34 protein-coding genes (2 of these 34 running past the window's edge) are annotated in these 57,671 nt (G+C 33.6%); 25 read left to right on the forward strand and 9 right to left on the reverse strand.

The window, feature by feature from the left end; all coding sequences use genetic code 11:
- From L1276_RS12850 to L1276_RS12970, 25 genes are all read left to right on the forward strand, one after another.
- Positions 1-323, forward strand: partial view of a DUF3164 family protein gene (locus tag L1276_RS12850; protein WP_253788375.1) — the 3' portion only. The gene continues 394 nt to the left of window position 1, outside the view; the window shows 323 of its 717 coding nt (coding positions 395-717); the start codon falls outside the window, past its left edge; the stop codon is at positions 321-323.
- A gap of 122 nt (positions 324-445) precedes the next feature.
- Positions 446-646 carry a hypothetical protein gene (locus tag L1276_RS12855; protein ID WP_053471136.1) on the forward strand — a complete coding sequence of 67 codons (201 nt, stop codon included), beginning with the start codon at positions 446-448 and terminating at the stop codon, positions 644-646.
- Positions 647-1,076: 430 nt separating this feature from the next.
- The gene (locus L1276_RS12860) at positions 1,077-1,322 is read left to right on the forward strand and encodes a hypothetical protein (RefSeq protein ID WP_253788377.1); all 246 of its coding nucleotides are present in this window, start codon (positions 1,077-1,079) and stop codon (positions 1,320-1,322) included.
- A 319-nt stretch (positions 1,323-1,641) separates the two neighbouring features.
- Positions 1,642-1,929, forward strand: a complete 288-nt coding sequence (locus L1276_RS12865) for a methyl-accepting chemotaxis protein (protein ID WP_012024141.1) — start codon at positions 1,642-1,644, stop codon at positions 1,927-1,929.
- The gene (locus L1276_RS12870; RefSeq protein ID WP_253788379.1) at positions 1,926-2,378 is read left to right on the forward strand and encodes a CHAP domain-containing protein; all 453 of its coding nucleotides are present in this window, start codon (positions 1,926-1,928) and stop codon (positions 2,376-2,378) included. The genes L1276_RS12865 and L1276_RS12870 overlap by 4 nt, the downstream gene beginning before the upstream one ends.
- 28 nt (positions 2,379-2,406) lie before the next feature.
- Positions 2,407-2,625, forward strand: a complete 219-nt coding sequence (locus L1276_RS12875) for a hypothetical protein (protein ID WP_253788381.1) — start codon at positions 2,407-2,409, stop codon at positions 2,623-2,625.
- Positions 2,626-2,872: 247 nt separating this feature from the next.
- A complete protein-coding gene (locus L1276_RS12880) occupies positions 2,873-4,777 on the forward strand; it encodes a hypothetical protein (RefSeq protein WP_253788383.1) in 1,905 nt (634 codons plus the stop codon).
- 292 nt (positions 4,778-5,069) lie between these two features.
- On the forward strand, positions 5,070-5,552 hold the full coding sequence (locus L1276_RS12885) for a hypothetical protein (protein ID WP_253788385.1): 483 nt from the start codon (positions 5,070-5,072) through the stop codon (positions 5,550-5,552).
- A gap of 125 nt (positions 5,553-5,677) precedes the next feature.
- Positions 5,678-6,970, forward strand: coding sequence for a hypothetical protein (locus tag L1276_RS12890; protein ID WP_253788386.1), 1,293 nt, complete (start codon positions 5,678-5,680; stop codon positions 6,968-6,970).
- Positions 6,971-6,981: 11 nt separating this feature from the next.
- Entirely contained in the window at positions 6,982-9,879 is a 2,898-nt protein-coding gene (locus L1276_RS12895; protein WP_253788388.1) for a S8 family serine peptidase, read from the forward strand.
- Between the two features lie 2 nt (positions 9,880-9,881).
- Positions 9,882-13,421 carry a hypothetical protein gene (locus L1276_RS12900; RefSeq protein ID WP_253788390.1) on the forward strand — a complete coding sequence of 1,180 codons (3,540 nt, stop codon included), beginning with the start codon at positions 9,882-9,884 and terminating at the stop codon, positions 13,419-13,421.
- 10 nt (positions 13,422-13,431) lie between these two features.
- Entirely contained in the window at positions 13,432-14,109 is a 678-nt protein-coding gene (locus tag L1276_RS12905) for a hypothetical protein (protein ID WP_253788392.1), read from the forward strand.
- A gap of 693 nt (positions 14,110-14,802) precedes the next feature.
- Positions 14,803-22,098 (forward strand): hypothetical protein, encoded by a 7,296-nt coding sequence (locus tag L1276_RS12910; RefSeq protein WP_253788394.1) that lies wholly within the window; start codon positions 14,803-14,805, stop codon positions 22,096-22,098.
- Between the two features lie 12 nt (positions 22,099-22,110).
- A complete protein-coding gene (locus L1276_RS12915) occupies positions 22,111-27,873 on the forward strand; it encodes a VWA domain-containing protein (RefSeq protein WP_253788395.1) in 5,763 nt (1,920 codons plus the stop codon).
- A 96-nt stretch (positions 27,874-27,969) separates the two neighbouring features.
- The gene (locus L1276_RS12920) at positions 27,970-31,023 is read left to right on the forward strand and encodes a hypothetical protein (RefSeq protein ID WP_253788397.1); all 3,054 of its coding nucleotides are present in this window, start codon (positions 27,970-27,972) and stop codon (positions 31,021-31,023) included.
- A gap of 12 nt (positions 31,024-31,035) precedes the next feature.
- On the forward strand, positions 31,036-31,308 hold the full coding sequence (locus L1276_RS12925) for a hypothetical protein (protein WP_253788399.1): 273 nt from the start codon (positions 31,036-31,038) through the stop codon (positions 31,306-31,308).
- A gap of 347 nt (positions 31,309-31,655) precedes the next feature.
- The gene (locus L1276_RS12930; protein WP_253788402.1) at positions 31,656-32,453 is read left to right on the forward strand and encodes a DUF5977 domain-containing protein; all 798 of its coding nucleotides are present in this window, start codon (positions 31,656-31,658) and stop codon (positions 32,451-32,453) included.
- 11 nt (positions 32,454-32,464) lie between these two features.
- Positions 32,465-33,340 carry a DUF5977 domain-containing protein gene (locus tag L1276_RS12935; protein ID WP_253788404.1) on the forward strand — a complete coding sequence of 292 codons (876 nt, stop codon included), beginning with the start codon at positions 32,465-32,467 and terminating at the stop codon, positions 33,338-33,340.
- A gap of 205 nt (positions 33,341-33,545) precedes the next feature.
- A complete protein-coding gene (locus L1276_RS12940) occupies positions 33,546-34,010 on the forward strand; it encodes a hypothetical protein (protein ID WP_253788406.1) in 465 nt (154 codons plus the stop codon).
- Between the two features lie 89 nt (positions 34,011-34,099).
- A complete protein-coding gene (locus tag L1276_RS12945; RefSeq protein ID WP_253788409.1) occupies positions 34,100-34,819 on the forward strand; it encodes a YncE family protein in 720 nt (239 codons plus the stop codon).
- A 236-nt stretch (positions 34,820-35,055) separates the two neighbouring features.
- Entirely contained in the window at positions 35,056-35,928 is an 873-nt protein-coding gene (locus tag L1276_RS12950; protein ID WP_253788411.1) for a hypothetical protein, read from the forward strand.
- Positions 35,929-35,930: 2 nt separating this feature from the next.
- Complete coding sequence (locus tag L1276_RS12955) at positions 35,931-37,829, forward strand: leucine-rich repeat protein (protein ID WP_253788413.1); 1,899 nt, start codon at positions 35,931-35,933, stop codon at positions 37,827-37,829.
- A 264-nt stretch (positions 37,830-38,093) separates the two neighbouring features.
- The gene (locus L1276_RS25360) at positions 38,094-38,981 is read left to right on the forward strand and encodes a leucine-rich repeat protein (RefSeq protein ID WP_371924191.1); all 888 of its coding nucleotides are present in this window, start codon (positions 38,094-38,096) and stop codon (positions 38,979-38,981) included.
- 63 nt (positions 38,982-39,044) lie between these two features.
- Positions 39,045-41,396, forward strand: coding sequence for a mechanosensitive ion channel family protein (locus L1276_RS12965; protein WP_253788417.1), 2,352 nt, complete (start codon positions 39,045-39,047; stop codon positions 41,394-41,396).
- 76 nt (positions 41,397-41,472) lie between these two features.
- Positions 41,473-41,712 (forward strand): hypothetical protein, encoded by a 240-nt coding sequence (locus L1276_RS12970; RefSeq protein ID WP_253788419.1) that lies wholly within the window; start codon positions 41,473-41,475, stop codon positions 41,710-41,712.
- A gap of 138 nt (positions 41,713-41,850) precedes the next feature.
- Here L1276_RS12970 and L1276_RS12975 read toward each other — a convergent pair whose 3' ends face one another.
- From L1276_RS12975 to L1276_RS13015, 9 genes are all read right to left on the reverse strand, one after another.
- Positions 41,851-42,828 (reverse strand): M20/M25/M40 family metallo-hydrolase, encoded by a 978-nt coding sequence (locus tag L1276_RS12975; protein ID WP_253788421.1) that lies wholly within the window; start codon positions 42,826-42,828, stop codon positions 41,851-41,853.
- Between the two features lie 96 nt (positions 42,829-42,924).
- Positions 42,925-43,257 (reverse strand): L-rhamnose mutarotase, encoded by a 333-nt coding sequence (locus L1276_RS12980; RefSeq protein WP_253788423.1) that lies wholly within the window; start codon positions 43,255-43,257, stop codon positions 42,925-42,927.
- 10 nt (positions 43,258-43,267) lie between these two features.
- Positions 43,268-44,317: an exo-alpha-sialidase gene (locus tag L1276_RS12985; RefSeq protein ID WP_253788425.1), complete on the reverse strand. Its 1,050-nt coding sequence runs from the start codon at positions 44,315-44,317 to the stop codon at positions 43,268-43,270.
- A 91-nt stretch (positions 44,318-44,408) separates the two neighbouring features.
- Positions 44,409-46,016 carry a SusD/RagB family nutrient-binding outer membrane lipoprotein gene (locus L1276_RS12990; RefSeq protein WP_253788428.1) on the reverse strand — a complete coding sequence of 536 codons (1,608 nt, stop codon included), beginning with the start codon at positions 46,014-46,016 and terminating at the stop codon, positions 44,409-44,411.
- Between the two features lie 17 nt (positions 46,017-46,033).
- Entirely contained in the window at positions 46,034-49,129 is a 3,096-nt protein-coding gene (locus tag L1276_RS12995; RefSeq protein WP_253788430.1) for a SusC/RagA family TonB-linked outer membrane protein, read from the reverse strand.
- Positions 49,130-49,392: 263 nt separating this feature from the next.
- A complete protein-coding gene (locus L1276_RS13000; protein WP_253788432.1) occupies positions 49,393-52,053 on the reverse strand; it encodes a glycoside hydrolase family 3 protein in 2,661 nt (886 codons plus the stop codon).
- A gap of 13 nt (positions 52,054-52,066) precedes the next feature.
- Entirely contained in the window at positions 52,067-54,313 is a 2,247-nt protein-coding gene (locus L1276_RS13005) for a GH92 family glycosyl hydrolase (protein ID WP_253788434.1), read from the reverse strand.
- Between the two features lie 4 nt (positions 54,314-54,317).
- Positions 54,318-55,802 (reverse strand): alpha-L-fucosidase, encoded by a 1,485-nt coding sequence (locus L1276_RS13010; RefSeq protein WP_253788436.1) that lies wholly within the window; start codon positions 55,800-55,802, stop codon positions 54,318-54,320.
- A 123-nt stretch (positions 55,803-55,925) separates the two neighbouring features.
- Positions 55,926-57,671, reverse strand: partial view of a family 20 glycosylhydrolase gene (locus L1276_RS13015; protein WP_253788438.1) — the 3' portion only. It continues 573 nt past the right edge of the window; the window shows 1,746 of its 2,319 coding nt (coding positions 574-2,319); its start codon lies off the right edge, out of view; its stop codon occupies positions 55,926-55,928.

Below are 57,671 nucleotides of genomic sequence, written 5' to 3' on the forward strand. Positions count from 1 at the left end.
CTACCAGTAAAGAAACGGCATCATTGGTGAAAATTGTTTTTAATTTATTAAAAAAGGATGCTAAAGGAAATTTAAAAGGTTCACGCGTTTTAGAACTTCAAAAATTAACCAAAGAATTTAATAATGAAGAATTTACCGATGGGGTTGAAATTATTGCTTCTTCTTTTAAACCAATCCGCTCAAGCTGGTTTATTGAGGCAAGCCGAATTGATGAAAATGGAGTGAGAACCAATATTCCGTTGTCTATGTCGTCTGTAGATTTTTTACAGGGATATGCGTTTAATTTCTTTAACCAGCAAAATGAACAAAGTCATGCAGCCTAATAATGATATTTACGCATCGGCTATTTTAGCCCTTCTGCTTATTGCAACCAACTTAAAACCTATTCTCTTATTCCGTGAATGGTTTTATTTCAGAATCAAAATAATTTTTAAACAATACCTAAATGAGCGTAAAAATAAAGCCAATTACTGATCACGAAAGTTACAAAGTTAATGAACATACCATTTTTAAAGACGGACTCGGAAACTGGAACTGTAAAAATGATTTATCCAATAAAGAACGGCAGGCTTTTAACCAATATGAAAGCATCGTAATCAAAAATCCGAGATTTAAAAAACATACAACAGCCACTTACAAAGGCTGAAAAGACCCCTTACTACCTGTATTCTAATCAACTTTAGCAGGCATAAAAAATGGTTCCTGTTATCACTCCTTTTGAAGGAAAACAGGAACCGAAGATGGGCGGTTTTTACCCAAAAAAGCAGCCAAAAACCATTCTTTCTATAAAGTTCCCAGTCTTAGAGCTGCGGAACGAGATCATGATAGGAAGAGTACTGACCTCAATTGTTAAAAATAATCTTTAACAAATAGCACCTCAGAACGAGGTTCAAAAAAATGGCATTTGAAGTAGAAAAACCATTACTTAAAAAGATTAAATGGTTTGGCTGCTGTAAATCTTTATGTCATCATTTAGTATTCACATAATTGTAATCATGATTAAATCTTCATTTTAACAACTCTTCTCTTTTCAAAAATCTTTCTTCATTTTCTATCACTCATAAATACCACATCTCATGGCTATATCTTCAAACAGAAGTCTCGGAATTCAAAAAAATAAATTATTGCGCTACAAACTCGTTAAAGAATTGTATCAGAAACACAAAACGGAAGATATTCCTACTACGGTAGTATGGCGTAAATACGTGTATCCGGTTTACCCAATTTCAAGAACTACTTTATATGAAATTCTTTGTACGCCTATTACTTCAGAATTAAAAAAAATTGAAGAACTTATAAGTAATCAGCAAAAGTCTTCTTAATCATTATAAAAAAAAGAAAAGCGAATCTTTAAGCTGTAAAAAACATTGTTTTTATGGTGCAAAGATGAGTCATTTACCTCTGTAAAAATGAGCTTTGTTCGCTTTCTGTACAACTTTGTAAAGCCCTAGAATACAAATGTTAATGCACCTTGCATTCGTTTTTTTTAGGGCTTTTTTTACCCAATCTTTGCAATCTCAAAAGGAAAGAACCACTGCAATCTAACTGCCGTTTTGAGGATTGCACTTTCTTTTAAAAAACAACTTCCTACTGTTGTTTTCCAAAACATTTTTAACCTAACATTCAACATTAATACATTCAATGGAGCAATTTCTATACCCCACTCTAACCGCATTTTTTGCTGCTTTTATTACCTGGTTTTTCTCAATGCGAAAATCACTCGCTGAAGACAGAGCAGCTGAACTGGACAACGCTGTAAGTGCCGTAAAATATTACCGTGATCTTTTAGACGATCTCACTGCCCGACTTACGGCCGCCACAGATACCATCAAAAAAATGGAAATACAGCACAAAGAACTCATGTTCATCAATCAGCAATTGGTTGATGAATTACAAAAATTTAAACAGTTAAACGGAAAACAATCATGACACTAGCCCAAAAAACTATCGAAATCGCCACGGCACAAATTGGTGTCGAAGAAATTCCCAGAAACAGCAACTCCGGCCCTGAAGTTGAAATTTATTTAAGAAGTGTAGGACTTTCAAAAGGATATGCCTGGTGCATGGCTTTTGTTTACTGGTGTACTCAAAAGGCTTCGTTGCAGATTAATACTAAAAATCCTTTAAAGAAAACTGCTGGTGTTCTGGATCAATACAACTCCAGACCACTTTTGGCAGAGAAAACTCCAAAACCGGGAGATGTCTTTATTATGGATTTAAAAAATGGTTTAGGCCATGCCGGATTTGTAGAAAAAATAGTTGGAAGCACAATTTACACTATCGAAGGAAATACCAATGATACCGGAAGCCGTGAAGGCTACAAAGTAGCCAGAAGAAAACGAGATATAAAAAACGTAAAAGGATTTTTGCGTCTGTAAAACTAAATCTTATAAACCAATTTTAATTATGACTAAAAAACTAAAATGCTTTGTTTTTTCAATCCTCATTATCCTGATCGTGATTTCATGCCGGAGTCCGAAACCGATACAAAACGAAAATAAAATTCAAACCATCACAATTACCGAAACTGTACATGATACTGTTTTTAAAATTGCAAAAGACAGCAGTTCTTATAATGCATTATTAGACTGGTTCGACTTGTCCTATCCTAAAATAGATTTATAAATAACAGAAATCAGCTCAAAACTAAAATTCCTTAAGTCGTTTAAAATCTAAAATTTCATGGAATAGAAAACTAATTAATAAAATCCTATTGTTAAGCCGCCAGCACAATTTTAAACAATATTTTTTTTCAGAAGTTTATTTAGCCCCCATTTTAGATGATTTAATCAGATGGAAGTGATTGCAGCTGACTATTAATATTACGGAATACAATCTCTATTTTTTACAAACTTGTAATAATAAATTAAAAATGAGTACAAATCATAACAGAATCAAAGTTGCGGATTTAGAAACAGATCAGCCTAATAAAATTTTAATAACTAATCAAAATGGTGAATTAGAGTTCAACGATATCAAAAATATCCAAATAAACAACTACAATGCTCTTGATTATACTGCCGAAGGAAAAGCATTAGATGCCAGACAGGGAAAAGTTTTAAAAGATTCAATAGATGCTTTGAATAGCACAAAACAAAACAATTTTACCGAGGCAAATGTTGGAGCCTTCGAAAACACAGTTCCAACTTTAACCATAATTGCTGATACTGATAAAATGCCATTGCTTGTTGGGTCGCTTCGCCGAATGATCAGTTGGGCAAATTTTAAAGCACTCTTTAAAACAGTAAATGGGAATTCATTATTTGGTAATGGCAATATTGTCACTCCAAATATGGACACAACAACAGCTCAGCCGGTTTCTGGCGTGAAAACTTTCTTGAACTTAATGCTAGGTTTACGAAATGTGTCAAACACATTTACATCATTTGTCACAAATTCGGCAACTGCATCAAGAACTTGGGCTTTTCCGGATAAAAACGGAACCGTTGCAATGACTTCTGATTTACCAACAAATATTTTAAATACAGGAACCCAGCATAAACTGGTTAAATATCTAAATACCGCAGGTACACAGGGAGGGGAATCACGATTAAAAGATGATGGTACTTATTTAGGTATTGGTTCTGTCTCTCCTATTGCTTTGGTAAAAGATATTCAACTAGGAAGAGATGGAAATAAAGAAATAGGTATAGAACAAAGCGATTCTATTACTAATGGAAAAAGTTTAATAATTTCAGCAGGAAGGACAATTAATTTTCAGGAAACCACTGCTTTTTTACTCTCTCAAAATATTGATACTATCTGTTTTGGTTCAACTCATGCTGATAATGGGGATCTCTATATCGGATCTCAATCCGGAAACATCTATGTAAAACCTAAAGGAAATGATTTTTTTACATTATCTACATCAATACCTGTGCAGGTGAGAGGTATGGGTCGAGATTATAGTAATAATATTTATGCTTGTAGTTCAGCTATTTATAAAAGAACTAATGCTGCCGGTGTATGGACTGCTGTAGATTCTAACAATAGATCTTGGAGACAAGTTAATGGTCATCCAAATGGTAATATATATGCCACATGTGGTGGAGAAATTACTTTAGGAGATATTTATATGCAAACAGGAGGATCAGGTCCATTTGTCACTTTAGGACAAGGAGATAGAAATTGGGCAGGAATAGCCTGCCATCCGAATGGAAATGTTTATGCGGCAGTTTACAATGGAGATATTTATATGCAAACTGGAGGAACCGGCGACTTTGCAGGGCTTGGCCAAACAATAAGATCATATTACCAAATGGCTGTAATAGGCACAGATATATATGCGACCTGTTATAGCGGGGCTATTGTTAAACAGACAAATGGAACAGGTAATTTTATTGATATAGGAATAGGCAGCCCTGATGCAAGAGGGGGTATCACTTCTTCTTCAGAAGGTGTTATTTTCTACACTCTTACTAATGGCATGGTTTATAAAAACCAATCAGCAATTGGCACACCCAATCTAAATGGAGGAACTTTAAGATTAAATGCGGGCACGGGAAAAGGAACAGGACAATCAAGAGTGCAAATTACAACAGGAGCGAAAATAACTTCTGGTACAAATATGCAAACAGAAATTATTAGAACTCAATGGGATGAAACTGGATTAATGAAACAGTATGGAAATGTTGAAATTACAGGACTTACCAAATTGGGACAATATACTACTGCTGCCAGACCTGAATGGCAATTAGGCTTTGAATTTTTCGACACAACTATAAATAAAAAAGTGATTGGCGGTGCCTCAGGATGGGAGGTAGTAACGAGTTCATAATTAAAATACTCTAATTCATTAAAAAAAGAACCCTTTATGAATTTTAGTTCGCTGGGATAAAAACGTAACTATTAAAGGCTCGCATATTGGCCGGCTTGACATTGTTAAAAAGAAGGGGGAAATTTTTACTCAAAACCTTCTAATGCTGAAAGTATATCCATTGGTATAGAGAATGGTTTCCCTTTGAATGAATTATTAAATAGTTCACAACTTCACAAAGCTGCAAAACACCTTTACCAAAGCATTACGCCATTTAAATCTTTATAAATCAGTAAAAATCAAATTACAACTCATGATAAACAATTTAAAATACATTGTTTTTTTATTCTTAGTTCTGGTTTCATGCCGAAGTCCGAAACCGATACAAAACGAAAATAAAATTCAAACGATCACAATTACCGAAACTGTACATGATACTGTTTTTAAAATTGCAAAAGACAGCAGTTCTTATAACGCATTATTAGACTGTGTTAACGGAAAAGTAGTTGTTAAGAATGTTACTCAAGCCGAACCAGGGCGTACATTAAAAAGCCCAAAGGTTCGCCTTGAGAACAACAAACTCAACGTAAATTGCGAACTCAAAGAACAGGAACTCTACGCACGATGGAAGTCTCAACAAATAAAAGAAACCGAAGTAAAAACCATCAATACCACAAAATTTGAAAACTATTTGACTTTTTGGCAAAAGGTACAGATTTGGCTGGGAAGAATTTTTCTATTGGTGCTGATTTATTACTTTGTAAGATTCATTAGGAGATTTTATCACTTATTTTAACAAGTGTATAATGATATAGTTGATCAGACTTATGATTATTGTTTTTAAATTAGCTTCGATACTAAATTAGAACGCTTTTTTAAAACAGAATTCGCCTCAAATCAATTTAACAATATCACACTACTATGAAACAGCTCTTTACACTCGTTTTCTCTTTCTTATCATTGTTTATCTGTGCCCAGCAAAAACAGACGCACCAAATAAAAATCTATCTTGAAGATGCTGAAACAGGAAAGAACATTGATGATGCAAAAGTAACTCTTGAAGGTTTTGAAATTCCTCCGATCATTGGTCTGTATGACAAAAAAGGCAAGTATTATTATTTTAGAAAAAAAAACAATCAAGATTATACACTTATCTACATCGAGCACAAAGATAAAGAACCACAAACCTTTAAAACTAAATCTTTTCCACAACAGTTAAGTTTAAAATTGTACAAAAAAGGAACAACTATTGAGACGAAAACTGAATATATAAAAAAGTGGAACGACGATAATACAAATAAAACAAAAGAGGATTCAATAATCAATAGAATACATACTGTTGTATCTACATTAGACCACTATAAAACACTTATATTATTAAAAAACTCATCCAATTTAACCTATTCTAAAATTAGATCAAAAATAGATTCGATAGTTGTTCCGTTGGGTTTAGAGTATATTGATGATCTTGTTCCAAAAATGTATTTTATAAAGTTTTACGGCTCAGAAAACTGCTCATCTCTAATTGGCGAAAACTCAATAATTTGCAACATCGATGAAAATAAATCTTTAAAAAAATTCTTTAAAGAAAACCCTTCACGTGTACGTTTTGCAGGCACCACAATTTGTGGTAGCGAAGAAACAATTACTGATTTTTTAAGCGAGAACAAAGATCCTTACAATAATCAATATGATTGGGAAAAGAATTGCTACATCTTACCGTACAGAAAAAAAAATAAAAAAGCTTTTAGGGTAGAAAATGATAGTGTATTAAACAAAATTAAAAAAAATACATCTGAACTTGAATTTGGTAAAATTATATACAACAAGTTTAATATTTATGAAGACGTTTTAAGTAACAAATCGGTTCCTAAAAAACAAATTACCGATTTTACAGAAAGACTATCTTCAAAAATTATCGATGAGTTAGATGTTGCAATAATGAATTATGCTTTTTTAAACAATTATAATTACGATTACTCTCGAATTTTATTAATGGATTACAACATACAATCCTTACATCTAAACAAATATGGTCTATCTGAATCTAAGGACCTAAACAATCCACCCCCCCTTACATTTAAATCCAAGTGGAGACATTCTTTCCTACTTGATGAATTTTCTTTGTACCCTGAAAAACAAACAACAGATTTTTACAACAAAACATCTTGTAACCTCCAAAGATTTATAGGTTACAGTTTTTTATTCGATTAAACTAAAAAAAAATGAGAAATTGGCATCATAATATAATTAGATTACCACAAGCAATTGCTAAAATATCAAATCGTTCTCCTCTAAATATTGGAGTAATGGAAGGAGATATTGAATATGAAATGTTAAATAACCCCGACAGTTTTGGCTTTAATTATCAAGCTGTTAACGAAGGACTACAAGATTCTATCTCTAAAAAAGTCATTCATTTTATCCCTTCAAGTCCTGTACGAGCTGAACTAACTGCAATAAGACCAAGTTCACATGCAACATCCGTCGCTGGTGTAATCGGAGCAAATGATACTCCAACTTTACCTATTAAAGGAGTTTTACCTGAAAGCTCTATTTTTAATTTTAAAAATTCGGTAATGAATTTTTTAGTTAATTCTGGCATCAAATGGGATATTTATCAAAATAATCTCACAGCATCCAATATCTTAGATCCAGATTTAAAATTAGACAACTCCAAATTAGGAGTACTTAAATATGAATTTGACTCAAATTTCACATCTGAACAAGCTAGTGTTCCTATTATAAATTCAAGTATTGCTTATAAAAATTTATGGGATTTGCCTCGGAGAAAGGATGAGATAAGTATGCAAAATTCTGTAATGCATATGTTTAATACAATCAAGGCTTACAGTAATAAAGGAAGAGGAACATTAATTTGTCTTGCTGCGGGAAATGACGATAAAAATACTAAATCAATCCAATCTTTATCTAATTATAATTATCCTTTTATTGTTGCCGCTTCTTGTTTAACAAATGGAACTACAATTGGAAATTCTACTGAAATTCGTTCGGGTTACAGCTCGTACGGAGATCAAATCGATTTATGCGCTCCTTCTAGCGGAAGATTTGATTTACAAAAACCTCCTCAATTAATTAAACGACAAATATTCACTACAACAAATAAATTTTGTGGCGATATAGGAACCAATAGTGAGGTTTATAAATTTAATATCAAAACGGTTATAGGCAATAATCAAATCACATTAGATAAAATTAACGGATTATATCCTGGAAATTGTATAGAAATAGGAGATCCTTTGAAAGATCAACATGAGGTTATGATTATTAAAAGTATTGATCCTGTAAACAATTTAATAACATTTACAAAAGACAGATTTTTTACCATAGGTGCCAGTATAGTAAACCAAGATATTAGAGTTCCAGTATTGAAAAATTCTGGCACTATAATAGGCAGCACATTGGTTATAAATAATCCTAGAGGAATGGGCTATATTGGACAGAAAATTTATATAGGAAATAATAGTGTAGGACACGAAACTACCATAAAATCAATTATATCTCCTGCTTCAGGTTCTGCAATAAATACTACTACATTTTTACTTAGCTCTGGTATTCCCGCAAACATATCACAATTATCAACTTATGACATTATTCCTGATCAGATTGTTCTTAAGGTAAAGAAACATATTTTGGATACTTCTGCTTCTTCAGATTCTTCAGATTACATATTTACTTTAGAACCCAATGATCAAATCAAAGTACCTTGTGCATTTGCAGGGGGATTAATGCTTCTTACTGGAGTATATAATAATGGTACAGATCCCGCTTTTGACGTAGAAATAAAAGCTCACATCAAGCAAATAGACTTAACTACTAAACAAATAACTATTGAGAAAGTAGATCTTACTGATATAATAATTTCAGAAATCAAAACCATTGGTTATGGCAGTTATACCTCTAGTTTTGGGGGAACTTCCTCTGCATCACCATTAGTAGCTGGCGTAGCCGGGCTTTTACTTCAAGCCAATCCAAATTTAAATGTTCTTGAATTAAAACATATTTTAAAAGAAAAAGCTAATAAAATAGATGGATCATATTCTATCGAGAGTAATAATGCATTGAAGAACTACGGATACAACGTAAATAAATTTTTAGGAGCTGGGAGAATAAATGCCGAAGATTCCGTTCAATTAGCACTAGATTGGCATGACCCTGCAAAATCCCTAACTGTTTTTAAGCCCAACTTGTCAATTGCTGATAAATCAACTGGTTATGGTATATGGATAAAATCTAAAGATGAAAAATCTAAAGATGCTCCTAATTCAACAACTCCATTCAATACAATTAACACACAAAAAGACCATAAAATATACGTTAAGGTCTTAAATAATGGCAACAGAGAAAGTTTTATTGAATCGGATATAAGAATTTATATTGCATTCACAGATGATCAAAATCCTTTGTTTCCATTTCCAGAAAAATGGTATGACCAAAAGGACGTGAAATTTTTAGCTATTAAAGATCTGGGTATAATCTCAAAAAGTCCAGCTCCTGGAAATGCTTCTGAAAAAATCATTGAAATAGAATGGAAAAAACCTGCTGCTTTTTGGGAACTTCACAATCCAGTATCTGCTAATGGTTTAAGAAAAAGAGCTTATATTTTAGCACATATTGCTCCATTTGATGGATTATTCGAAATGGATAACACCGATCCTCAAAATCCTATTAATCTTTCATTAACGAATATTAACAAAAATAAGCATTTAGCTTGCAGAGAAATTTTTTGGCAACATACATCAATTAAAAACAAAACAACTTATCTACCAGGCAATAATTTAAATATAAATGTAAAATCTGAGATGATAGACAAAACATTCGATTTAAGTATGGAGAATGTTTTAACTGCAGATTTAGACACAATGCAGATTAAAGCGAGCAAAAAAAATCGTCAAAATCAAAATGTTGAAACGGTAACTTACCAGAGAACATCAACGGGCTGGGAAGTAGAAAATAGTTCTTTTAATTGGATAAATTTTGAAACACCAGTAGAATCAGTATCTATTTACAGTAATTGCAAGAATATCACATTTCCGCATAAATTGTCAATAAATGAGGACGAAGACGAGATCAAATTACAAATCATAAACTCAAACGCCTAAACATGTCAACAATATACGATTTTATATACACACTAAGTAGTGAAGAAACTCAAAATGAGAGCTTTTATAACAGCACAGCAACAACAGCTAAAACAGAATATGGGCCTAGCTCTCACTTTTTTGTAGATGAAAACCTGTTGTCAAATATTCTTGCAACAAATTATGCTTCCGATGCATTTGGTCCTTGTGGTACAGAAGTAAATAATGTGACGACAAAATTCAGAACGACGTCTAAAGTTCGAGCATCAGGCACAACACCCGTCAAAGTTTTTGCCATTGCTAATGGTCAAGTAATAATTCAACCTCAAACAGACGATGAAACAAAAGTAAATTTAATTTTAAAACCATCTGATACTTATGCACCACTTAAAATTAAATATTTTATTTACAGAGGAGTAAATAAGTCTGATTTAATAGATAATGATAAATTAAAACCTGTCAGTGATGATATAAATCAACCAAATTTTTTAAAGAAACTATGGACTCAATTTACTGCTTATAATACATCCATAAAAAATCCAATTACAGGAGCTAACCTTCCGGTTCCAACTGAGTTTCCATCTTCTTTGATTGGTTATGATGATACTCAATTAGATAATACACTTATTGAAAATTATTTCACAAAAAAAAACATTTCAACTTCTTATCAGATACCACAATGTGAAGCTGGCGAATACTTGGGAAATTTTACGGGAGAAATAGGACTTGATATTGTTTTAGATTATGGCGACTATCAATTACAGAACCAAGAAGAGTTATTCAAATTAGACTTGAAATTTGCCAGAAAGAAAGAACACATTTTCGATACAACAAATGTTCCTCCCTCCATTAATGATACAAAACTTAAAAGGTACAAAGAATACATTCATCAGTTTATGGATGCTGCTGCTTTTTGGGGATCACATATCGAATGTGGAACTATTAAAACAATTGGTAATCAAACAGGTTCAAAAACAAATAACGATATTTTTAGCAAAATTCTTAGCAAATATCAAACTAAAAATAAGATATATGTTTACATACAAGGAGAAAATAACAGAAGCTATAATTATTATGATTCCACAAGAACGGTTTATGGACTATCACCTTCTGCCGACGGAGAATTAAATAATACATCTGGGTGGCCAATTATTATAAAAGAATTAACATCTAGCACTGCTGCAGATAAAACTAAAAAAATTATTTTTAATTTAAAATATAAAATAGACTCTAAAATTCCTGAACCTGAAAGACATATTCTTGTGGATGTTATAGCTGCTAATAAAAATAACACATCTTCATATCCAATGGTGGAAAGACCACTGAACCCAGTTTTGCCCTCACCTATTCCTGAATTTTTAGCAAACAAAACGTCTTCCATTCCTATTAATTTTCAAATCAACAATACTAAATCTTGTGCAAGCTTCCTATTCCTCTATGTAAATTTAAATCAAGAATTTCCATTAAAATCTTATTATAATGATCTATTTCCATTAAATATTGATACTCATCATCCATCCTCAGCTATTGACACTGAAAATAATAACTCATGGGCTATTTATGATAAAAGCCGAATGGTCAATCTTGATGATGTTCTAAATATTGGTGCATCAATACAAAACAAAATCTTTTTCGATAATGGAAAAACAAAAATTTCAGATCTAATCGTAAGAAAATCAAGAAGATTATATTTGGCTGCTTTAAAACGTAATTCTGATAAAAATTTAGAATCTAATAATCTTAATTTCGATAAATTTGAGTCTGCTTCTTTAAATAATATTACCGAAAAAGAAAAATACATCCAGAATTTATATCGAAATTTAGATTTTTTAATCTATAAAGGCACATTTAAAGATGGTGAAACTACCATCAAATCACTTGCTTTATTTAATAAAAATAGTTTAGATGCAAAAAAAAGTTTTTTTCATCTAGGTATTACTAATGAAGAATATAATAGATTAGTTTACGATCAAATTGAAGAAACATCTACTCAATATTTGCCTCTTGACGCCGAAAATGTTTTTTTTCACCTTAACGAAATAGAGGATATACCAAATCTATCTGACCAAAATATTCAAAAATTTAAAGTTGGCTTACGCTATGAAAATAATGAGGGAAAAATAGAAAAATTATTTCCATCAAATGATTTATTTGTATATACATTAGATGGACACTATTTTTTCTCAAAAGATTATTCAGAATTTCAAGAATTTTTTGAAGAATATCCAAAGGCTAAAGCCGACTTTAGAACAAGACAACCATATCGTGGTGAATATGGATTTGACTGGATGCGAGTAAAAGATACTTATATGCCTGATACTGGATATGGTGATTATCCAGGTGATGATGTTCCAGGAGATATCATTTATAAAGACAATGTTGGTAAATTATATACTGATGAAACTAAAACAACTGTTGTCAGTGATATAAATCGTAGAGTTGGTGTTTTTGCTACGAGCTCAAAAATGTATAAGAAGCTTGAATTAGAATATAAAGTTTTCCCTTTTCAATGGCAACAAGAAAAAACAGATCAATATTACAGCCCTTTACTTACAATTTATCCCCCGTACGTTCTCTCTACAAATAAAACAGATTTAGATAGGCAATCAATTTTTAGTCCGCCTTACAACGATGATGTGAATAGAGTAGCTAAAATGAACTTACAATTAAACATTACTGATGAACCAATAAAAATTGAACTAAAATATGACACAAGTCTTTTTGACATTACATCAAGTAAATCCATCTCAAACATACCTAAAACAAAAGGTAAACACATATTAGACATCACAATAAAGTGCTTAAAAGAAATTGAAACAGAACAACTTATAAAAGTACTAGCATTTTACAGTAATTCTACTGATGGAAAAATAATTGGCTTTTTAAGAGTTAATGCAAATGGGGCAACATCAAGAATGTCCAAAAAAATAGCTTTAATAAGTGTAGTAACTAATATAAATGGAATAAAAACTCCTGATTTAGCATCAAAAGCATTAACTATCAAAAAATATTTAAGACAAATTTTAATAACACCAGTTATTAGTACATTTGAATTAAAACTTACAAATGATCAAAATGAAACCGATCCTTCTTTTAAATCCAACTATGTCCAAAATATATCAGGAAACAATGTAATTATTAGTGATAAAAGAGTAAATGGAATTACTGAACCTGGATTCACTCGACTAACAGATTTCCTTCTTTCTCAAAATGGTCCAGCAAATAAAATAAAGGATTATTATAAAGATCATTATATCATGTTTGTTTTTGATGAAGATGGAGGAAGTATTAACAATGATGTATATAGCGATAGAAATGGTTTTTCCGAATCTAGCAGAAAAGTTATCGTGGTGAATTCTGAAGGCGCTTATACCCCAGCACACGAGTTATTGCACGTTGCAGGTATTCCACATAGTTTTACAGCTTATGAAGCTGCAAAATCAGCTAAATTCACGTATCGTCCACTTGCTACTGATAACCTAATGGATTATGCATCTCCTAGATTTTCATTATGGAATTGGCAGGGAAAATTAGCCCGAATGAATGCAGAAATAGAACCTTAAAAAAATTGTAATGAAAAATCTCATTAGAATAGCCACAATCTTAATACTTTTTCAAGGTTGTTATGTCCAAAAGAGCATTAAAACAGGTAAAATTAAAATTAATAATTCATTCGAAAAATTTGATGGAGATAAAATTTATAGTGAAATAAAAAAAAACAGTTCTGATACTATTTATCTACATTATAGACCTGACAGCTTTACCATTATTGATAAAGATGGAAACCGTCTAATCGATTATCATAAATTTCTTGGAGATAAGTTTGGATATTTTGGATATGATTATTCTAAAGATCCATTAATTGGAATATTCCGAGAGTTCTATTCAAATAAAAATATAGAAACCAAGGGAATTTACTGCTGGTTCGGGTTTAAAATGGGTAAATGGTACACCTTCTCTCAAGAAGGTAATTTATTATCTGTAGAAGATTTTGATGATGGTTATAACTTCAATGCAGATAAGGTTTTCCTATATTGTAAAAAAAACAACATTCCTTTAGAAAAAGGAGGATACTTTAAGACTTTTTATCCCTATAAAACCAAAATTCGAAAATTTAAATCTGATACTAAAAACTATTGGATTATTGATTACCCCGATTATGAAAAACAAATGGATATCAAAATTCAAATTGATGCTTTAGATGGTAAAATATTAAAAAGATCAGAAAAGCCATTTTATATTGGCGAATAAGTATGAATTATTTACAATATTGAATTACCGCTATAAAACTCTTACTTACTTTTTTACTAGTGATCACATATAAATGTTAATCCACAACAAATATGGTCTATACATTTTAGGACATTATACAATTATTTTTATACTTAAAAATTAGCTGCCCTTTGATTTAAAAACCTAAATTATCATAATAAGCACATTGATAAAACTCATCTTTTACAATATTTATCTCTTATTCTATAAGTAAGTAACTAATTCTTCTAAACAAGAATATTATAGATGAACTGTAGATTAATGTCCATGATATTGCAAGGTTAAAATAAACCACAATCCAGTTTACAATTCCAAAATAATTCTGTGTTTATAGACTGTACAACTTTGTACAGTCTGCAAACACAAGAGTTCAGCATTCTTGCACTTAATTTCTAAAGCAAAAATTTCATCACATATTTGCCTTGTGAAGTTGAAAAAACAGCAACAGTCCATCAAAGTATAGATTTAAAAAACTGAAAACTTGTACACATAAGTGTATTGGAATCAAAAAATTATCTGTGCTATTCATGATCGCATTCTATAAATCCAAAGTATCAATAAATTAAAATATAGAAATACAAGGATTGTAGACAACTACCAAAAACTCCGTCAAGTAAGCTACAAAACGGTAACTCAAAAAACACAAATAACAACACAAATAGTATTAAAACTATGTCAACAACGCCAACAGAATATAAATACTACCCAGCCCTATCGGACATAATGAAGCCTGAAGATCTTCCCGATTTCTTAAGTTTTATTAAAGATGGACTACAAAGTGTCTTTGATAAAATGTATTACAAAGACTATCAAACTTCTAAAAGTACTTCAGGAAGTAGCGCTTTTTATAGTTTAGATATTATCAGTAGAAAAAAATTAGCTTTAGAACTACCTGGAACTGGAGTTTTCTTCGTTTTAAATCCTGATTATGAAGATTCAAAAATCTCTTCTTTTCCAGTCACTGTTTTTTGGGAATGGGAAGTAATGCGCTATCTAAAGTATTTCAACAACAATAGCTTTTCATTTTCCGTAGAAGATTTTTATGATCTTGCCCTTACAGTTTTAAACATCTCTGAAGAACAAATTATTCAGTTAGCTATTAACACTTTTGTAGTTCAAAGCAGTCCGGCACTTTCAAAATTTGGACAGCTTGTTCAGGATATAAACAGATTATACAGCACTACGATTGCAATTGATGAATCTTCAGAAAATAAATTACAAGAGCTAATTGTACAGATTAATCTTTTAGATAAAAAAGTCGCTCCTGCTATATTCTCTTTGTATTTATTATCAACAGATTTATCTGAAACTAAAGCCAAAATCAAGACCTTTTTCTCTTCTTTCATTCCTAATGATATTGAAGAATACATTAAAAAAATTATAACTCCTAAAGCGAGAGTAACTCTTGAATTAGCAGCTGCAATTGAATTTCCAAGAAAAATGTTAGTGCCTTGGAAAAATGATGGTAAAGAAAGAGATGAAGATGAAACGCATATAGCCCGATTTCAATTTGCAAAAGCTCTCCTGTATGCTGATACGCAAGAAGGAATGGGTTACAATCTAGAGCTAGCAGGAACTTTATCTCCTAAATATTGCGAGATTGGAAAAACGGGTATGCTTATTCAAATTGAAAATTTAAAACTCGATTTAAGCAAAAAAACAAACATTCCAGAAGCTACTACAGATGGCAGACCAAATGATTTCGTGGGAGTTTATGCCCGCGCTGTATCTGTAACTCTACCTTCAAAATGGTTTCATGATTACACGAAAGAAGGACAAGGAAGTACAAGCACAACATTAAGAATTGGCGCATCTGATTTATTGATTGGAACAGGCGGAATTTCTGGAGATATTTACCTAGAGACAGTTCCTGTGCCTACTGGCGTTTTTAGTTATTTCGGCGATAAATTCGATTTTCAGTACCCTCTTTCGATGTTGCAAAGGAACGAGGAAACAGATGTTGTTGAAATTACACAAATTGCCGATTACAATGAATTGCTTGATTATTTACAAGAATTTAGCGCTTCGAGCACTTTGCCATATCCTTTCAGTTACCCTTTAACATTAACCACTAAGTCTACATTAGTATCTTCAGAAGTTAGCCCTTCTACTATTTATACTTTTAAGAATGCTAAAGAATACCAAGCCTTTTTATCAAAACTTGCACCAGATAATACACTTTGGAAGAAAATTGGTAATCCGAATCGTGGGTTTGAAATTGGTTTCAACAAATTTGATATTTCTTTCAAACAAAACAAGGTTATTGGATCTAATATCAAGGGACAATTAATTATAAACAAATTAAAAAATCCTGACGGAAGTTCTTTCCATGCAACATTGGAAGGTCACTTATACGACGACGGTGACTTTAACCTAACCGCTTCTTTTGACAAAGCAAGTGAACCAAAAGCCAATTTATTTGGTCTAGTAGATTTCGATTTTCACAGTTTTGAACTTGGAAAACAGGATGACGATTATTATGTAGGAACTTCTTGTTACGTGTCTTTCCCTCAAGGAACATTAATGAACAAATTGGCAAAAGGCCAAGGTTTTGATGTTGAAAAACTTCGCATTTACAGCGATGGAAACATTGAAGTAGAAGGTGGTTCTATTCCAATTCCGATTAATTTATCTGTAAATCTTGGACCAGTTCAGATGGCGGTGAGTAACATCAACTTTGGTTCAACACAACTTAATGGGCGTAAATATAATTTCTGGGGATTTGATGGTGCCATCAGTGTCAATCCATTAGGATTAGATGCTCGTGGTGAGGGTATTAAATACTATTACAGCACCGAAGAAGGATTCAAAGATTCTTTCATCCGAATCCAAACTATCGAAGTCGATTTGATGATTCCTGGAACAGCTTCAGAAGAATCTGCGATGGCTATTATTCATGGTATGATTTCGTTACCTCAGCCAGGAGAATCACAAGAATTCATGGGAGAGGTTTCATTAAAGTTACCAAAAGCAAAAATTACAGGGAGCGTAGGAATGCGTTTTGCGCCTAAATACCCTGCTTTCTTAGTTGATGCAGGAATTGAATTGCCTACAGGTATTCCGCTTGGATTTCTTTCAATCACAGGTTTCAGAGGTTTATTAGGATTTAGATATGTGGCTACTAAAAAAGCGGCTGGATTAACAACCGAAAATTCTTGGTACGAATTTTATAAACATCCAAAAGCCGGAATCAATATTAGAAAATTCAGCGGACCACCAGATTCTATGCAATATAAATCACCTTTTTCTATTGGAGCTGGTGCAACGTTCGAATCAACAGGCGGAACTATTTTAAACATGCGAGCCATGTTGTTGCTATCTCTGCCTACTCTATTTTATATTGAGGCAGGATTAAATGTTCTTGGCGATAGATTAGGTCCTATTGAAAAAGATCAAAGTACTCCCCCATTCTTTGCAATGGTTGCATTTGGCGATAATTCGCTTGAATTGGCAGCTGGAGCAGATTTTCAAATGCCAAAAGATGGTGGACAGATTATTCAGCTGCATGCTTTATTAGAAGCTGGTTTTTTCTTCAAAAATCAAAAGCCTTGGTACATCAATCTTGGTTCTAAAAAAGATCCAATTACGGCTAGAATCCTAACCTTATTTACAGCCAAAGCATTTATTATGCTATCGGCTCAAGGGATTGAAGCTGGTGCAAGATTAGACTTTAAACTGCAGAAAAGCTTCGGACCTGCAAAAGTCAAATTATGGGCTTATTTGGAAATGGGCGGAAAAATCTCATTCAAACGTCCTCAAATGGGTGGTTACATTGCCGCTGGTGGAGGAATTCAGATTAAAATCTGGATCATTAATGTTGAAATTGTCTTAGACACCATCTTCTCTGTAGAATCATTTAAACCGTTTTTAATTTATGCAAAATTAGAATTAAGTGTACGTGTTAAGCTTGGCTTCGTTAGAGTACGTAAAAATTTCAAAATAGAACTGCAATGGGATATCAACAGAATTGTAGATAGAACACCATACAGTCCGTTGCCTAAAGGTACATTTGGAGATGCTAATGACAATAGAACTGCCGATTCTGTTAAAGGAGTGCACATGCTTACAAATGAAGCTTTCTTGCTTGATTATTTTGATCAGATGCCTAGCCCTACTGCTATTTCTAAAGTGATTCCGTTAGATACTTTCATCGATATTAAAATGACGAAAGGAGTATTGCCTAACACTAGTCTTTCTAAAATAATTGGTGGATACACGGCAGATGCGAAAAATTACACTGATTTAATGCCTCCTGAAGCAACATCAAAAGCAGGTAGAAAACTTCGTCAGGTAAAACACCAATATTCAATTGAATCGATTGAATTACTTTCTGCATATGGAAATACTTGGGAGGCTTATCATCCTTTTAAAGCGGTTGTGGATTCAACTTCCAGAGATCTTGTAAAAGATTTGCCTTGGGCACAATGGCAAAAAGTAATCGATCAGTACGATAGTATTCGAGTTTTAGCAACTAATCCATTTTCATACTTAAGTGCAGGAGAGCCTGGCTGGCATGTTCCCGAACAATTCGGAATTACGCCTTCTAAGTTATTCTGTGTCTCTGATAGCATTGAAGCAGAATATGTCAACTTTAAAAATAAAAAAATAGGAAAACGTTATTATGTACCTACTCAATATGAAGCAGATAGAATCAATGGTCTGTTCTTTAAACTCGTTGGTGAAACTCCTGAAATTGTGGATGGCAAGCTTTCTGAAGGTGATTTTATGAACATTTCTGCAGAAAGCAATCCTTTTGGTTTTAGAAGATCGCTTTCATTCAAAAATTATAATAAACTGGAAATTATTTTCCCTGAATCTGCCATTGAACCAACTTTAAAACTTACAACTCAGGCAAAAACAGTAAACATTCGTGCTTATACTTCATTTTTTGAAGAAGGAGATAAGTTGTCTAAATATAAAGAAGTTAAAATATGTAAGGCTAAAAATTCGCCAGCTTTATATGAGATCGCTTACACTAAAGCTGAACTGAGAGCGCCAATTACTTTATTTGATGAAAACGGAGATATTTTATCGAAAAATAAAATTGATAGAATTGTTATAAGTCCTGTGGCTGCAAATGCTGACGCTATTTTAGATGTTCGAAATAAAATTGCTGCGTTATTTAATGATACTTACGCTTCAGCTGATGGAGAGTTTGTTGTGTCTGAACCAAGCGATATAACCGAATACAATCGTTTAATGACGTTATTGGCAGAATTAAAAGCTGAAGCAGGTAACGACAATCCTACTGGAACTTCTGAACCGTTGACATTTACTCGTTTTTATGGTTATAACGAAAGAGCTCTTTTTGCCTTTGATAAAGTTTTCAAATACAATGATACTTATTTAATTTCATTTCATCCAACACCAAAAACTACGGTTATCGCACAAATTGATGCAAAAGGAAATCTGTTGAGAGAGCGTTTATTGAATGGTTTGGTAACATCGGTGCAAGTCGTAAATAATAATTTATTGATTACTCATGCTTTAGATGCGACTCAGTGCAAAGGAATTGGAGAAGCTGTTGTAAATGATAGTTTTATTGTGGGCTGCGTAGCTCCCGCCGCTACAAATGCCATTATCGAACTTGATTCAGAATTAAACAGAAACTCTGGAATGCAGTATATGAATACGTATTCTGAAGGTTTCAACAAGCTTATTTCATTGCCAAATAATGAATTGCTTTGGATTAATACTTTAGAAGACGGAACTCAAATTAACTGGGTTAACGGCACCGATCGTTCTCTAGTTCGTCGTGTAAAAGTAGCCGAAGTGGCGATCAAGGTTCTTCAGCATAATAGCACTGATTTCAGTTTGATCACCAAGAACAAAAAAGTCATTCGTTTCAGCATCAATACTAGTACTAAAGCGATTACAGTAACGGATACAAAATTGGTTTCTGAATCATCAATTGTTGAAATTACAGATGCAGTAATTGCAAACGACAAAGTCTTGCTTACGGTTAAATTGGCAAACGGAAAATTCGGATTGGCTCAAATTAACGGAACTGCTATTACAGTTGTCAAAAACGATACAATTTTTGATTCTGCAATTTATTTGTCAAACAAGACTTTGGCAGACAATTCTGTTATCGCCTATAATGAAAAATACCTGTTTGTGTTTAATACTTCATTAAACCTTGCAAGATTAATTGAAAGAGGAAACTCAGCTGATAAAGCCTCTATTATTAACATTCAAAATGAGCCTTCGGAGAATAAAATTCTAATGCTTTCTTCGAAACAAAATGAAAAGGGAATTTATTTCTCTTTATTTAATGACCAATTTGACAACTGTTCTTTATATCCAAAAGAAACTGTTTCGGTTGTTACGTCTACATCTGCTTTAACAGATTCGACTGCGACTCATACAGACTTAGGCAGCACCGTTAAATTGGAATATACAAGAGGAACAAAATCTTCAAATTTATTGACAATCAACGCTGTTATTTGTTCGGCTGGAGGAGATTCTGATGATGATAATGAAGTAAACTATAGAACTAATATTCAAGAAATTGGATGGTTAACTAGGGAAAGTGCGATGCATAATTTAACTATTCCGGGTCCTACCGCTGTTAGTGAAGATAATCAAGCAATGGAAGCTGCGATTCAAAATACAGTTCAACCAATTTGGAGGCCAAATTCAACTTATTGCTTAAAATTTACTCTTACTGATAGAGTGGATGATAAAAACACAACTACATTCGATTACTATTATGGTTTCAAAACATTAGGTCCTGTAGGTCATTACCCTGTTCCAGATCCTGTGGCTCCTGCTGGACAAACAGTTGTAAAAAATGAATTGACAGATTTATCAAAATCGCCATTGACTTCATTAAGACAATATTTAGATTACAACCGTTCTTACCCAAATGCTGATGGAAGTTTATTATTATCTAAACCTTCATTCTACGGAAATGAGCAATGTAAAGTGTCGTTGTTCTTTAAGAATCCTTATGTGTATCACATGCTTAAAGAATGGGATACGTATGACAGCAGAGCAAAAATTGATGGTGCTTTAAACCTTATCATTAAAGACCCTTTGAATGATGTTCTTATTCCGTATCCATTGCCAACAGAAGCTACGCCATATCCTAAAGCAGAAAAGGGCAATACAGAATGGGTTGACGATAACGATCCTAGAATTCCTTTGAATATCCAGATGTTGAAAAACATGATTAAAGGAAGTCCTGACTTGAAATGTACAATTACAATTGGAGATGCCTTAAAACCAAAATCGTATGGATATGAGGTGAAATTAACAGATCTAAAACCTTCTAAATTATATACTGTTTTAGCGAAAAATTATTTTGATAAAAATCAAAATGGAATTCCAAATGATAATGAAAACATCTTAGTACACCAATTTGGTTTCCAAACCTCTCGATACAGAGATTTTGCAGAGCAAGTAAACAGTTATGTCCTTGACCAAGCCGAAGCAAGAAAAGCTTTGTTTGATGTTCCGTTAAGTTTAAGTGAAGATCAGATTACATCTTTAAACAATGTTGTTTTTGGAAATGATGACACTTTGAGCAATTCATTAGCATTAAAATATCAGCATTTATTTGATCGTGCTTTTGAAGGAATTTTAAAAATGTCTCCTCTTGATCCTGCTCAGTCTACAGAAGTTAACCGAATTGTCAATACCAATACTGGTGAGGTCGTAGCACTTTTAGTTCGTAATCCGGAGCCATTCAATATTCCTAAAATTCCATTGGAGGAAATTAAAAATACAATTTCAGTAGTCGACGATGCTGGTGTATCCAAAGCAGGCTATAAAGCATTGCATTCTAAAGACTATGCTCAGGTATTAATTATGAATGACAGCAAAAAAATTACTGATCAAAATTTAAATATCAAGTTCGAATACAGAATGTGGAATAATAACGGATCTGTTGAAGCGCATTCAACGCCATTAACAGTTCGCGCTGCTGAGCCGGTAACTTTAACTATTGAAAATATAAATCTTTAAAAAACAATAAAAATGAGTTCTATAAATCTTCAAGAAAGCCAATCCTCAGGTTGCGAAACGTACATCGCTATCGTTGTCGATGAGTCGGGTTCGATAAATGGCAATGAAGCGCAGCAAATACGAGATGGGCTGACTTCATTTATCAATTCTCAAGCTCAAAGCAAAATTACACTTTCATTAATCGGAATGTCTAATAGCGACAGCAACTCAAGATCAGAGCATGTTATTCAAAAAAGAATTTCGGGAAATACTTCGAGTTTTTTAAGTTGGATTAACGGTTTTGGTTCAAGATCAGCCAGTCCTCAATCTGATCACTGGGCTTCTGGTTTAGAAGTTGTAAACAACTTAACAGTAATTCCAGACGTTGTTGTGGTTGTTACAGATGGTTTGCAGGTCAATGATACCAATTTGCTGAAAAATTTATATCAAAATCTGGATGATAAATCACATATTTTTGTTTACGGTGTTACAAGCACCGTAAACAATGCTTCCGAGTTGGTAACACCTATTACTAACTTCTTAGGAAAAACACCTGTACTAAAAAATAACGGTCTTTCTATTCTAAATACAGACTATATCAGGGTTCCTGATTTTAGCACTTTAGGAGCAGAATTAAATCAGTTAAGCAGTGATTTATCAGGCGCACAAATTGGGTGTTTGTCTAATGTCAGTATCGCTCAAAATAAATTGGTTTATCCTGTTTTAAAGAAAGGACTTGCCGTACGCGAAAGCGCTGGAACTTTGCTTCTAAAAAACAAAAGCCGTGTTCCTCTTACTCTGCCTGCCGGAATACGAATTCACAATGCAAGCAATCTAGGCGGATTGGTTTTCAGACTTGAAGAAACTGTTGTTATTCCTGGTCTGGGCAGCGTAGAAGCAAAAATTAGAATTGACGGAACTCCTGCTGCAATGGCCACCTACAATGCGTTAATTGTTTTGCCAGGCGTTTCAAATCCTAGCAATTTAAAAATCAGTTTTGCTGTAACCAAAGAGGTTTATATAGTTGATCTTAACTCAAGTAAGACTGCTTTGCAATCTACAAGTTTACAGATCGCTGCAGCAGGTTCTAAAGGTATTGATAGTACAAAAGGAATTCATCTTCGTTGGCTTTTGGCTGGAGAATTGGGAGCAAACCACCTTCCGAAAGGGGATTTATATACAGGCGGTACTACTAATTTTAATAAACCTGATGATTTCGTAAAATTATATCGAGCGCCTTACACAAAAGTTGTCCATAAGTTAGATTTAACAAAAAAACCTCAAACTGTTGATCGTAATAAAGCATTATGGGTTTATAAAACTCCTGCTCTGCAAAGATCAATCTATGTTTATTTCAAAAACAAAGCAAAGTATCTTTTAACATATGCTAGCATTAATCCAATGACAGACCCATCTGGTTTTATTGCAGCTTATGGAAATGAGATTATTGAGATTGAAAATAAAAGCGAATTATTTTTCGCTGCCGAACTTAAATTTAATGCCGTAGAAAGCGCTAGCATTGTTAAATTAGAAACATTATCTGTTGCTGAAAATAGTATTGCTGCATCAAAAAGAGTTACAAATCGTAAATCCTATTCTTCGGCACAAGTCAATCCAATTCGTGTTATAGCTGAAAATGGAAGAAGCATTCGTTTTAAAGCAAATAAATGTTTGTTAAGCGAAATCAATTTTGAATTTTATGGTGACTTTATCCAAAAAGCAAATACAAGCGGCAATTGGGATTTAAAAGGAAAATATGCTTTAACGACCACTGATTCTAAAGCTTTTGAACAATTAGAGCCAAAACTGAATGCTGTTCACAGAAAGTGGTTAAAATTTAATGATGGAGAATATGTAAACGTAAATAACTACAAGGATAAATGGAAACGTACAACAGATGACGATGATAAAAACATCAAAGAAGTTATTGAAAGTTACATCGAACTAAGTCGTGATGGTACAAATCCGACTGCAAAAGAAACGGTCAAATTTCAAGAGAATATTCCTGCCAACGAACCTGAGCCAGGAGAAGAAGCAAAATTTGAAGAAAATTCAACTGAAATTTCTAATCTTGACTTATTGAACATTGCTGCAAATGATTATCATATTGCGAGAATGTTAGGTTTAGGATGCATCGATATTGATGAAGCAGTTCTTTCAGGCGAATTTATTTATCTAACAGAGTACGTTACATTTAAGAATTTAGAAGGCGGTGCGACTCCAAAAGAAGTGCAGCATCTTTCTATGAGTATTCCAACTTCTGTAAACACAGAGCGTTTGCCTCTTCCTGTACAATTGAGTAAATTTTTACCAGGCCTTAATGCAGGTTCTGATGAAGACGAACAATCTGCAAAAATTACAGATCCTAACGGATATAGTTTTGATGGTAAGAAAAGATATGTGAGTCTGTTTATGAATGACATCGCTGATTACAGTGTAAATACTGCTTTCTTCGATTCTACTGACGAATTTGATGGAACTTCTTTTACATTCCCAATCTATGCCGGAGTTGATTACAAATTTAAAGGTGAAGGAAATTGGCAAAAACCAGAATTAGCTTGTGACACAGCCTATTCTAACGTTACCAAAGACTTAGCTACTGCTTCTTTCGAGCCTGCTCCGATCATTATACCTGAGTCTGGAAAATCATTTTTGAATGTTCGTCAAGAAAAAACAGGTTTACAAACGTATGTATATCAAGGTTATGGCATTAATATTTTCTCGAGAGCAACATCTGGAAGACAATTAGAGATTACTTCTGATATTAAACCAAATAATACCCTATTGCCTCCATCTGGAATTAATTCTTTACTTATTACAGAAGAAAACCCATTGATGTTTACTTCGATGAGTGAACAGATTAAACTAAAAACTCTTTTAGATAATGCATCAATAACTGATAAGACGTACATCCGACTTCTTTTTGAATATTATTCTGCTCAGGAATTGTTAAGTTACAGCATTCCTGATGGTATGACTAAAGAAGATGCTTTACTTTCTGATAAAATTTATCCAGACAATGAAGAACTGTTTGCTGATTATTTTAAACTTTATTTTAGAGATAGTCTTCCTCAAATTGAACATGCAAAAATTAAAAACATTGCCGACAGTTTATCAAATGAACTTACTTCAATTATTAGAATTACCGAATACAAAATTCTAAGCAGTGGCGAAGACATTAAAATTAACTTAACCGATGCCAATAAAAATAGATTTATTGGAGGTCTTTTAACCGTTGGCGATCAAAACTATATCATTCAAAATATTACTGTTGCAACTACAGCTGGAAAATTTGAATATGCAGATATTGAAGTACTTAAAAAAGAAGTGAGCGAAAGCCTTCTTTCTGACGGAGATGCAACAATCGATTCTGAACAGATCAGGCAAATCAAAAAACCGGTTAACGAATTATGTTCATTGGTTGAGAATATGTTAACGCCTGCAAACTGGCGTCAGCCAAGTCCTATTGGTCTGCAGGTTCAATTACCGCAAGTTTTAAAAACTGTACATAGAGAGATTGTTTTACAAAAAGACAGTCAAGGAAACGACACTTTACAGGTAGAAAAAACACGAGGAATTTGGAATGATAAAGTAGAAATTAAAAAAGTTCTGGAGCAAGCTTTTCAGGTAGATCAAAAAGGAGAATATATATTAGATAAAGATGAGAATCCAATTCCGCTTCCAGAAGGAGAGAAAAAACATTTTGGTCTATATGAGCTTACTTTCAAAGGATTAAAATTAGCTCAGCACCCACAATACAATGCAAACAATGGACATTCAGTTGAATGGGCGAATGGAACTGTGCGTTTGTTTACTAAAAGCTGTTTTGATGGCTCTAATCCTATTCCGGTAAAATCTAGAAAAGAATTTAAAGTTGTACGTGCAGACAATATTGGAACAAACCAGGATTTAGTTTTAATAATCAATGATCCTAATTTTAAAATTAAAAAAGACGGAACTCAAGAACTGGATCCGACTTATGATCATATCCTTTTTCAAGAAAATGTACAACAGAAAGTAAATTATTATCCAAGTTACAAAGTATATCTTTTTGCAGATACTTCAAACGGAATTACAGCAGCAAACATTCAGCCAAGAGAAGGAGAAAGTACACACTATTCAATTTTTGGAATTAGAAGTCATTCTAATGCTTATGATTATGATTCTAAAATTAGTGTTCCAGCTCCAATGTATGCGGTTAGAATTGAAAAACCTATAAAACCTGAGGATGTAAAAGGAGCTTTATATGCCACAAGACCTGACTTTTTCAACAGATCAACATACACCTTTACAACCAGATATACGCACAAACCATACGGAATGCTGCATTACAGAGCAAATGATCAGGCTTTGTTAAACGCTTTATACGAGACAGCAACAATTGCTAGAATTCGTGAAGAGCTTAGTAAACTTGGTGGAAACAATGAAGTGTATTTTACTAATAGATGGCAAAATTTCTTAGACTTTAACGGATTACAGAATAAGGCTAATTATGAAACTTACCCTCCTGCAAGTGTTTCTGAAGAAAACTACCGTTTCCCAGTTCCTGACAGTGAATTATTAAAAGGAGAGATTAATGAATTTATCAAATGGCATAATACAACACAAAAGCAAACTGTTCCAAAGATAACTGCTTTAACTGCGCTTAATCAAATTATTATTCCTAAAACAGCAGGAATCGAGGAAGACTTATTGGCCATTCATTTTATTGAACAAGTGATTCATGCCGCTTTTGTACCGTTAACTGAAGTACCTGTTATTTATGATTACATTAATGATAATGATTATGTACCTGTCAATAAAAAGCAAACCATTAAAGACAAGAACGGTAATATTTTAAAATATCCGCATCCTGATTTAGACATTGCACCAATGATGAAAATCACAAATGCAGCTCAGTTTAGAACGCAGTTTACAGATTTTAATCTAGATGGAAATTCTCAAAACATTTATTTCTATGGTGTTCGCGAAATGGATATTAAAATGAATTTCAGTGAGTTCAGTACTTTCCTGGGACCCGTGAAACTAGTTCCTTCTAGCCCACCGCAAACACCAGAGATTAAGAGAATTATGCCTGTTTTAGAAAATCAGGTTTTAGGAATCAAGCCTTCTATTCAAATCGAATTAAATGCTTACAAGTCAGAATATAACATTAGAAAAATAAATATCTATCGTGCAAAAAACATGCTTGATGCACAATCGATTAGAACGATGACTCCTGTCAAAGAAATTTTGATTAATGAGGATACTTTATCTACTGATTTTAATAGTGTTTGGACGGTTTACGATGAATTTGAAGATTTAGAAGCTGTTCCTTTTGGTGATGGTCTTTTTTATAGAATTACGGTTTCAAGAGAAATTGAATACGCTGATCCGAGTTCGACTGATCTCAACCCGATTATCAATATTGATTATACACCATCTCAGCCATCAAAAATTACAGCTACAATAATTGCTGATAATACCGCTCCAGAATCTCCAGAATTAACAGCTACCGGCGTTCCAACTGGAGAAAATGAATCTGTATTAAAACCAGTTGTATTTAGTTGGGAAAAAACAGTTCACAATGGTAAGTATCATTTGTACAAAATGAATAATCAAGGAAACTGGGATAAAATTCAAGAGAAAATTTCAAATGAAAACGTAGTGACACTGGCTTTACTAGATACCAAATTGAATATCGACGAATTAACTATTAAAAATAGTGATGATGAAAGAATCTACCATCATTTCAAAGTACTTGCTGAAAACTCTTCAGGCATGTTTAGTAGTGAAGAAAAAATTCTAACCCTATAAATTCAAAAAATGAATCCCAACGAAGTTATTTGTTGGGATTCAAAATCAAGCTAATCAAAAATAATATTTACAGAAAGAAAATAAATTTCAAACAACATGGCAACAGACAGAACTCAAATTGGTTACAAATTCGAAAACGGCGATATTCCGTCGCAGGGAGACTTTCAGGAAGTTTTTAACAGTTTTATCCATAAAGACGAAGACAAGGCCGACTTTCAAATGGTCGAAGAAGGAAGGGATAACCTGCATTATGTAACTCCTGCCCTTTTGTATACAGGTTTAAAGAATATTGGCATCATTACTGGGAATAGCTACATGCCACGTAAAGAGCATTTTGACTCTTTTGTTGGCGATACCATTACTTTGCAATATGCACCAGTTAATTACAGTGTCAAAGTATTTAAAAACGGACAATTATTGCTAGAGAAAGAAGGCCAAGGAAATGACGGAGATTACATCATCAATTACGAAATGGCCAAAATCACTTTTTCAGGAAGTATTGACAATAGAAACATTGAAGTCGATTATTGGTATAAAAATTTAGCTCCAAATTCAAATCCAGGAAGTGGATCTAGTGAACCAATTGACTTTACAAGCTTTTTACATACTTCAGGAAATGAAACCAAAAACGGAATCCTGACTTTCAACAACACTACTCCTGCCTCAACAAGCGGAATTGTATTGACAAACAGCGGTGCCGATGCTGGCGCAAAAGTATTGGATGTAACCGTTAGCGGAGCTGGAAGCGGTATTGCAGTCCAAAATACAGCAGCAGGAACTGGTATAAAAGTATCTAACACTGGAACTGGAACAGGTTTACAAGTGAACTCTTCTTCAGCAGCAACAGGAGATCCTTTGCAAATATCGAAAGATAATGTTGTAAAAGCTAAAATTGATGCTGAGGGAATTGTAACAGCTAAAAAATTTGTTAGCGAAGGCGGAACAGCTGAAAAATTTGTAAAAGGAGATGGCTCTCTTGATGATAAAATTTATGCTGAAGACACAAAAGTAATTCATACCACTGGTAATGAAACTAAAGACGGAGCTTTAAAACTAACGCACAATACTTCGGCAGATGATGTTTTAACAATTGAGAAAAATAATAGTGCAAACTGCCTAAAATTAGTTCAAAACTCTAGTTCTAGTGCTACTACTTCAACTTTTGACACGAATACTGAAAATGTTAACAGAAAAGCGATCAGCGTTCAAAAAATACAAGTCGAAAAAGCCTTTATTACACATGACGGAAACGTATCAGGAACTTCATTTACAACATTAAACGAAAAAGCGGATATTACCGATGGCTTTTTAACATTAGCCGCTTCAACTTCTGCAACAGCAACAGCAGGCCATGCAAAATTATACGCTAAAACAGACGGAACTACCGACTTGTATGTTATGGGTAGTGATGGAGTTGAGAAGAAGATTGGTGCAAGTGGTGGTGACTTAGATAATGTTTTGCATAAAACAGGATATGCTACCGAAACAAAAAACGGAGAATTAGTTATTGATAGTGGGACTGAAGATGTTAGTGGATTGGTATTAAAAAAAACCATTCCTACATTTGATCCTTATAGTGGAGGAGTTGTATATTCTTCTGGATACAACAATCCATACAATATGGTTGAATTATCTACACAAGAAGTTTTGGTAGCTAATAATGGAGGAAACAACGTTTTGAAAGTACCTTTAAACGGTGGAGCTCCTTCTTTATACTCTTCTGGTATATCATCACCTTGTGGAATCGCATTATTACCTAGTGGTGAAGTATTGGTTGGAAGTATTGGAACTAATTCAGTTTATAAAATACCTGCCAATGGTGGAACTCCAGAAATATATTCTACGGGTATAACAGGAATTAATGCTATTGCCATTTTACCAAATGGTGAAGCTTTGGTAGCTACTGCAAATGCTAGTGGAGTATATAAAATTCCTACTGGAGGAGGCAATCCAGTAATTTATTCAACTCCGAGTTCAATTGTACGAGATATTGTGGTGTTGCCAAATGGTGATGCATTAGTTGCTTGTCAATCTGCAACAGTATACAAAATTCCTTTTGGAGGAGGGCCTGGAATTGTATATGCCACTGTTCCAAATAACTCAATCTCATTATGTTTATTGCCTACTGGAGAAGTCTTGGTAGGAGCACCATATTCTAGTCAAGTACATAAAATACCTGTTGATGGTGGAGAATCTTCTTTTTATGCATCTATGCCTAACTTTTACTCCTATATGGCATTAAAAAGCGATGGAAAAGTACTAATATCTAGTATAAATAATGATGACATAAGAATATTAAATGGATTATCTCAAAGAGTACTAAAAACAGATACCTCAGGATTAGTAGTCAAAACAAAATATCTAGAAGATGTTCCATATCTAAAAGTTTCTGAATTTATCTTAACTAGTTATGCAAAATTAGCTTCTCCAATTTTTACAGGAACACCAACGTTACCAACAGGAACTATTGCTACAACACAAACAACTGGAGATAATTCGACTAAAATAGCTACAACAGCTTTTGTTAACAACTCTCTTATAGGCACATTAAAAATAACTGGAGGAATTAATGCGGCATCACATCAATACAAAATTTCTGACTCTGTTGGCAATAGCGCTCCTTTAAGATTAAGTTCTAATTGGGTAACAAACTTTGGTTCTGGAGATATTGGCACAAATACAGTTTTTGGGATAGCCAATCAAAATAATACGACAGGATTTAAAAATAGTTCTTTTGGTTGTTCTACGGCTACTTTTAATACTACTGGAGGAGAAAATGTGTGTATTGGTTATAACGCAGGTTCATATGTTAATACTGTTCTTACCAATCCAAATTCAATAACAAATCAATCTATTTTCATAGGGGCAAATACAACTTCGTTTTCTAATAATCAAACAAACCAAATAGTAATTGGTTGTAATACAATGGGAGCAGGTTCTAATACTGTAACCTTAGGTAACTCTGCAATTACAAGTACAATATTACGAGGTGAGGTATCTGCTACTTCATATAAGGTAAATAATATAAATACTCCTCCAGCAACTGCAACAAGTGCAGGAACAACAGGAGAAATAAGATTCACAGCAACTGGGATATTTATTTGTATAAATACAAATACTTGGATAAAATGTGTTGGAACAACATTCTAAAAAATAAAAAAAATGGAAAATACAAAAATCAATAAAGAAGAAGCAAAAACAATCAACGCAGAGCAATTAAAGAAATTACAAGATTTTAATGTCTTTATGGATAAAGCAAGATTATCGTTGGGAGAATTGTCTATTCAATACGAGTTTCAAAAAGCAGATATTTTAAGTCAGATTGCCGTTCAGCAGCAAAATTTTAATGAATTGGAAAAAGCCATTAAAGAAGAATACGGAGATATTCGCGTGAACATTGAAACTGGCGAAATTGTAAAGCAAGAACAAGAATAATTCTGGAAAATAGTTTTTAAATAGTTTTTTAGGAACCACAAATTTATCAGCCTGTCAAGTGTGGTTCCTATTAACTTTATTAGGGCTTTACAGCCAATTTTTTGTACAAATTAAGTACAAACTTCAATCATATTCTTCGTTCTAATTACTTTAAAGCAATCTGCTTCAATTAATTATTGCTCTTTTATAAAATTCAATTTTACAGCGATAAAATAAATTAATAGTACTTCAAAAAAGGTGAAATCAAAAGTATTTAAAAATAACTTTCTCACCTCATCAAACTTAGTTTTTGCTTAACGCAATCCTTCTCTAAGTTGAGACAAATCATAATCAATTATAAACAAAGTATGGAATATTACAATATAGCCAAGTCATTGACTGCGGCAAAAAATGATTGCGCTGCCGGAGTCATGGGAACTTCCGTTACACTAACTGCAAATGCAAATCAGTTTGTATCGACAATAAGTGTTGAAGATGCCAATGCAAAAGCAGATGCATGGTTGGCAGCAAATGTTCAAGCTTATGCCAATAACACGGGTTCATGCAGAATTACAGCCTGGAGAGGAGTAGATCCGTCTTGTGTTGTAGAACCAAATGTAATCTTATCTCCTTTTAACTACATGGTTATTAGATACAAATGGGCATTAGGAGCAGGAGAAGATTTTGACACTTATACCGGAATTATTAATTCAGGAACTTCCTTAGATAATAAATGGATGGGATGGGGTCATGGATTTAATAACGAAATTCCAACAAGTGCCCTAGCTGCAGATTCTTACATCATGTGGGCTGGTGATAATACACAAGCAAATGGTGTTGAAGCCTGCCTTGTGAATTTCAGCAAAATAACAACAGACTACCCTACTTTGAATACCGTTCAGGTAAGAATGGCGGGTTCATGGTATAGAAAATTAGGCACTGGAAATATAGATGTAGAGGTAGTTACCTATCTCGGTGGAACAATGCAAAAATCTGGCTATGACATCATAAATGTTGGCGGAACTCTGGTTGATCGAAAGAACTTTTCTAAAAAAGTACCAATCCAAGGAACCAACTTGGCTAAAAACATTGAAGCCGTTACCAATCTAGGATTCATTACCTACATCAAAGACTCGTCTACAGGACAAATCGTAATTAAATATTAAAAAACAAACGTATGGGAAATACAGGATACAAATCTTTTGCGGCACTCGAATTATATTATGTTGATGACGGAACCCCAACAGGACAGCCAACTAAACCAAATGTAGTTACAGATCCTGATTATATTGCACCCGTTTTAGATACCGCAACATGTGCTCCCAGCATCAGATATTATAGTGTAGAAAAAAGATTAAGCGCAAAAAAAAATAACTGCGGAACAGGATACAGCGGAAGCACCGTTACGCTTACTGCTCTTCCAAATCAATTTGTTTCTACTATAAGTCTTGCAGATGCCAATGCTCAAGCAGATGCGTGGTTAGCGGCAAATGTACAGGCTCATGCAAATATGGCAGGAACATGTGAAATCACTCCAACCTATGGTGGCGGCGGCGGGCCTGGAGGGTGTTTTGTTGAAGGTACTCTAATCACATTACCTGACGGAACAAGAAAAGCAATTGAAAAACTTACTCTTGACGAACTTTTGCTTTCTACAGAAATTGAAACGCTTAACGATACTAATATTCCAGATGAATTGTATAAATGGTCATGCGAATATTTATCTGAAAACAGAATCGTCTCGCCCATTACAAAAATTGCAAAACAAGTTGCCGACAAAACAATTATCGTTAATGACCGATTATTGGAAGCTACTCCTACTCACTTACAATTAATTCAGCGTAATGGCTTTTGGAAATTTATTCCTTTAGGAGATATCATCGTTGGAGATAATTTATACTCGATAGACAAAGAAATTATTCCTGTTACTACTGTAACTGTGAATTTAGAAAAACGAAACATCTATCCGATGACCTTAAATCCATTTCACACGTATTTTGCGAATGGGATTTTAACTCACAACTACAAACAAGCTATGGATTATAATCAGTAAAATAAAACTTGGATTTGATGAACAGAAATAGCTCTTCTTAAAATTTCCTAAGTATTTAATCCAAATTCCACAGAAAAATTCTTTTTAAAATTGACCATCAAATAATATTTAGTCAAAAATGAATGTGGAATTTGGATTTACGTGTATTATGATTTCCAATTAAAAACTTCAATCAGTTTGTAATTATCAAAACAAAAAACAAAAAATGGACACCAATCATAACAGAATAAAAGTGGCTGATTTAGAAATAAATGAGCCAAACAAAACCCTAGTTACCAATGAAAAAGGTGAATTAACTTTTAATAATATTCCTGAAAAAACCTTTAAAACTATTATTGGTGAATCAATTCTTGGAAGCGGAGATATAGCCTTATCAAACAAGCAGGATATTTCTAATCAGGTTAGTGTAACATTACCTGCAACTGTTCAAGATTCATGGCATGGAAAAACGGTAAAATTTACAGGCACCGGAGCTCTAACAATTCCTACTTCGTTTATTAATTCAGGAATGTGTTTTGAAGGAATCACCAAGATAGGAACATCTTTAACCTGGTCTATTACCTCTCCCAAAACATTTGAATTTGGAACACCTCCTGCAGTAAGTGAAAAACAGATTTTTACGTTCATGCAAAATGAGGGTCAGCATTCAATAATGATTTTAGGACTATAATTATGGGATTAAGAAAAACAATTTTTGGAAGGTCAAAAATAAGTACTGTGTACTACAGGGGGAAAAATAAGATTAATTTATTAAATCAAATGTATACATCTCTCAGTCCTGATGGAACAAGATTATATACAACCTTACACAATGGACCAGATTCGATAGCACAATATTCCTTATCAATTCCTTGGGATGTAACCACAGCAACCTATTTAAGCAAGTCTATGACTATGACTCAGAATGGAGAAAGTCAAATTAGAGGACATTTCTTTTCTCCTGATGGAAAAAGGGTTTTCGTTTCTGGAACAACATCAAAAAGCATTTATATTTATCAGCTTGCAACGGCTTGGGATGTCTCTACAATTAGTTATGTGGGATATTATCCAATCGGAACAACAGGATATAATTTTTTAAGTCCAGATGGAACAATGTTCTTTAATCATACAGGCAGCACGCTTACTAAGTATCTGCTATCAACACCATGGGATCTAAGCACGCTTACACCCTCTCAAACACTTAATTTTAGCACACATGGATTTTACGTTACTCCCGATGGCAAATCTATTTTATATACAAAATTGAATGGCACAAGATCAGTTATTAAAATAACCCTATTAAATCCTTATGATTTGGCTGGTGCATATACTTCTGAATCAATTGACTTATCTGCTATAATACCTGCTGCAAATTTTTATGCTGTTAATTTTAGTCCTGACGGTTTAAAAATGGTCTGGAGCTCTTACACGGCTAGTGTTTGGAGTTTTGATTTATCAAAACCTTTCAAAATAAATGGTAAACTACTCATCCTAACATAAAGAAGTAGATAATTAGAATAGGATTTGACAACTGTTAAATGCGTAAAGTTTAATGTACGAAATAGTTATTCTTTCATACCGATAGAAAACTTTATTAAGTCAGATCTCATAACTAATAAATTATAAATCTTCTTTAAAGTCAATATATAAATAACTAAACTTATTCCGTAAAATATCAAAAATAGACTGCAATTGGCAATTCTGAAAGCATTTATTAAAAGCTGCAATTAAAAAATATGAACACAAATCACAACAGAATCAAAGTATCTGATTTAGAAGTAAATCAACCTAATAAAACTTTAGTAACTAACGCAAATGGCGAATTAGAATTCAGCGAAGCCACAGCAAGCAAGCAAGATTTACAATCTGTTTTGGAAACAGGCAATTATGCCACAAAAAACATATGGATTGGTAACGAAGGCAAGCAGATTTTTGTGGGGGCAGAAAGTGAAGATGCGGTTCAGTTAGGATCTGGCGACATGGCTGGTCTAAGCCATAAATCTACCTTTATTGGTAAAAATGCAGGTAACGGAACAATACAAGAAATGGTTACCGCCCTAGGTTATTATGCAGGAGCCGGAAACCAGCATCCAAGAGCCATTATATTAGGCGCTTCTGGATCGACGGTATACACAACCGCTCCAAATCAATTGGCAATAGGAACTAATGAGGCTTATAAAACTATTCGTTTTAATACCGACGTACAGACAGATTTAGATCTAAATTTTCCTTCAACAAGCGGAACCTTAGTTACATCCAATAATTTTAAAACAGTAAATGGAGAATCTATTGTTGGAACTGGAAATATTGATTTATCGAAGAAACAAGACATTGCTAATCAGGTTGAAGTAAGTACAAGTCAAACTATTCCATCTAATTGGCATGGAAAAACAGTATTATTTACTACTAGCTGCACAATTACTGTTCCTGCTTCATTATTAGAAAGTTTTATTTTTAACGGCATTACACTTCCTGGAGCAAGCGTCACATGGGCAATTACTGCTCCTCACACCTGGCTATTTGGAACACCTTCTATAACAGCTGAAAAGCAAATTTTCACTTTTACAAAAAGAGGAAACACAAACAGTATTTTATTATTAGGTGTGTAATTATGGGGAGCTTAGTACAAAATACCATATTTGGATTTGAAAAACATAAGGCCAATACTTTTATTGGAGGTGTTTCGACCACTATTACATCTGCTTCATCTTTAGCGACCAGATTAGGCATTCCGTTAAGTAGAATTAAAGCTTTTAAAACTATAGGGTCTGATATCTTGTTTGAAATTACTGACGGCAAATATAGTATTCCAACCAATGCTTTTGCAGGATTATCTACAATGACATACTATAATGACAGTATGGGGCTGGTTACAACTATCAATAATAATGCTTTTTTTGGATGTTCTTCAGTAACTTCTTATAATTTTCCAGAGCTCACAACTATTCAAAGTTCTGCAAGTAATACGGGAGGAGGAACATTTGGAAGTAACACATCACTAATTTCTTTTTCTGCTCCTAAATTAACATCAATAACAGGGGGAAACTTGACAAGTAATGGGTTTTGTTTTCATTCAAATTCAAATCTTAAAACTTTTAATGCTCCTTTGCTTAATGGTTTGATACCTGCATATACATTTTATTTGTGTTCAAAACTGACAACTGTAACAACTGGTATCATTACTGGTATAGGAAATCTGAGCTTTTGTGAATGTTCAGAATTGACTGGTTTTAATTTATCTAATTCCACCTCTATAGGAAACAGTGCTTTTCAAAATTGTGCCAAGATGGCCTATGTTGATTCTTTAGATCAAGCTTTGAACATTGGCTCATCTTCCTTCAATAAATGTCTGCTTCTTCCTAATTTTTCTGCAAATAAAGTTACAACAATTGATAATACCGCTTTTTTTGGATGTTCTTCAGTAACTTCTTATAATTTTCCAGAGCTCACAACTATTCAAAGTTCTGCAAGTAATGCGGGAGGAGGAACATTTGGAAATAACACATCACTAATTTCTTTTTCTGCTCCTAAATTAACATCAATAACAGGGGGAAACTTGACAAGTAATGGGTTTTGTTTTCATTCAAATTCAAATCTTAAAACTTTTAATGCTCCTTTGCTTAATGGTTTGATACCTGCATATACATTTTATTTGTGTTCAAAACTGACAACTGTAACAACTGGTATCATTACTGGTATAGGAAATCTGAGCTTTTGTGAATGTTCAGAATTGACTGGTTTTAATTTATCTAATTCCACCTCTATAGGAAACAGTGCTTTTCAAAATTGTGCCAAGATGGCCTATGTTGATTCTTTAGATCAAGCTTTGAAAATTGGCTCATCTTCCTTCAATAAATGTCTGCTTCTTCCTAATTTTTCTGCAAATAAAGTTACAACAATTGATAATACCGCTTTTTTTGGATGTTCTTCAGTAACTTCTTATAATTTTCCAGAGCTCACAACTATTCAAAGTTCTGCAAGTAATGCGGGAGGAGGAACATTTGGAAATAACACATCACTAATTTCTTTTTCTGCTCCTAAATTAACATCAATAACAGGGGGAAACTTGACAAGTAATGGGTTTTGTTTTCATTCAAATTCAAATCTTAAAACTTTTAATGCTCCTTTGCTTAATGGTTTGATACCTGCATATACATTTTATTTGTGTTCAAAACTGACAACTGTAAAAACTGGTATCATTACTGAGATTGGAAAAAACGTATTTGATTCTTGCTCATCATTTACAGGTGTTGGATTAGATTTAACCGAATGTAAATACTTTGGAAATCAAGCGTTCAGATCTTGTTATTCTTATACAGAAATAAATGCTCCTGCGTTAGTCACATGTGGTGAATCACCATCATATAATGGTGTTTTCGAAAACATTAAAACAGGTATAATTATTACAGTTTCATCATCGCTTAAAACAATAAATGCTGGCCAGCCTGATGGAGATTTAGTTTATGCTTCACAGACGAGACAAGCAAATATTATTTATGTAGCTGCATAACGGAATTGCAATATGCTTTTTAAAAGGCAAAGACAAACTTTATTATAAAATTTAATTATGAGCAGCTTATTACAAAATACTGTATTCGGTAATAAATAAATATAAATCCAATACTTTTATTGGAGGAGTTGCCGGCACAATTAATCTTTTGCTGTAACTGAAAATGATATTCAATTTGCTGTTACAGGAGCAAGTTATTCACTTGCGGTTAATGCATTTTCTGAAAATAAAGATATTACCTACTTTGACGACAGTTCAGGCTTAATTAAAGATTGTCCTTTTGGTCATGCCTTTTATCACGCAGAAAATCTAGAATGGGTTAATCTTCCTGGAATGAATAGATTAGGTTACAGATGCTTTAGCGGATGCGTTAAACTTGAAACTATACACTTCAACTCTCTCTTAGAAATAAGTTCAGAAGGCTTTACTAATTGTACTAAATTAGTCAATCTAAATAATAGTTTTCAAACAGTTACAAGTTTAGGAAATATTTGTTTTCAAAATTGTACATCAATTACTAACCTTCACTTTCCAAATGCAGGTTTATCTAACCTTAATGGTTCCCTAGGAATGTTTCAAGGAATGTCATCCTTAGTTTCACTTTTTGCTCCTAATTTAACTTTAGTTCCAAATGGAAATAATGGAGGTGGAATGTTTGCAAATTGTATAAATTTAGAAAATGTTACGCTGACATCTTTGAATTTCATACCTGTAAACTTTGTTTTAAACTGTACGAAATTAACTTCTTTGAATTTACCAAATGCTGTTAGCGGTAATTTGTTTAATGCTTTTGCAAATACTCCATTACTAGAAACGCTATATACACCTCAATTGAATACTTTAATCACTAACTCCTACAGGGCTTTTTATTTATCAGGAGTTAAAAACATTGATTTTTCTAAAATCAATAATTTAAGTATTCTAGCAAATGATATTTTCGAAAATACAACCAGATTATTAACACTTGACATCAGATCATGTACAACTTCTATAGGCACAGATGCTTCAGTTAATAACAATGTTTTTAGACTTATTAAAACTGGCGTTACTATAATTGCAAATGCTGCACAGCAAAATATTAATTTAGGCCAGCCTGAACCTGATTTGTTAAATGCTATATCAACAAGGGGTGCTACTGTAATATATGTGTAATTATAAATAAGATCCTATCCAAAAAACAATTAAATTTGGAGACCTTAAATCACACAATTAATTATGAATTCAAAAAGAAATTCGTTCTATTTACCAGCCTTTTTAATGATGTTTTTTTTTGCATCATTTTCGTATTCTCAGACTTCAAATCCTGCTCCGAAAGCAGAAAACAAGTCCAAATTATTTGAAGAAACTGTCACCGACAGTGATTATTTAATGGCTATTGAAAAAGCCGGAGACGTTTTAGAATCGGCTGCAAATGATGCCGAATTTGAAGGCAGTACTTTTCATTTGTTTGGAGAAATTAAAAGAACCGAAAGTAAACTTGATTTAATTCTAGCAAGTCTAAAAGGTGCCAACCCAAATGTACGAAATCAGCAGATGTATCGTATTGTTCTAAAGGAAATTGAACAGGAATTAAACGATCAAAACACTGCAATAAATACTCGTAATCAAAATCTTGAAAAAACTAAAAGCAGAATTATTGATCTGCGCAAAGACAAAATTTTATTTACTCTAATAAAAGACACAATCTTAAGAAAGCAATTCAAAACAGAATTGGCAAATCTTAAAAAAAGATATCTTAAAGCTGATAGTCTGATGACAAAAAATCAGGAGACTTTAAATCATAAAAAAAGATTGACTGTTGAGCATAAAATTGCTGTTTCTAATGCCTTGACAACTGTAGAAACTAAACTGGAAAAATCAGGAATTAGTATTCTTAATAAAGAATATCCATCATTATGGAGTACAGATACGGCAGCAAAAAAAGTAGTATCGCACAACATTAAAGCTAAAATCATAATTGAAGAAAATGTAGCCGCTTATTATTTAAGTTATAAAGCCGGATCGTTAATTACTTTATGTTTCTTTATGGGGCTTTTGGCTTGGTATATTTCACGTAATTTGAAATACTTAAAATCCAACGGACATGACGAAAATCTAACTCTCTTTAACTTCAAATATTTAAATAGAGGTATAATTCTGCCAGTAGTTGTAATTGCTTTAAACATTGCCGTAGTAACAAATTTATATGCTCCAGCACTATTTTTAGAATTACTTCAACTTTGCTTATTGGGTGTTCTGACGATCTTGTTTAAAAATGACTGGTCCGGAAAATCAATGCGAAACTGGTTATTGCTTTTCGGATTATTTTTTGCACTTTGTTTCCTGGATCTTTTTATCGAAGTTGGCTTATTTCAGCGTTGCTCCTTTATCATTATCAATATTTTAGGAATACGATATGGCCTGGTTCAGATTAAGAGTTTAAAAGATCAATTGTACATCAAAGGATTTTTTAAATGGGCCAGCATTATTTTTATCGGATTAAATGTTTTATCTATACTTTATAATCTTTTTGGAAGAGTTTCTCTTTCAAATATGCTAAGTTTATCAGCTTTTATTTCTCTAACCCAGATTGTTGCATTGAGTGTTCTTTTAAAAATAATTCTGGAAATAATTCTTTTACAAATTTATACAACCCGAGTAAAACGCGGTATCGAAAAAATATTCGATTATGAGAATTTATCAGATACACTAAAAAAACCATTTATAATTGTAATCAGTTATATGTGGCTGGTTGTAATTGCATCTAATTTAAACATTTGGGAATCGTTACGTTCTTCTTTTGGTACTTTATTGAGTCGTCCCAATACAATTGGAAGCATCACTTTTACTTTAGGAAATATTGTTTTGTTTTTTATCATTGTCTGGGCAGCACATTTATTACAGAATTATGTAGCTTACTTTTTTGGAGAAATTGAAGACGAAAACGAAGAAAACATCAACAAAAGACAACATTCTAAATTACTTATTACAAGACTTATTGTATTGATTGTAGGTTATCTTTTAGCTGTTGCTGCTTCGGGAATGCCTTTAGATAAACTAAGTATTCTTCTGGGAGCTTTAGGAGTCGGTGTTGGACTTGGACTGCAAAATGTCGTTAACAACTTTGTTTCGGGAATTATTTTGATTTTTGATAAGCCTATTCAAATTGGAGATGTTATTGATATTAGTTCTGAATCTGGAAGAGTAAAATCGATGGGATTAAGAACAACTAAAATCAATGCTCCAAATGGCGCCGAAATTATTATACCAAATGGTAATTTATTATCTCAAAACATTACCAACTGGACCTATACCGATAATTTTAAACTGGTAGATATTTCTATTGAGATCAGTGGAGATGCCACTCCCGAAGATATAAATGCCACTATTTTAAGTTCTCTTGAAAATCTTCCTTTGGTAAATAACACTAAACCTTCTCAGATTTATTACAATTCTATTTCTGATGGAAAATTCAAAATACAGATTAAATTCTGGTGCAGTATTTACAGAACCGAGGAAACTATAAGCACAGCCAAACAAGTTTTATTTAGCAATTTTAAAGCTAAAGGATTAACTTTTTCAACATAAAAAATTAGAATGGAAAAATGGTTTGAGAATTCACTTTACTCAAACCATTTTTTATTTATTGTAAAATTTATTAAAAATGGATTTTCTACAAATAATAGCAGGAAGATATTTACTTGAACTTTTGGGCGCATTTGCAAGATTTATTTACTTAAATACTGTAATTTTATTTAATGACGATGATTTTATTCTGTTTTCAGAAATATGGTCACCAAAAGGAAAGATCAATAAAAAAGAGGATAACAGTAATTTAAATCACATGATAGGCGTGATTGTTTTTGGCTCTATGATATTTTTATTGGTAATTTTTACAACATAATATTTTAACTCCAATCGCTAAGATATACCCAACGATAGCGCGGATTTGCAATCAGGCTGCAAATACTCGCAACTGGAATAAAAAAATGGTTTGAACTAAAATTAAGCTCAAACCATTTTTTGTTTTATAAAAGTTACTCTAATCCTGCTTTATAAAAACCAACTCCTCATTATAATTCGCAATGCTTACCAAAGCATTATAAATATACTTCGCCACCAAGGCACCGCCTTCAAAATTAATTAAATCAATATCGTCTTCGGGAGTGTGATACTGCGGATGTCCGCCTGTGTGAAATCCTATAGCTGAAATGGAAGCTTTGTAAAAAGAAACGTGGTCAGATCCTCCAACATCACCAGCGAAAACAACCGGATTTAGTCCGCTGTTTTGGCCTAGCTTTTTCATGAGTTCAACACCGTTAGGAAAAGTTCCCGCACCGCCCATATAGATTTGTTTCTCGGCATTTAATCTTCCTACCATATCCATATTCAGCATTACTTTTACGGCTTCCTTTTTGACAGGTAAGTGATTCACAAAATATTTAGATCCAAATAAACCTTCTTCTTCTCCGCTGAAAGAAATAAAAATAATACTTCGTTTAGGTTTAATTTTCAATTTGGAAACTTCTTCTAAAATACACAACAAAGCCGAAACTCCAGAAGCATTATCATCTGCGCCGTTATGGATAGCAATAGTATCTTTTTTCTTGCTTCCAGATCCTTTTCCTCCCCAGCCCCAATGATCGTAATGCGCACCAATAACGATAAATTCTTTTTTGAGTTTTTCATCAGAACCTTCAATAAACCCAAAAACATTTTGTGTCGAAACACTGTCGGATTTCATTTTATTGATTCCTTCTTTTACAAATACTTTAAAAAACTGATCATAAGTATTATTAAACTTTTGCAAACCATACTTTTTAAAGTACTTTTTTATGTAAGCCGCGGCATCATTATTCCCTTTTGTTCCCACAAAACGACCTTCTAATTTATCTGAAGAAAGATATTTGTCGTGTTTATAAAATGTCTGAGCCAGGTTATTCTTTTGAGCATTTGCAATAAAGCTGAAAAGTAAAAAACTGAAAACAAGTTTACTATTGAGGTTCTTCAAAAATTTCATAATCAATTTAGTTATCTAAAAATTGGCACACGGATAAAACGGATTTTAATTTATAGATTTTAAAAATAAATCCGTTTTATCCGTATGCCATAAAATTTATTTCAGTTCAAAGATCTTATCCATTAAAATCCATTTTTCTCCGGATTTGGCTTGAGGAAGTGCTTTTTGGAATTTCCACATCAAAGTTTCCCATTCCTGCACTTTTGGATTTTCGGCATCTATTTTTGCTTTTTCTGTAAAGGAGAAATTATCATCGGCTTCAATAATCATAAACAAACGATCGCCTGTGTTGTAAATTTCTAAATTGATAATTCCAGATTGTTTAATGCTTTTCTGGATTTCGGGCCAGACATTTTTGTGGTAATCGATATATTCTGCAATTAAATCTGGGTGATTATTTAAATCTAAGGCAAGACAGTATTTTTGCATAATTTGAATTTTATTTTAAATCGAATGCGGTGTGCTTAATAAACTTTCGATTATAAGTGTACAATATATGAACTTTTTTATCTGAAGTCTGGATAATGGCCGGATAACTAAATTCGCCTTCCTTCTGATTTTCTAAATCAAATAATTTCTTCCAATTTACACCATCTTTAGAATATTCAACATCTAAAATATTTCTTCCGTTAAACCAGTCTTTTCCCATTTTTAAAGGATTGTTTACCAATAGAAATGATTGATCAGATAATGTCACAGCATCAACTCCAGAATTGGAATTTACGACATTTATACTGTCTGTTTTCTGCCATGTTTTTCCGTTATCTTCAGACCAGCTCGAAATTAATTTATTATGTCGGCTTCGGGATAAAATCTGAATTTCTTTATCAGAATGAACTAAAAATGTGGGCTGAATAATATCAAAATTTTTCTTGTCGTTAATGTCAGAAATAGTCCAGCTGTCTGTTGCTTCTGTATAGGTTTCTATAAAAACTCTCCATTTATTATCGTCAATACTTTCGGTACTGCTGCCGCATAAAATAACGCCGGGAGTAGTTTCTATTGGCTTGTTTCGAATTGGCCCTAAAATACCTTTTGGAAGATATTTTGAATCACTCCATGTTTTTCCATCATCTTTAGAGACAATCATAGCGCCAAACCATTCTCTCGGATTTTTTCCCACTTTATAAAATAAATACAAATTCTGGCTTTTGCTTTTAAACAAAACAGGATTCCAGCAAGGCAGTGTATCTCCGTCTTTAATTAAAGGTTTAATAAGTTCTTTTGGTGCAGACCATTTTTGTTCTTTATAAGATGAAACGTAAATGCCAACATCTTTTGCTCCTTCATGTTTTCCTCCAAACCAAGCGGCTAAAAGGGTATTATTTTCTAATTCTACTAATGTGGAGGCGTGGCTGGCTGTTGTAACTGGAATTTCAGCAATATAATTTTGTGTAATGTTAACTGCTTTTGGTTCGTTTTTTACAGAAGTACAAGAAACGAAAACAGAAATTAATAAAGCCACCGGATAATATTTTTTTAAATTCATAACCTAACTTTTATATAAAACAAAAGGAGAGTTTCCTCTCCTTTTGAATTTTTAAATAAAGAGTGTGTGTCTCTTTACTCAACCAAATTAATTATTTAGTGTCCCACCAAAGTTTTGTTCCTCCGGTATCAGGACCTCCTAGTTTTGTAATAGCATCTTGAACAGCATCTCTGTTTGCAGAATATTCGTTTGTAACGTAGATAATCCTTTTTAGCAGACTTTTTCCAACTCCTGCATCAGTATTATCTGTGTTAAGCGGCTGGTAGATTACTTTAGCATCACTTCTTCTTAAGTCAGCAAAAGCTTCCCAAGATTCCGGGAAAATTGCTAAATACTTTTGAACTGCAATTTGCGTACGCTGATCTGCAATAGAAGCTGACCATGCAACTGGTAATTTCACCGGAATACTTTCTGTTACTAAACCTGGATAAAGTGTATTAACATTTGGAGCAGTTGGCAATGAAGTTCCTGCAATATAATTGTTGATTGCAGCAGGATCTGTAATTCCCCATTGTGCCATAGACAATCTAATTCCTTCTTCATATAGAGACTGAGCACTTCCACCCATATTCCAACCGTTTAATGCACCTTCTGCTCTTGTAAAAAAGTTTTCAGAAGCCATAAAGATTTCGATGTTTTTAGTATTACTTAAAGGAGCAGAACCTGGATTTGGTCCTAAACCTAAAACATTTTCATTAAAAGGAGAGAAAGCTTTGTTCTTTTCTTCATCAAAATAGTTGTTTAAAGTACCAGCTGGTCTACCAATATAAATACCTGTATTTCCTGGTGAAAACCATTTTTGTAACCTTGGATCGCTGTATCCTAATAAAAGACTTTCCATAGAAGATGTCATTTTATAACCCCATCCGCCTACAACCATATTTAAGTTGTTTGGCGTAATAGTACTAACTGCGAAATAAGCGCTTTGCTGATTATTTTGCATAATACCAGCTGCAACAGCTGCTTCTGCTTCAGTTTTAGCTTTAGCAGGCTGTACATCAGAAATTCTTAATGCTAAACGTAATCTTAAACTGTTACCAAAAATTCTCCATTTATCAGTACTTCCTTGGTAAACTCTATCATTTGATTCAAAACCTAAAACTGTATTTACAGAAGTAGAGCTTAATACTGCATTTGATTCATTTAACAATTTAAAAAAGTCTTCATAAATAGACTCTACACTGTCATAAGCTATTTTTTCTTTACCATTACCAGCTTCAGAATAAGGAATTGGTCCGTAAGCATCAACCATTTGGTTATACATAAAAACTTTCCATATTTTAAGGATTGCTGTAGCTTCAGCATTTCCTTCAGCTGCTTTAAAAGCATAATTTAAACCTGGAACTGCAATTGTATAGAATCTTGTCCATCCTCTTGACTCGTAACCATTTACGAAATCATTTCTTTCTGTACCATAACCAGAAGAAAGATAATGGATGAAACTAGAAGACAAAATACCTGTTGCAATACCCCATGTTCCCTGATCATCTGCATATTTAGTAGCTTCACCAGCTCCATTATGAATACCTGCATAAAGAGCTGTCGCAAATGCCGGTCCTGTCATAGAAGCATCTATCTGATCTTCTGTCAACGAATTAGGATCTGTATTTATTTCATCAAAATCGCCTGTACAGCTCGATAAAATAGAAACTGCCATTAATGCAACTCCTAATGTTTTTATTTTAAAACTATATTTCATGATATCTCTTTATTTAATTAAAATCCAAATTTAACATTTACCCCATATTCTCTTGTAGTAGGAATGTTGAAAGACTCTACACCTTGCAAGTTTCCTGTACCAGCACCTGCTTCTGGATCAAAATATTTAGCTTTGTTCACGAAGAAGAATAAATTTCTTCCTACTAATGAGAAATCAATACTTTTAAAACCTGAATCTCCTAAAAGACGTTTTGGTAATGAATAACCAAAAACAAGTTCTCTTAATCTAATGTTTGTAGCATCATAGATAAAAGGTTCTGCTACTGGATCTCTTTGCCCAATTGATGTCCAGTATTGTTCTGCTGTGATACTTGTTGTATTTGGAGAATAAGTTCCGTTACCGTTATCAACTACACCAGGAACAATAATACCACCAGCTCTTCCGTCAAGAGTAAGATCACTTACCCCTAAACCTGCCATTCTAGCTTGTGTGTATGAAATAACTTCACCACCAATTCTAAAATCAACTAGGAAACTTAAAGAGAAATCTTTGTATTTGAAACTGTTTCTGAAACCTGCTGTCCAGTCTGGATTAAAATTTCCAGCTCTAACATCAAATCCATTAGTTGCCAATGGCAAACCTGCACTGTTTACAATAATATTTCCGTTTGGATCTCTTTGGAAACCTTTAACATATAAATCTCCATATTCACCACCTAAAACAACTTTACTTCTAACCAATCTTCCCTGGCCTAAAACTAATTCATCTCTTCCTCCGTAAATTGATTTTACTTCAGATTTGTAAGTTGCGAAGTTAGTAGTAATATCCCATGTAAAGTTTTCTGTTTGAACCGGAGTTGCTGTAAGAATAGCCTCGAAACCTTTATTTTGAATCTCCCCTCCGTTAACAATCGCTCTTTCTTTAGAAGATGATTCTGGAGTATTAATATAGAATATTTGATCTTTTGTATTAGTTTGGAAATACGTAACATCTAATCCTAAACGGCTGTTGAAAAATCTAATGTCAGCACCAAACTCTACAGAGTTAGACATCTCTGGTCGTAAATTTGGATTTCCTGCAGTTGATTGAGGAAATAAAATACCTCCATTACCTCCAATATAAGTAACTCTTGAACTTGTTTGATAAGGATTTGTATCATTACCTACTTTAGCATAAGAAGCTCTTAATTTAGCAAAGCTGATAACTTCTGGCAAAGTAACCATATCTGATATAACTCCAGATAAACCTACAGAAGGATAAAAGAATGATCTATTATTGGCAGGTAAAGCAGAAGACCAATCATTTCTTGCTGTTAAATCTAAGAACAAGTAATTTCTAAATCCAATTTGTGAGAAACCATAAACAGAGTTAATTTGTCTTTCTGAAGTCGAAGAATTTGCTTCTACAACCGGTACATTCGACATTGCGAAATAATTTCTCTTTCCTAAACGTCCTCCTGAACTTAATGAAGAACTATTTTGTTTTAGTATACTGGCACCACCATTGATTCCTACATTGAAATCTCCAAATTTCTCGTTATAAGAAAGTAAAGCATCTGTATTTAATTCTGTTGCTGTTTCATAAAACTCATTATAGTTACCTACGTTTTGGTTAAATTCTGCGGTAGCGTATTTTTTTGTAACGATTTTATTTGTTGTCTGATCTAAACCAGTTCTAACTTGTAAACTTAAAGTACTTGTAAAATCATATTTAAGAGAGGCTAATCCAATGAATCTGTTTCTTTTGTCCTGACGATCATTATCACGTAATGCTGACCAGAAAGGGTTTCCTCCAGGAGTTCCAGATCTGTCTACAAAATAATTTTTTTGTAATTGTCCTGCTGCATCCGTATATTCAAAATCTTTATAATCATTGTATTTGATACTACGAGGCAATAAGTAAGCAGAAGTACCAATAGATTCTTCTCCTGTTCTTAACAAATTATCAATATCCTGAACAATGTAGTTTGTTTTTGCATCTAAAGATAATTTATCTGTAAGTTTACTTGTAAATCTTAAATTAAGATTATGTCTGTCAAGCTGATTTCCTCCAACAATACCTTCAGCACGTGTGTTAGTATATGAGAAATAACCTTGTGCTTTTTCATTTCCAGATGTAATAGATAATGTATTCGCTAAGTTATAACCTGTTTTATAAAAATCCTGAACATTGTTTGGCTGCGCTGTGTAATCTGTAGTTGCAGGTCCAGAATAATTAGGATTACGAACCAACTGCCATGCAGGAACTTGTCTTCCATCAAATTTTGGCCCCCAGCTTGAAGCTGAAGATGAGCTGTAGTTTCCTAAATCTCCTTGTCCATATTCATTTTGGAAATTTATCAAATCGTAAGCAGACGAAGCCATAAAGTTAGATGACAACGAAACCGAAGTTTTTCCTGCTTTACCAGATTTAGTAGTAATAACAATAACACCATTACTTGCTCTGGTTCCATAAAGTGCTGCTGCAGATGGTCCTTTCAAAACCGTCATCGAAGCAATATCTTCAGGATTAATGTTTGAAATACCATCTGGCTGTGTTGTACCTCCTGTATCAACATTATCATTACCAGCACCAGTACCATTACTAATTGGCACACCATCCACTACATATAATGGCTGGTTGTTTCCAGTAAGCGATCTGTTACCTCTTAATGTAATTCTTGAAGAAGAACCAACACCATTTGATGTTGTAGAGAAGTTAAGACCCGCAACTTTACCCGAAAGTGAGTTGGCAACGTTTAATGATCTTGCTTCTGAAAGCTCTCCTACTGCAATGTTTTGAGCGGAGTAAGTAATTGCTTTTTTCTCTCTTTTAATACCAAGAGCAGTTACCACTACCTCTCCTAATTGCTGAGTGGATGCTCCCAAAGCCGCGTTAATTGTAGTTTGAGTTCCTACGGCCACTTCTTTTGAAGCTGAACCAACATAAGAGAAAACCAAAACTGCTGATTGATTTGGAACTGTAATTGTGTACTTACCATCAAAATCTGATGATGTACTTGTTTTTGTTCCTTTAACAACAACATTTGCTCCAGGGATCGGAATTCCGCTTTGAGCATCTGTTATCGTTCCTTTTACTGTAGTTTGTGCCTGCATACTTTGGAATCCAAATAAGCATATCACCAACAGTAATTTTAGTACGTCCTTGATCATATTTAGTTGTTTTTTGAGTTAATAACATGTTAAACTTAAGAATACATTTTGTTAACAAAATATAATTTCGACAAATGACAAGTTTCAAAAGGTGTTCGTCATACATTTATCTTTTTAGGGTACGAAAACGTTTTAAATTGTAATCTTTATCCTCTTTATTCACTAGTCTGAGATTGAATAAATCTGAGTGATTTATCGTTTCTTTAACAACATTCTTTTTTAATTATCTTAATCGTTAAACATATTATCTATTTTAACGGTTTTTAGTTTAAAACCTTAAAGTTAGTTTTCAATAAATCAGTCGAATTTCCGCCCACCATTACTTCAAAATCACCTGGCTCTACAACACGCTTCATTTCTCTGTTCCAGATAGATAGCTCATCGCTTGTAAGTGTAAATTCAACATTTTTAACTTCACCTTTTTTGATATTTAACCTTTTGAATCCTTTTAACGTTTTTTCTGGTGTCGTTACAGAACTATATACATCATTAATATATAACTGAACAACTTCATCTCCGTCTCTGTCTCCAATATTTTTAACATCTACTGTAACTTTTAATTCCCCGTCTGCTTTTATCGACGAAGAGCTGATTTTAAGGTTTGAATAGGTAAACTTAGTATAACTCAATCCGTAACCGAATGTATATAATGGATGTTCGCTCTCTGCAACGTATTTATGAATCGCAGATGGTTTTTGGTTATAATATATAGGTAACTGTCCAACTGATTTTGGAACTGTGATTGGTAATCTTCCACCCGGGTTGTAATCTCCAAATAAAACATCAGCTACAGCTCTTCCTCCTAGCTCTCCAGGAAACCATCCTTCAAGCACTGCCGGAATGTTTTCTGCAATCCAGTTTGTAGAAAGCGGACGACCGTTTAATAATACACAAACTACAGGAGTTCCCGTTTTTTGGATCTCTTCGATCAATTGCTGCTGTATTCCGAATAAGTCTAAAGAAGCTACATCTCTGTTTTCTTCTACCAATTCGTTAGATTCTCCTAAAACAACAATTGCAACATCGGCTTTTTTAGCCGCTTCGATTGCCGGTTGTAAGTTTACTTTTTCTAAATTCCAACGGAAATGAGCTCTGGCTCCCCAGCCTCCTTCCCACATTTCAATGCGGACTTTATATTTTTTACCTTTTTCGATATTTTTTGGAACCGTCACCATGCTTGTCGCTCCTTTTGTCCAGTTGTCGATTACCAATTGGTCATCAATATACATTCTGATTCCGTCATCAGAACTTAAACCTAACCAGCCGTCTAGTGCCTGATCTGATTTTAAGAATCCTGTCCAACGAATAGAAAAGTCATCCACATTAACACCATCACCAGGCGCCCAAGGCCAGTCAAACTCTAACTGACTATCGATACGAGTTAAAGCTGGAGCTCCTTCCAGGTTTCTGTTGTTAAAATATTCTCCTTTTAATCCGTTTTGAGCTTCATCCGGCGTAAATAAATATTTAGATGGAATAATTTGTCCTTTTACAATCAACGGAACACCTTCTTCATAGACTACATTCGCAGTTTTTCCAACTAATTGCTGTACTCCTTCATAAACCGTCATACCAACGCTGTTCTTTGGAGCATAACCTCCCAATCTTGAAGCATTTGCATTTGGTCCGATAACCGCAATGTTTTTAAGACTTTTGCTTAATGGTAAAATGTTGTTATCATTTTTCAATAAAACCATAGATTTTTGAGCTGCTTCTAAAGCAACATCCTGATTTTCTTTGGTATGAAAACGTTCTTTAATCAGATTTTTTTCTGTGTACGGATTTTCAAATAATCCCAATAAGAATTTCAAACGCAAAACTCCTCCCGCGGCACGGTCGATATTTTCCATTGTCAATTTCTTTTCATTTACTAATTCAATAATTGTGTTCTGCCAAAATTCATTGCTAAAATCATAAAACTGCATATCAACTCCTGCTGAAACCGCTTCACGAATACTTTCTTTTGGAGAATCAGAAACTTTATGAGTAGTTTGAATGTATTTAATAGCTCCTAAATCTGAAACTACAAGTCCTTTGAAACCCCATTCATTTCTCAAAACTTGAGTTAATAACCAATTATTAGCTGCACAAGGAATTCCGTCTAACTCAGAATAAGCACACATAGTTCCTAAAGCACCGCCTTTTCTAAAAGCTTTTTCAAAAGATGGCAAGTGGTCTTCTCTTGCAGAACGTTCTCCCACTAAAATTGGAGAAGAATTTCCTCCTGCCTGCGGAATACCATGAACTGCAAAGTGTTTAGGTTCTGCAATAATCGAACGATCTGATTTTAAATCATCGCCCTGCATTCCTTTAATCATAGCCAGACCAATTTCGCTGTTTAAGTACGCATCTTCACCAAAAGTTTCAGCAACACGTCCCCATCTTGGTTCACGTCCTAAATCTAAGTTAGGCCCAAAACCAAAGTGTACTCCATGCGCTCTTGCTTCTGCACCAATTACTTTTCCAACTTTGTCCATTACTGCGATATCCCAAGTTGCACCAAGACCAATATTCATCGGGAAAGTTGTACTTCCTTCATCCAAATAACCATGAAGCATTTCACACATAATCAAGGCTGGAATCCCCCAGCGGTTTCCTTTAATTACATTGGTCTGAAGATCGTTGATCATTTTCGCTGAACGCGGATAAAGATCATGAATAGCTCCAATTCCTAATTTTCCAATTTTCTCACCTGATTTCGTCTTAGCAAAATCTTCTTTATCCTTAAAAAAGTCTCCTCTGTACATATCCATCTGGCGTGCTTTTTCTTCAAGCGACATACGACTTAACAAGTCTTTTACCCTATCTTCTACTGGTAATTTTGGATCTTGATACGGGAATTTCTTCTGCGCATAGGTTTGGTTAAAAAAACCTACAGCCATTAAAAAAATAATGGCTGTTTTTTTGATTTTGAGTTGTAACATAATTGTGTTGTTTTTAATTTTGAATCACTTTAAGCTTTGTTCCATTCACAAAATCTTCGTGCGAAATAAAAAAGCTATTAAGTGTTTTTCCGTTTAGCTCAATCGAATTGATTTTTCCATCATTATTGATTTGTCTTTCAATTACAATACTTTCTTTTTTATAATATCTTGGATCTAATTTGATCGTCACTCTATGAAACATTGGCGCCGTAATGGTGTAAATTGGATCTCCCGGCGATATAGGATAAATTCCCATCATCGAATAAACTAACCAAGCCGACATTGTTCCGGTATCGTCATTTCCTGGTAATCCTTTTGGTTCATTTTTGAAATATTCTCCCACTAATTTCTTCACCATTTCCTGACTTTTCCATTCCTCCCCTTTTATATAATTGAATAAATAAGGATAAGCGATATCCGGCTCGTTTGCCATATCAAATTGTTTAATATCAAAAACTTTTTGCAATTGATCCGAGAAAGGTTTGTCACCGCCCATTAGCTTTATCAATCCTTTAATATCATGTGGCACCATAAAAGCATATTGCCACGCATTCCCTTCAATAAAACCAACATTTTCCTGAAAATTGGCTCCGGCTTCAGGATCAAAAGGTTCATACCATTTTCCGTCAGCTGTTCTTGGACGAAGTAATTTTAAATCTTTATCATATAATTTTCGGTAGGATAATGAACGTTTTGTAAAACGCTTATAATCATCTTTTTCTCCCAAAGCTTTCGCTAAAAGTGAAATCGCATAATCTGATGTATTATATTCGAGCGTTGTAGAAACAGGTCCTTTATAATTTGTTGATACATACCCTTTATCTATGTATTCTTTAAGCCCCGGACGCAGTGGATTGTTTTCAGTTTTATCTGCACCTTTTAGCATGGCATAGTAGGCTTTGTTAAAGTCAAAATCCTGGATTCCCTTTAAGCAGGCATCGACTATAACGATACTTGCAGGATCTCCCACCATCGTAAATGTTTCCGTTGAATTTAATTCCCATTTTGGAAGCCAGCCGTTTTCATCATACATGGCAAGCATACTTTTTATCATATCCGATTGTTGTTTTGGATAAACTAAAGACGTTAGCGGATGCATGTTTCGATACGTATCCCATAATGAAAATACGGTATAACGGGTACCTTCGGTTTTACCAATTTTGCTTCTCTTGATTTGCGGATATTCTCCGTTGACATCATTTAAAGTATTTGGATGAATTAAAGTGTGATATAACGCCGTATAAAAAATGGTTTTATCATCTTTTGAACCGCCTTCAACTAAAATTTTGGAAAGTTCTTCGTTCCATTCGTCATAAGTATCTTTATAAACAGCATCAAATGATTTATTTCCCGTTTCTTTTTCTAAGTTTTCACGGGCATTTTCGATACTCACATACGAAATACCTATTTTAACTTCAACGGTTTCTTCTTTATCAAAATTATATCTGAAATAACTTCCAATACTATCTCCAACAACCGTTTTTATTGTATTTTCCATCATTCTGGTTTTGCCGTTGTATCCCATCCATTGTGCTTCAACGCCATTGTATTTGGCAGGTTTTTTCCAAACACCAAATTTCTCGGCAGGTTTTGAAAACTTAGCCACAAAATAAACCGGATAAGCATCCTCGGGACTGTTATAACAAAATGAACCAACAGAACGCATTCCTTCAATTTCTGTCGAAGAAACCACTTTAATCATCGCGCCTTCTTCATTTGTTAATCCAACGCCAAGATTTAATAAAACGTTAGACTGCCCTTTCGGGAAAGTGAATCTACTCACTCCAACTCGTTTTGAAGCTGTAAATTCGCTTTTAACTTTATACTTGTTGAGGTTTACGCTGTAATAGCCGGCTTTTGCTACTTCATCAGAATATGTTGAACCATATTTTAAATGATTAATTTCAAGATCGCCAGTTGTCGGCATCAATAAAATAACACCCAATTCCGGACAACCTACACCACTTAAATTAACCTGACTGAATCCGGTTAAAAAAGTGTTTTCATTTACATAAGGATTAGAAAGCCATTGACTGTCTTTTTCCAAAGGTCGGTTTTGAGGCCCTGAAACATTAAACGGACTGATGCTTGCCATTCCGCGCGGCGCAATTGGTCCCGGAAAAGCGGCTCCAAAATTAGAAGTCCCAATAAACGGATTCACAAAATCGACAGGTTCTTGTGCAAAAATGCTGATGCTAAAAAACAGCATGTAAAAAATACATGCTGTTTTTGATATTATTTTTTTTGATATTGAAAACATACTTTTATCTGTTAATAGCTTCAATTTTTAAAGTCCAAGCCTCTTTTGCCGGTAAATTATTTCTAAGGTTTTCCGGAATGACAACTTTAAATCCATTTCCTTCTTTTGTCCATTTTAAAGAAGTTTTTGAACCTAACATTGTAATTTTTGTTCCTTTTTTAGGGCTGATAGATTTTACTGTAACTTCTGCAGGAATTTTATCTTCCCCTTCTTTAGCTAAATAAAATGCAAATACATTTCCTGCTTTATTTTGTGTAAAACAAATGTTGTCTTCTTTAAAAGGCTCGATTGGTTTTGTTTCGTAAATCGCTGTGCTGTTTACTTTCATCCAATCTCCGTAAGCCTGCAATAAATCGTAAGCGCCTTTGTCCCATTCTCCTTCCGGACTTGGTGCAATATTCAATAATAAGTTTCCTCCTTTTGCTACAATATCAATTAACATGTGAATTCCTTGTCTTCCTGTCATGTATTGCGCACCTGGAGAATAAGACCATCCTCCGCCTGCCGGAATACAAGATTCCCAAGGATAAGGCAGTGTTTTAGCAGGAACACGACCTTCCGGCGTTAAGTAGTTTTGGTTTTTCCCATGAACTGCTCTGTCAACTACGATTAATCCTGGTTGTTTTTGACGAGCTTTGATAACCAATTCATCCATTTTAGGATCCTGATCTACAACTCTGTGTTTGATAAAACCGTTTTTAGATTCGTTTTCACTAAATTTCTCATCATAGTTTTCTTTGATGTTAACTTGGTCTCTTTTTCTAACCCATCCTCCATCAAGCCATAAAATATCTACTTTACCGTAGTTAGTCAAAATTTCTAAAATTTGGTTGTGAGTGAAATCAACATATTTCTGCCATTTTTCCGGATATAATGACGGATCGTAGTTTACGTTTCTGTCGAATGGAGGAAAATAAGGATCCCAGTAATTTTCGTTATGCCAGTCTGGTTTAGAGAAATAAGCTCCAGTTGAAATGTTTTCAGTTCTAAAAGCATTGAAAACTTCTTTTAAGACGTCTGCTTTTGGGTTTGTATGAAAAGGAACATCTTTGCTGGTAATCTTATAATCAGAATATTTAGTATCATACATATTGAATCCGTCATGGTGTTTTGTTGTAAAAACCATATATTTCATTCCGGCATATTTAGCTGCTTTTGCCCATTTTTCCGGATCGAATTTTACAGGATTAAATGTTTTTCTTAATCCTTCATAATCTGCAATGTATTGATTGTAATTAGCAGGATTACTTCCTTTTTTACGTTCGCACCATCCATAATCTTCCGGGCATATTGACCATGATTCTACAATTCCCCATTGGCTGTATGTTCCCCAGTGCATTAATAATCCAAATTTTTTGCCTTGCCATACATCTAAGTTTTTTAATACTGCCGGATCTGTTTCCGGTACATAACGCTCATCTTCATAAATGGCCTGCGAAAACATTTGAACGGAAAATAATAATGCGATTATAAATATTCCTCTTTTCATCTTTATTCTATTTTAGGTTTTTGTTTTTGTTCTTTTTAATTGTGAAATCAACATTTAACATATTGAAACAAAGCCTCCTTACTTTGCTCTACTTTGTCAAAGTTAAAAACATGCTGATTGTTATTAGTTCACTAGAATTTCATCTACGAATAACCATGAACTTTCTCCTTTTGGACTTTTCTTTAAGTTACCAGCGATTACTTTTACAAATCGAGCGTTTTGTTTCGCAAAATTGATTTTAAAATCTTTCAATTCCGGAACTGCATTTACAGCATAAGGACGTGTCACTTTTCCAACTTGTTTGTATTTAATTCCATCATTTGAAACCAGTACTTTAACTTCAACCGGAAAATTTACTCCAGCACCCTGGCTTTCTAAAGTTCCTACGATTACCTGTTCGATACTTTCCTGTTTTTCGAAATCAATTACCAGTTCCATATCGTTAACCAGCCACGCCTGCCATTGTCCGTCATGGAAATTTTTACTTCCTCTAATGGTGTTGACCATTGTATTGGCATCTCCTTTATAACTCTGGTTAAAAGGCGTTAAATATTTTACTTTGTGTGCAACGGCTTTATGAAAAATAATAGTATCTGTAAATGTTTTTCCTACTGGTTTTTCGTCCTGAAATAAAGAAGCTTTTAAGATTGTCGTCTCTTTAAACTCAATTGGATTTGTATATTTTACAGCGTGATGATCTATATTTTTATCTCCCAAAACATAACGGATATCCGGATTTGGGAATTCATTTTTCAGTTCAACTTTTACCTGTTTATTAGCTAAATCAGCTGTAGAAGAAGCCGTAACCAAATAAGCACTTTTTGCATAATTGATTCCTAAATAATCGTAACGTTTAAATAATGAAAACAATCTTGTTGTAAAATTATTCCAGCTGCGTTTTTCTTTCGGACTCCATAATGTTTCTGATAATGCTGCTAATCTTGGAAAAATCATATATTCAGAATCCTTTGGAGCAGCAATATGTTCTGCCCATAAATTTGCTTGCCCGCCCAATACATGTGCTGCTTCCTGAGGTGTCATAGTTGGAACTACAGGATCAAATTTGTATACTTCATTTAACGGATTATAAGCATCAAAAGCTAAAGGTTCTTCGTTTTGCGGACCTTGGTAAAAATTGAAATAACAAGGAGTTTCCGGAGTCATAATAACATCGTGTCCCTGATCTGCCGCTTCAATTCCTCCTTTTGTTCCTCTCCAGCTCATTACAGTTGCATCCGGAGCCAGACCGCCTTCTAAAATTTCATCCCAGCCAATTACTTTTTTGCCTTTAGAATTGATGTATTTTTCCATACGTTTTACAAAATAACTTTGTAATTCGTCTACACTTTTTAAGTGTTCATCTTTAATTCTTTTTTGGCAGTGCGGACATTTTGCCCAATTCGTTTTGGTTGCTTCATCTCCTCCAATATGAATATATTTTGAAGGAAAAATGGTAATTACTTCATCGATTACATTTTGTAAAAACTCAAACGTAGTCTCTTTTCCTGCACAATAAATATCTGTTAAAGGCCAAACTCCGCCTGACGGAACTCCAATTTTCTGATCAAAACAAGCCAGTTCCGGATACGATGCAATGGCACTGCTTACGTGAGCCGGCATTTCGATTTCAGGAATTACTTCGATGCCTTTTGTCGCAGCATATTTTACAATTTCTCTTAATTCATCCTGAGTAAAAAATCCTCCGTAAGTTCCCTTTTGATCTGCGCTTACGGCAAGTCTGGCGTTCCATGACAAGTTTTCCTGATCGACTCTCCACGCACCTACTTCTGTTAGTTTTGGATATTTTTTAATTTCGATTCTCCAGCCCTGATCGTCAACTAAATGCAAATGCAAAACGTTCATTTTGTG

This window comes from Flavobacterium sp. HSC-32F16, assembly GCF_024171645.1.
In the GTDB taxonomy this organism is placed as follows: Bacteria; Bacteroidota; Bacteroidia; order Flavobacteriales; family Flavobacteriaceae; genus Flavobacterium.

What these genes read in the sequence shown, in the direction of transcription:
- L1276_RS12855 (WP_053471136.1), top strand. Translation starts at nt 446, where the DNA reads ATGAGCGTAAAAATAAAGCCAATTACTGATCACGAAAGTTACAAAGTT.
- L1276_RS12860 (WP_253788377.1), top strand. Translation starts at nt 1,077, where the DNA reads ATGGCTATATCTTCAAACAGAAGTCTCGGAATTCAAAAAAATAAATTA.
- L1276_RS12865 (WP_012024141.1), top strand. Translation starts at nt 1,642, where the DNA reads ATGGAGCAATTTCTATACCCCACTCTAACCGCATTTTTTGCTGCTTTT.
- L1276_RS12870 (WP_253788379.1), top strand. Translation starts at nt 1,926, where the DNA reads ATGACACTAGCCCAAAAAACTATCGAAATCGCCACGGCACAAATTGGT.
- L1276_RS12875 (WP_253788381.1), top strand. Translation starts at nt 2,407, where the DNA reads ATGACTAAAAAACTAAAATGCTTTGTTTTTTCAATCCTCATTATCCTG.
- L1276_RS12880 (WP_253788383.1), top strand. Translation starts at nt 2,873, where the DNA reads ATGAGTACAAATCATAACAGAATCAAAGTTGCGGATTTAGAAACAGAT.
- L1276_RS12885 (WP_253788385.1), top strand. Translation starts at nt 5,070, where the DNA reads ATGATAAACAATTTAAAATACATTGTTTTTTTATTCTTAGTTCTGGTT.
- L1276_RS12890 (WP_253788386.1), top strand. Translation starts at nt 5,678, where the DNA reads ATGAAACAGCTCTTTACACTCGTTTTCTCTTTCTTATCATTGTTTATC.
- L1276_RS12895 (WP_253788388.1), top strand. Translation starts at nt 6,982, where the DNA reads ATGAGAAATTGGCATCATAATATAATTAGATTACCACAAGCAATTGCT.
- L1276_RS12900 (WP_253788390.1), top strand. Translation starts at nt 9,882, where the DNA reads ATGTCAACAATATACGATTTTATATACACACTAAGTAGTGAAGAAACT.
- L1276_RS12905 (WP_253788392.1), top strand. Translation starts at nt 13,432, where the DNA reads ATGAAAAATCTCATTAGAATAGCCACAATCTTAATACTTTTTCAAGGT.
- L1276_RS12910 (WP_253788394.1), top strand. Translation starts at nt 14,803, where the DNA reads ATGTCAACAACGCCAACAGAATATAAATACTACCCAGCCCTATCGGAC.
- L1276_RS12915 (WP_253788395.1), top strand. Translation starts at nt 22,111, where the DNA reads ATGAGTTCTATAAATCTTCAAGAAAGCCAATCCTCAGGTTGCGAAACG.
- L1276_RS12920 (WP_253788397.1), top strand. Translation starts at nt 27,970, where the DNA reads ATGGCAACAGACAGAACTCAAATTGGTTACAAATTCGAAAACGGCGAT.
- L1276_RS12925 (WP_253788399.1), top strand. Translation starts at nt 31,036, where the DNA reads ATGGAAAATACAAAAATCAATAAAGAAGAAGCAAAAACAATCAACGCA.
- L1276_RS12930 (WP_253788402.1), top strand. Translation starts at nt 31,656, where the DNA reads ATGGAATATTACAATATAGCCAAGTCATTGACTGCGGCAAAAAATGAT.
- L1276_RS12935 (WP_253788404.1), top strand. Translation starts at nt 32,465, where the DNA reads ATGGGAAATACAGGATACAAATCTTTTGCGGCACTCGAATTATATTAT.
- L1276_RS12940 (WP_253788406.1), top strand. Translation starts at nt 33,546, where the DNA reads ATGGACACCAATCATAACAGAATAAAAGTGGCTGATTTAGAAATAAAT.
- L1276_RS12945 (WP_253788409.1), top strand. Translation starts at nt 34,100, where the DNA reads ATGTATACATCTCTCAGTCCTGATGGAACAAGATTATATACAACCTTA.
- L1276_RS12950 (WP_253788411.1), top strand. Translation starts at nt 35,056, where the DNA reads ATGAACACAAATCACAACAGAATCAAAGTATCTGATTTAGAAGTAAAT.
- L1276_RS12955 (WP_253788413.1), top strand. Translation starts at nt 35,931, where the DNA reads ATGGGGAGCTTAGTACAAAATACCATATTTGGATTTGAAAAACATAAG.
- L1276_RS12965 (WP_253788417.1), top strand. Translation starts at nt 39,045, where the DNA reads ATGAATTCAAAAAGAAATTCGTTCTATTTACCAGCCTTTTTAATGATG.
- L1276_RS12970 (WP_253788419.1), top strand. Translation starts at nt 41,473, where the DNA reads ATGGATTTTCTACAAATAATAGCAGGAAGATATTTACTTGAACTTTTG.
- L1276_RS12975 (WP_253788421.1), bottom strand. Translation starts at nt 42,828, where the DNA reads ATGAAATTTTTGAAGAACCTCAATAGTAAACTTGTTTTCAGTTTTTTA.
- L1276_RS12980 (WP_253788423.1), bottom strand. Translation starts at nt 43,257, where the DNA reads ATGCAAAAATACTGTCTTGCCTTAGATTTAAATAATCACCCAGATTTA.
- L1276_RS12985 (WP_253788425.1), bottom strand. Translation starts at nt 44,317, where the DNA reads ATGAATTTAAAAAAATATTATCCGGTGGCTTTATTAATTTCTGTTTTC.
- L1276_RS12990 (WP_253788428.1), bottom strand. Translation starts at nt 46,016, where the DNA reads ATGAAATATAGTTTTAAAATAAAAACATTAGGAGTTGCATTAATGGCA.
- L1276_RS12995 (WP_253788430.1), bottom strand. Translation starts at nt 49,129, where the DNA reads ATGATCAAGGACGTACTAAAATTACTGTTGGTGATATGCTTATTTGGA.
- L1276_RS13000 (WP_253788432.1), bottom strand. Translation starts at nt 52,053, where the DNA reads ATGTTACAACTCAAAATCAAAAAAACAGCCATTATTTTTTTAATGGCT.
- L1276_RS13005 (WP_253788434.1), bottom strand. Translation starts at nt 54,313, where the DNA reads ATGTTTTCAATATCAAAAAAAATAATATCAAAAACAGCATGTATTTTT.
- L1276_RS13010 (WP_253788436.1), bottom strand. Translation starts at nt 55,802, where the DNA reads ATGAAAAGAGGAATATTTATAATCGCATTATTATTTTCCGTTCAAATG.